Origin of the sequence: Pseudoalteromonas sp. AS71 (genome assembly GCF_038900275.1) — a bacterium.
In the GTDB taxonomy this organism is placed as follows: Bacteria; Pseudomonadota; Gammaproteobacteria; order Enterobacterales; family Alteromonadaceae; genus Pseudoalteromonas.
On the sequence record NZ_JBBMQZ010000003.1, the window covers coordinates 57,672 to 115,342 of the forward strand.

Genomic DNA, 57,671 nt, shown 5'->3' on the forward strand with positions numbered 1-57,671 from the left:
TTCTGCTTACACTAAATTGACTACTTAGTTCGTTTTCAGAGGGAACACGTTGGTTTTCTTGCCACGTACCGCTGCGTATTTTATCAACAATGAATTGTTTTATTTGCGCAAATTTAGGTGTCGTCATTAAATTTATGGTTACATTAAAAATAAACTATATAAATAAGATGACACAATTACCTTGTATATACAAGATGGGTTGTTAGACTATATTTTCATCACTCTGGGCGTAAAAAGGGCTAAAAAATGCAAAGCACAACACAAAATTATGAGTTAGAAGAAATCGACTTACTTTTAACTGATGCCAATATTGCCACTATGGATAGCAATATAAATGCCCCTTATGGCGCAATTGAAAATGCTGCTATAGCCATTAAAAATGGTAAAATTGCGTGGATTGGAGAGCAATCAACATTGCCTAGTTTTGATGTGTTTGCAACGCCGACATTGAGTGTAAAAGGACAATGGTTAACGCCGGGCCTAATAGACTGCCATACTCACTTAGTATTTGCAGGTTCAAGATCGCAAGAGTTTGAGCAGCGCTTGCAGGGTGTAAGTTATGAGCAAATTGCGGCACAAGGCGGTGGCATAGCAAGTACGGTTAAAGCGACGAGAGCAGCCGACCGTGAGCAATTGTTTGTTGATGCAAAAGATCGCTTAAATACGTTGTTAAAAGAAGGTGTAACCACCGTTGAAATAAAGTCGGGTTATGGACTGGATACTGAAAACGAGATAAAAATATTAGAAGTAGCTCGTTTATTAGGTGAGCATCATCCTATTGATATTAAAACTACTTTTTTAGGGGCGCATGCTCTACCGCCTGAATACAAAGGCCGCGCTGATGAATATATTGATTTGGTATGTACTGATATGCTTGATCAGGTAGTGGCTAATAACCTTGCTGATGCAGTCGATGTATTTTGTGAAAATGTAGGCTTTAGTCATTCGCAAACCAAACGTGTTTTTGAGGCGGCTAAAAAGCATAATCTCCCAGTAAAATGTCATGCTGAGCAGTTATCTAATCAACATGGTGCTGAGCTGGTGGCGCAGTTCAATGGCCTTTCGGCAGATCATATTGAGCATCTTGATGAAGAGGGTGTAAAAGCCATGGCAAACGCTGGGACGGTCGCGGTGTTATTACCCGGTGCATTTTATTTTTTAAGAGAAACTAAATTTCCACCTATTGAGTTACTTAATCAATATAAAGTACCTATAGCTATTGCGAGTGATTTTAATCCAGGTACTTCACCACTATGCTCAGTGCACTTGATGATGAACATGGCATGCACATTGTTTAGATTAACACCCGAGCAAGCATTGGCAGGTGTTACTCGTAATGCAGCTAAAGCACTTGGGTTAGACGATCGTGGTATTTTAAAAGTTGGCGCAAGAGCTGATATTGCGCATTGGCAAATAAGTCATCCATCACAATTAAGTTACCAATTTGGCGTAAATAAACTGTTAAATTTATGGATTTTGGGTAGAATTAACTAGTTTGTATTATTTTTACCCACATATAATCTGGTTTAAACTTTTTTAGCGAATACGGATGCCGTTAATTTGAACATACTAACCGACAGTAATTTTCCAATATTTTTTAGTGGTGCACTATTGATGGCGATGATTGCCACTTTATTTGCCGTTAAAAATGTCAGTATTAAGTTTAGTTATTTATGCACAGCAGCTGTTGGTTTGGCTATTTTGAGCAGTGGTGCGGCTTGGCTTGCCATTCTACTTGCCTTTGGATTTTGTTTTCATTTATGGCAAGCCTTCGAGCGAAATAATTGGAGCATGATTATTACCAGCTCACTGGCTGGTCTTTTATTTGTTGTTCTATTTTCAGCTCATTTATTATTGGAAGTTCCGCTATTTTGGGTTGTGTTAGCAATATTATTATTAACTATTGTTGGCTTTTTAAATGATGAAAGCGCTGAAATAGAAGTCGTGATAGAGCCAGAACCAACAGATGATGCATTTATTGAAGAGTCACCGCTTTCGGTTTTTGCAGATAGAAAACAGTTACGTCAAGGTTACTATGCATGGTGCGGCAATAAGCAAGTAAGTGCTGCATTAGTCGTTATTCGTCTTGAAGGATTTGAGCAAGTTAACCAGCATATTGGACGTGATTTTGGCGATATACTTTTAGCACAATCGGCTAATCGAATAAAAGAACTACTTTCAAGTGACGAAATAGTGACTTTAGTAGGGCAAGAAAAGCTTGCCCACTTAGGGGGCCTTAACTTTGCGTTTATTTGTAGTTTCGCGAATCAAAAACATTTACATGAGTTGGTTATTGAACAAATACTGGGTGCAACGCTTAAGCCATTTAATGTTGCTAACTGCACTGTAGAGGTAAAAGCGAGGGCGAGTTATGTTGATTGTAATGAGCAAGACAATAACTTTGATAATTTAATATCGTACGCATACCTAGCACTCGATAGCCACCCAAATCGCAAGGTTGTGCCTTATCATCAACAAATGATGATTGAACTGCGAGAGCAACAAGCGCGACTAAAAGAGTTGGCAAATATTGATTTTTCGAGCGAATTAGAACTCTATTTTCAACCTATAATTTGTAATGACAATGGTCAAATTGAGTTTTTAGAATTACTACTGCGTTGGCAGCATCCTAAGCAAGGAATTTTATCTGCTAATCGTTTTATTGACGACATCAGAATTGCAGGGCTTGGTTACCCGCTTGCTAAATTTGTAATGGAAAGAGCCGCTGAGCTTGCAATGGCGCTTAGAGTAGAAGGTATTTCTATACCGCTTAGCATTAACGTATTTGGCCCTGAAATGCTAAATGAAGAGTTTGTTGAATTTGTTGATGTTGTTATAAATGAGCATCACTTAGAGGCGGGAGACTTAATTGTTGAATGCCCTTTACATATTTTTGCTGGTTTAGATGACAAAGGCAGAGGTATGATAGCAAGGCTTAATAACATAGGCTTAAAAGTATGTGTTGATGGACTTGGCGATAACCCGGTACTGCTTTCTAAGCTACCAAGTTTATCAGTTGAATATATTAAGGTTTCACCTTCACTTACCGCTGACTTTAGTAATCAAAACAATATACGCAGTCTAGTTGGTGGAATGGTTGATATGCATAGCCAACAAAAAACAAAAGTAATTTTTGAAGGAGTAGAAACACTTGAGCAACTTAAGTTTGTAAAAAGCTTAAAAGGTTATGCTGCCCAAGGTTATTACTTTGGTCACCCGCTAAGTAGTATCGGTTTAATGAGCTGGCTAAAAGAGTGGCGATTGGTTCAACAACGTTAAGTGTTTTCTTTGGCTTGTAGGTAGCTATTTACAAGTGCACTAATTACTTGCCCTACATGGGTAGCACCGGCATCTAACCCGTTAGGATGCTGACTAGGCGCTGCTTCACATAAGTGTAAGTACATAGAGTGGCGATGGCTTGCAGCTAAATGCACAAAGTGCTCAGTGTCACTCACACTAAATCCACAATATGTATACGCACTAACTGGCATATAAGTAATACTATCTAAATCAACTTCAACACCCAGTGGTGAATCATTAAAATTACTTAGTGCATTTTCAATTGCCTGCGTTAGTGTAATTTTGCGCTTAACTTGTATGGATTGATAGCTATCAAACTTAAAGTTAGCTTCACTCATTGCATCTATAATTGCTTGATTGTTTTTTAATTCATGTAAGCCAATAACATGGTAATTACTTAGATGTTGCTCGTTATACGCGTAACGAAATCCATTACCACTATGGCGACCTTCACATTCTCTAAAGTCGGCATGAGGATCAAAATTGATTGCATTAACAGGTGTGTCTTTTGACTGGCTGAGTGCGCGGATGATTCCCAAGCAATTATTATGGCCGCCACCAATAACTATTGGCTCAAGCCCTGCTTTAAAAATAAGGCTTAATACTGACTCTACGCGCTCATCAAGTTGTTGGCATAAATCTCGTAATTGAGTTAGCTGCTGGGCTTGCTGATTATTAAGTTGGTTACTTTGCGCCATTAAATCATCAGTATTTACTTCACCCAATAAAAGTACTTTTTGAGTGGCAATAAACTGATTATGAGGTTGGTTTAAAAAGCGTTTTAAAAAAGCCGGCCATGCTTCGTTTGCACCGCCATTTCCTAAGTTTGCTTTTGGGCCTATATCTTCGCAAATACCAAGAAGTACATAGCGAATACCAAATTGAGCAGCGTCAATAAGTGCTTGTTGCAGGTTTACTTGAGTGTCGAGCAAGGCCATTGATTGCCATGCTTTTTTTTCATTTACGCGGCTAGAACAAAGTGATCTAACCGCGCTTTCATCATATATTTTTAAATGGGTGGTCACGTTATACTTCTACAACTTCCAATTCTAATTCTTCTGCAGATAAAACAATGCCTGTGCTATCAGCATAAATAAAGTCGTCATCAAAAAAAGATACGCCTGCAAAGTTAACGCCTATAGCATCTTCGCCAGCACCTTCGCTGTCGGCTGCAACAGGAATAGAAGCAATAGCTTGAATGCCTAAATCGAGTTCTTCAAGCTCATCAACATGGCGTACTGCGCCGTAAACAACAATCCCATTCCAGTTGTTTTCAAGTGCAAGTTCAGCCAATTCAATATCAATAAGCGCACGGCGAGTTGAGCCACCACCGTCAATAAGAAGTACTAAGCCTGTACCATCTTGAGAAAGTAATTCGCGGATCAGTTCATTATTTTCAAAACATTTAACCGTTTTAATGCGGCCACCAAAGCTGTGTCGACCACCAAAGTTGATGAACATTGGCTCTAGCACATCAACCACATCAGCAAAGTGGTCACATAAATCAGAAGTGCTGTAATCCATTATTTTATCCTCAAAAGATACATTAATTTATACCTCAGTATACCCTCCTTATAAGCAATAACAACGACTTAATCGCAGTAAATTTAGACAAAACATGAGCTAGAACACTAATCGCAATAATAGTGTCTTAAAAGCGTCACTCAATTGTTATTTACAACACCTAAGCTAAATCGGTGTTCATATATTATGCAATGAGGGGTAAGTGATGGGTAACAATAATATGTTTAAAAGGGCAGCTCTGCTAGATGAGCAATTATTTTTAACTCTATTTAATTGCAACTCACCGAAGTGGTTTAAAACAATGGCGTTCGGGTTATCTAAAAGCGGTGACGGTGGGCTTTACATACTCGTGTGTTTAGCAGTGTGGTGGCTTAGTAATAATGAGCAGCATCAATTATTACCCGTAGCGATATTGATTGGTTTTGCTATAGAAAGACCTATTTACTTATTAGCTAAAAACAGATTTGCCCGGATCCGCCCATGCGACTGTTTAGTAAAAAATGCCTATATAGTACCAAGTGATAAATTTAGTTTACCCTCTGGTCACAGCGCTGCAGCGTTTTTAGTTGCAATTATACTAAGTCATTTTTTTCCTGAGTATGTATGGCTACTACTTAGTTGGGCTGCTGGTGTGGCTATTTCTCGTGTGATATTAGGCGTACACTTTCCAGCTGATATCGTTATTGGTGCGATTATTGGCAGTTTTTGTGGTTTATTTGCGTTAGCACTCGTGGTACCTGTATGAAAATATTGTATGGAGTGCAGGGCACCGGTAATGGTCATATAACGCGAGCTAGGGTTATGGCTAGCTGCTTTAATAAACTCGGTATTGATGTTGATTATGTGTTTTCAGGACGAGCAAATAAAGATTATTTTGATATGCACGAATTCTCAGATTATAAAGCGTATAGGGGCTTATCGTTTAGTACTGAAAATGGTCAAATAAAAAATTTAAAAACACTTAAAAACATGCGAATTTGTAAGCTGGTGAGAGATATAAAATCGCTTGACATAAAGCAGTACGATTTTGTACTTAATGACTTTGAGCCCGTTACAGCGTGGGCTGCAAAAAGAGCTGATATACCTGTTGTTGGCATTAGTCATCAAGCCGCATTTTTGTCAGATAACGTACCTATGTTTGGTCGAGGGATATTCAGAAAATCGCTAATTAAACATTATGCACCAGCGTCTACTTACCTAGGCGTGCACTGGCAACCTTTTGCAAATAATATAATCCCGCCGTTTATTGCTCATCATAACCATGAAAACCCTGTCGCGGTGATGAACAAGGTATTGGTATATTTACCTTTTGAAAACTTAGATAGCATTGTTGATTACTTAAAAGACTTTCCCGAAAAAGAATTTTATTGCTATCACCCAAATGCCCGCAATGAATCTTTTGGACATATACATTTACGCTCCCCATCGCGTTTGAGTTTTTTAAACGACTTAGCAAACACGAGTGGAGTTATTGGTAATGCTGGGTTTGAGCTTGCCAGCGAAGCGCTTAAGTTAGGTAAAAAGTTACTATTAAAGCCTTTAAACGGACAATTTGAACAGACTGCAAATGCGCAAACATTGTTTGCTATGGGTATGGCGCATGTAATGAACTATTTAAACCCGCAAGCTCTTGATGATTGGAATGGCGCACCACAAAATAAGCAAATAAATTACCCAAGCGATCCCGCGCCTTTAATTGACTGGTTGGTAAAAAAACAATGGAATAATACACAATCGTTACATAAAGGTTTATGGGACAGTGTGGGTTTAGAGTGATAAACATAAAAAAGCGAGGAATAACAAAGAATAATAAAAAGTTAAATTAATGAGTCGCTTCGTATCTATCAGCTATAATAAATATGCATATTAAAAAAAGGCGTTAGCGATGAATTTTTTACAAAACTTAACAATCAAACGACGTTTACAATTAAACGCAGTCGTTGTTGGTTTAGCAATGGTGGTCCTTTTATGCGTAATAATTTATGAAGCGAGAACAACGCTAAGCTTGAATAAAACAATTCAGCTTGCTGAAGAGCTTAATATTCATGAATTAGAACTGCGTAAACATGAAAAAAACTTTCTTTTTTATAAACAAAAAGAAGCATTAGACTTATTTGAACAAGATTATAATCAGCTTAAAAGTAAAATTGCTAAGCTGAACTTAATTATGCAAGAGCAGGGTATCGAAACCCAAAAAATAAGCAATCTAGAGAGTTTAATAAGTGCTTATAACAATGATTTTATGAGTGTTGTTGTGCTACAAAAACGCATAGGGTTACATCCTACGGATGGATTGTATGGCGAACTAAGAAGTGCAGTTCATGAGATTGAAAGTTTGATCAAAGAGCAAGGTGATTACAAGCTCTTATCTTCAATATTACAGTTAAGACGAGCTGAAAAAGATTTTATGCTACGTCTTGACCTTAAGTATTTAACTCGATTTGATGAAGGGGTTAATACTTTAAAGCAGCAAATCTCTCAGGCTCAATTTGATAGTGGGTATACTGCTGAATTAAATGGCTTTCTAAACTCCTACCAAACTCAATTTCAAGCATTGGTAGAGGCACAGGTTGAATTGGGGCTAGATTTAAATTCAGGTGCACTCGGAGAAATGCGTAAAAGTGTTGAACAAAGTGATGCAATCGTTGCGCAGATCCTATTAAGCACTAAGCAACAGGTAGAACAAAGCGTTGAACAGGCACAGTTTTTAGCTATTCTTATTTTTGTGACTGCTGGCATTATTGTTTTAGTGTTGGTTTATTTCACGAGTCGCTCGATTATTGTGCCTATAGAACGGGTCTATCACACTATTAATGATATTCGTCGTAATAACGATTTGAGCGTAATGATAGAGCAAACAGGTAAAGACGAAATTACCACTATGACGGTCGACTTTAATAGCTTAATAGGCGATTTTAAGAACTTGATTAACGAAGTTAATGGTGCTTTAAATACGCTTAATGTGGCAACCGAACATTTATCAGAAAGTACTGCGGCAACAAGCTCTGGTATGCAAGAGCAATTGCATGAGGCTGATATGGTTGCAACTGCAGCTACTGAAATGCAGGCGACGATTCAAGATATTTCACATAATACTGAAGCGGCCGCAAAAAAAGCCGAATCAACAAACCTAAGTGCTCAACAAGGGCGTAGTGAAGTAGACTCTACCGTTAAGCACATCAGGGCTCTATCTGATTCGTTAGGGAATGCATCAAATGTAGTATCTCAACTTGAAAAAGATGGCGAAACAATTGGTTCAGTGCTTGATGTAATCCGGGGTATTGCAGATCAAACAAATTTACTTGCACTTAATGCGGCAATCGAAGCAGCTCGTGCTGGTGAGTATGGTCGTGGATTTGCTGTTGTTGCAGATGAGGTTCGTTCATTAGCAAAACGCACTCAAGAGTCTACAAGTGAGATTGAGAGTATTATAAGTACTTTACAGCAGCGTACTCAAGAAGTGGTAAGTATTATGCACAAATGTCGTTCTCAAGGCGATGAAAGTGCCTCGCAAGCAATTAAAGCCGGTGAGTTATTAGGCGCAATTACTGAAGATGTGCAAACAATAATGGAAATGAGCTCTCAAATAGCGGTTGCTATTGACGAGCAAAGCCAGGTGGCATCAGAGGTTAATAAAAATGTAGTCAGAATTCGCGATATTGCGCAAGATGCAACTGAACATGCTGCTAAAAACGCCCAAACTAGCGAAGAAGTATCTGAGCAAGCTAGAGTGTTATTTAGCGCTATTGATAAGTTTAAAGTGTAACTAACTTGAACCCTGGATAGTAAATATCTTAACCAGGGTTTAGGTTAACTAATTTAGAAATACCCACCTAAATTACCCATAAGGTTTAAGGAATAAACTTTATTGGTACACTGTTTTTGTTTTGTTCGTGCTCGGCTACGCGCGCCAAATATTCATTGCTCAATGTTTGTTGCTGCGCTTGTAGTTTTTCAAAATAACTCCAGCTGAATAACCCACTGTTATGACCATCATCGAAATCTAACCGCAGTGCATAATGCCCAACAGGTACTATATTTTTTATACCTACGGATTGCTTATTTAAAACCAGTTTCATAGGGCCAGAGCCATGACCTTGCACTTCAGCTGAGGGGGAGTGAACGCGTAAGAATTCACAGCTAAAGACTGCTTGGCTATCATCATCAAAATAAACATCTAGGTTTTTACTTACACTATGATAATGCACTTTTATTACGTGTTTCATTTTATATATCCCATTAAAAAGCCCCCAATCTGGAGGCTTTTAGTATAACGTTTATATTCGTTTTATAGAATGAAGCGGCTTAAGTCTTCATCTTCAACAAGTGCACCTAGATGTTTTTCAACGTAAGCGGCGTCAATGACAAGTGATGAACCTGCCTTTTCAGAAGCATCGTATGAAATTTCTTCCATCAATCTTTCCATCACAGTATGCAAGCGACGAGCACCGATGTTTTCGGTTTTTTCGTTAACTTGCCACGCTGCCTTAGCAATGCGCTCAATTGCATCATCACTAAACTCAATCGTTACTTGCTCAGTTTTAAGAAGCTCTCGTTGTTGCTCAGTAAGCGATGCATGCGGCTCTGTAAGGATACGCTTAAAGTCATCGGCAGTAAGTGCTTCAAGTTCTACTCGAATCGGTAAGCGACCTTGTAGCTCAGGTATCATGTCTGATGGTTTAGACATTTGGAACGCACCTGAGGCAATAAATAACATATGGTCAGTTTTAACCATGCCGTGCTTAGTGTTTACCGTTGAGCCTTCAATTAGAGGTAGTAAATCGCGTTGAACACCTTCTCGGCTAACATCTGGGCCTGAAGAATCACCACGCTTACAAATTTTGTCTATTTCATCTATAAACACAATACCGTTTTGCTCTACTGCAAAAATAGCTTGTTCTTTTAGCTCTTCAGGGTTTACTAATTTAGCGGCTTCTTCTTCTGTTAATAGTTTGAAGGCTTCTTTAATTTTTAACTTACGTTTAGTACGTTTATCGCCGCCCATGTTTTGAAACATGCTTTGTAACTGGTTGGTCATATCTTCCATACCAGGAGGCGCCATAATTTCTACGTTTGATTGAGCTTGCGCTAATTCAATCTCGATTTCTTTATCATCTAGCTGACCTTCACGTAATTTTTTACGAAATGTTTGGCGAGTAGATGAAGTATCGTCGCGTTGGCTTTCGCCATATTGGTCTTTAACAGGAGGTAAAAGTGCATCTAAGATACGCTCTTCTGCTGCTTCTTCGGCGCGATGTTTAAACTTTTTAGTTTGCTGTTCGCGAGTCATTTTAATTGAAACATCAACGAGGTCACGTATGATCGTATCTACTTCTTTACCAACATAACCAACTTCAGTGAATTTAGTCGCTTCTACTTTAATGAATGGTGCGTTAGCAAGTTTTGCTAAACGGCGGGCAATTTCTGTTTTACCTACACCTGTCGGACCAATCATTAATATATTTTTTGGTGTTACTTCGCTGCGTAAATCTTCATTTAATTGCATGCGGCGCCAACGGTTACGAAGTGCAATAGCAACCGCTTTTTTAGCTTTAGCCTGACCTATAATGTGCTGATCTAGCTCGTGAACAATTTCTCTTGGGGTCATATCAGACATAATAGTTCCTATTATAATTCTTCGATTGTTTGGAAGTTATTAGTAAATACGCAGATGTTGCCTGCAATAGTTAAGCTTTTCTCTACTATTTCACGAGCGCTTAAATCTGTATTTTCTAAAAGGGCAGTTGCAGCTGATTGCGCAAAGTTACCACCACTACCAATTGCAATTAAATCGTTTTCTGGCTGAACTACATCGCCATTACCGGTAATAATTAAAGAGGCTGTTTCGTCTGCTACGGCGAGCAGCGCTTCGAGTTTTCGAAGTGCACGGTCACTTCGCCAATCTTTAGCCATTTCTACTGCGGCTTTAGTTAGGTTACCTTGGTGCATTTCTAATTTGCTTTCAAAACGTTCGAAAAGAGTGAAGGCATCAGCAGTACCGCCGGCAAAACCAGCGATTACTTTGCCATTATAAAGACGTCGAACTTTGCGGGCGTTGCCCTTCATTACGGTGTTACCAAGTGAAACTTGGCCATCGCCGCCAATTACAACTTTGTCGCCACGGCGAACACTTACGATAGTAGTCATGTTATTCCTCATCATCGAGCTGCAGAGGCAACTCGTAAAAAACGATTATGATGAGGTTATATGGGTGAATGGTTTATTTTCAAGTCCAGCCCCAAATTCCGCAGCCGACTATTTTTACACGTTTAAGTTTGTTTTTATCGCTTTCGGCTTGGCGTTTGGTTTTATAAGGACCTAAACGTACTTTATACCAAGTACCATTGCTGCCTTCAGCCTGTTTTATCTCAGAAATGAGCCCTGCAAATGCGATTTTAGCTTTTAACGATTCAGCTTGTGCATGAGTTCTGAACGAACCGCACTGCATAACATAAGGACCTTTTTGCTCAAGTTCTTTTACTTCAACTTGAATCTCGTGGTTTCTAATTTCTTTAATAAATTCCGGTGTGCGTGGAATAACAACTTCCACTTTTGCGGGCGCAGATGGGTTTGCTTGTTTTTCGACAAGTTTTGGATCGGCATTACTTTTAATAAACCATAGTGTGTAGGCAAAACCACCTACGAGTAAGATGGCTATAACGGCTAAAAGAATAGGAAATGGTTTTTTAGCGGGTGCATTTTTTTTACTGTTTCTGCCTGCCGGCTTTTTATTAATATAATCGTGCTGTGCCATGGTGTTATTTTGGCCTTAACCTAAATCATGTCTATAGGGTCTACGTCTAAGCTCCAGCGTACTTTTTGTGCAAGTTTACTGGTACTTAAATAATCAACCATTTGCGCAAGGTACTGATGTAATATGCGGCGATCTTGCGCTTGAATATGTAATTGAAAACGATACATACCTGCGACTTTTTCAAGTGGAGCAGGGATCGGACCGAGCAATTGTATACCAGATACCCCATTCACAGGAACCAAATCCGTCAAAAAATCGACGACTAGCTTAATACTATGTCCTTGTGCACGGACAATGGCCATATTTGTAATGGGCGGTAAGTCAGCATCATCGCGCTCACTAAGAGCAAAGCGGGCAAAGTCTTGGTAGCCATTATTAACTAAGTCTTGTAAAAGAGGGTGTTCTGGGAAGTGTGTTTGTAATAACACTTGGCCAGGCTCCCCTGAACGCCCAGCACGCCCCGCTACTTGGGTGACTAATTGCGCTAAGTGTTCTGTCGCTCTAAAGTCGCATGAGTATAAGCCGCTATCTACATCTAAAATTATAACAAGGCTTACATCTGCAAAATGATGTCCTTTGGCAAGCATTTGTGTTCCCACTAAAATGCGTGCGCCTCCTAGGTTGATTTCATCAAGTGCTTTTTCAAGGCTACCTTTACGACGAGTTGAATCGCGATCTATACGAGTAACAGGCGTATCAGGAAATTCGGTAGATAAAAACTCTTCAATTTGCTCTGTGCCTTTACCGTTAGGGAATATTTGTGTGCTCCCGCAATCAGGACATTGGTGAGGGACAGGGTACTGGTCGCCACAGTGATGACAGATCATTTGTCCAATCGCTTTATGAAATGTAGCGCTGGTACTACAGCGTTTACATTCGCTCAACCAACCGCACTCATGACAAATTAGGGTTGGCGAGAAACCTCGGCGATTTAAAAATACCATAACCTGTTTACCGCGATTTAAATGCTGGCGCATAGTAGCAAGGCTTGCGTGGGCAATACCCGCTTGGTCGGGTTGGCCTTTCATATCGAGTAACTTAAATTGGTTGTCGGTCGCTGTTTGTGCACGCTCAGTTAAGCTTAATAGCTGGTATTTGTTATTAATTGCCTTGTGAAGTGTTTCAAGAGCGGGTGTAGCGCTGCCTAATATAAGCGGGATTTTATGCTGAAAAGCTCTGTAAGTGGCTAAATCACGGGCATGGTAACGAAGGGTATCTTGTTGTTTAAATGACGAGTCGTGCTCTTCATCAACAACAATCATACCTAGTTTTAAAAATGGCAGAAAAATACTCGAACGCGTCCCAATAACTATCGCACAACTGCCTTTTTCGCAAAAGCGCCATGTTTGTAAGCGTTCGTTATCGGTAAGTGCTGAGTGCCAAAGCATAATGGGTGTATCAGGAAAGCGGCGACGAAAACGGTTTACAGTTTGTGGTGTTAAACCTATTTCTGGCACTAATACTAATGCTTGCTCACCACGTTTTAATACTTCTTCTAGGCACTGTAAATACACTTCTGTTTTACCACTGCCAGTGACGCCTTCTAATAAAAAGCTGCTAAATCCAGTACTTTGATTTATTGCTGTACAGGCAACCGCTTGTTCTTTATTAAGTATAGGTTTGCTACCGACAGTTGGTACAACGCTTTGCCATTGGTTATCGTGTTCAATAGTTTGCGTAATAAGCTCTTTATCTATTAGGCTATCTATTGTTTTTTTACTAAAGCCCAGTGCCTTTAACTCAGTTAACGATGACTTACCTGATTGCGATAACTGTTTTAATAAGTTGAGCTGTGTTTTAGCTTTTAATGACGGTACTTTTGCGCCTTTTTCAGTTAAAGCAACCATATTAATACTGGTTTTATCAGGTGATTCACCTTGGCGAAGTACAGCGGGTAGCGCTATATGAATAGTTTCGCCTAAAGGATAGCAATAATAGCGCGCGGTAAAGCTAAGGAGATCTAGGTGCTGAGTACTTAAAATAGGGGCGTCGTCTATTACCTCTATAATATTCTTAATTTTATCTAAAGGGACGTCGGTACTGCTTTTAATACCCAGAACAACAGCCACTTTTTTTTGGTTACCAAAAGGTACCAAAACGCGCATACCGGGTAGTAAAGGCGTTGAGAGGCCGCTGAGCTGTTCTTCTATTTTATAATCAAAGGTGCGTGGGAGCGGGACTTTAATAGCAACTTCAACAAAACTCATAACAACTCAACCCGTAAAATTAATGCTGTAATGTACTAAAATTACCGTAAAAAACCTACTAGCAATAGTGCTTGAGGCAGAGATTGTTCACTTTTTTGGCTAAAACATAAATAAATACTTGTGTAGGGGAACGTTGTTGGATAAAATCCGCCACCAACAAATTTGTTTTAACGACGTATGGTGCCAGACTTCGGGTTTGGAGAGCGATGCGGCCTTAACTAGAGGTTCCTATGAAAGAAGGTATTCACCCTAAGTACGAAGTAATTTCTGCAACATGTTCATGCGGAAACCAATTCGAAACTAGCTCAACTCTTTGTAAAGACATTCACTTAGACGTATGTTCTGCGTGTCACCCGTTTTACACTGGTAAGCAAAAAGTTTTAGACACTGGCGGCCGTGTTGATCGCTTCAACAAACGCTTCGGTGCACTTGCCAGCAAGAAATAATTATTGCTGTTTAGTTAAAAAAAGCACTTTAGGGTGCTTTTTTTGTGCCTAAAATTTGTTGTTTATTATCTTATTTCGCTGACTTTAGCTATATCCCTCTTTGCATAACTATTTCCTATTCTTATTCTGAGTATGCATAAACCTTTACAGACAAATCGATAGATATTCTCTATATTTTAAATAGTACAATTTTTAACTAGGTTGATAAAAGTAGCTAACGTGGGCTTATCTGTTTTTAAAGTAGAGTAGTAGGCAGTTATTTAAGTTTATGGTGATACTTTATACATACATTTTTTTAATGTTTCACTAGGCATAAAAGCACCTTAAAACTTACTTTTTAGGTGAATTTTTATTTATTAAATGTTTATATAATCCTGCAAAGTTACTGAAAAACCTCTTAAAATTAAAGGATATAGCATATAACAGGATAGACCTGATATTGCTTGGAATTTAAAAATAATAAGGGTATCGTACCCCAAGACTCCACCTCTCACTTTAACTTAAATTGCAGGATACCATCGCGTTATGTCTGACTTTCGTGAACAAGCACTACATTATCACTCACACCCCGTACCTGGTAAAATTAGCATTGAGCTAACAAAGCCCGCTGAAACAGTTCAAGACTTAGCCCTAGCTTATAGCCCAGGCGTTGCCGAACCTGTACGTGAAATTGCTGCAGATCCTGCAAATGCATATAAATATACCGGTAAAGGTAATATGGTTGCGGTTATCACTAATGGTACTGCAATTCTCGGACTTGGTAATTTAGGCCCTTTAGCATCTAAACCTGTAATGGAAGGTAAAGCGTTATTGTTTAAACGTTTCGCTGGCCTTGATTCAATTGATATTGAAGTTAAGCACCGTACGACAGAAGACTTTATTAATACGGTTGCCAATATTGCCGATACATTCGGTGGTATTAACCTTGAAGATATTAAAGCACCAGAGTGTTTTGAAATTGAAAAAGCATTAATAGAGCGTTGTAGCATTCCTGTTTTTCATGATGATCAACACGGAACTGCGATTGTAACTGCTGCGGGCATGTTAAATGCGTTAGAAGTACAAGGTAAGTCAATTGAAGATGCAATTATTGTATGTTTAGGGGCTGGCGCTGCCGCTGTTGCGTGTATGGAGCTGTTAATTAAGTGCGGAGCACTGCGCGAACACATTTACATGCTTGACCGCAAAGGTGTTATTCATACCCGCCGCGATGATTTAAATGAATATAAACAGCTTTTTGCTAACAATACAGATAAGCGTACATTGCAAGATGTAATTGCAGATGCTGATGTGTTTGTAGGTGTTTCTGGCCCTAACTTATTAGCGGCTGAAGATTTAAAGCTAATGGCTGAAAAACCAGTTGTGTTTGCATGTTCAAACCCAGATCCTGAGATTGATCCTGCACTTGCGCACGGCGCACGTAACGATTTAATTATGGCAACAGGGCGCTCTGATTATCCTAATCAGGTTAACAATGTTTTATGTTTCCCGTTTATTTTCCGTGGTGCGCTTGATGTGCGTGCAAGCGCTATTAATGATGAAATGAAAATTGCTGCAGTTGAGGCTATCCGTAGTATTGCTAAAGAGCCTGTACCTGCAGAAGTTTTAAAAGCAGCAGGCGTAGATAAATTAGAGTTTGGTGCACAGTATATTATTCCAAAACCAATGGACCCTCGTTTACTGCCGCGTATAGCAAGAGCTGTTGCCCTAGCTGCTGTTGAGTCAGGTGTTGCGCAAATTGATTTGCCAGAAAATTATATGCAGTAAATCTATACAGTAGAGCTATGCAATAAAATTTAGACATAAAAAAACCTCAGTAATTACTGAGGTTTTTTTGTCTTTGTAATATTTATACCAATTCCAATAAATAGCTGATCTATTTTACTTGCTAAAACAACCCATTTCTTTGTTGTAAATTTCGCAAAGGGAATAACCATTTACTTCAATTTACGCCTAGAACTGAATTATTTTTTCGACGTAAAATTTAGATCACATACTTAATGGAATTGGTATTATTCTTCGTTTAAAACGGGTACTTCTAGACCCATTTCTTGCATTATTTTTTTAACTTCTTCTGGCACTTTTTCGGCGTTATCTTTACGTAAGTCATCGTCATTTGGTAAAGGTTGGCCAGTAAAAGCATGCAAAAATGCCTCACATAGCAATTCACTATTTGTAGCATGGCGAAGGTTATTGATTTGACGACGTGTACGTTCGTCAGTTAATACCTTTAATACATTTAGCGGGATCGAAACGGTGATCTTTTTAACTTGCTCTGATTTTTTACCGTGTTCTGCGTATGGGTGAATATACTCACCATTCCATTTAGCCATAAGATGTATCGTTGCCTCAGATTATTAATTTCTCACACGGTATAAAAAGCGTGTAAATATGCGTGAAATTCTATCGATTTAAAAAAGATAGTCAAATAATAGATACCGATCTATCTTAATAAGCCTATTGTGAGTGTAAAGATAGGCACACTTTTGTGAGCTAAAATGTGTTATTCGCAGAGGCTCCTTCTACTTATAGCCATCTAGAGCTTTAAAATACTTTGACTTATCAAAACGGATAACTTACTCTTTTGGACGTCTAAACATCCAAATTAATCAGGTGACGAATATGAGCGAAAAAAACAAAGCAACCATTGCTGTACGTAACGGCGTTGATGCTGATAAACATCATGGTGCGGTGGTACCGCCAATTTATTTATCGACTACTTATTCGTTTGCCGACTTTGATACTAAGCGTGAGTATGATTATGGTCGTAGCGGTAATCCTAATCGTGATATTTTAGCTGAGACGCTTGCTAAGCTTGAAGGTGGCGCTCGTGGCATAATTACAGCTACAGGCATGGCTGCCGTGCATTTGGCTACTCAGCTACTTAATAGTGACGATACGTTAGTAATTCCACATGATTGTTATGGTGGCAGCTATCGTTTATTTACATCGTTACAAAAACGCGGACTACTAAAGCTCGAAATATTAGATTTAACAAAAGAAGAAAGCCTTCAACAAATTTTAGTAATTAAACCTAAGCTTATTTGGATAGAAACCCCAAGTAACCCAGTACTTCGTTTAACAGATATTAAAGCAGTGACTGATGTGGCTAAGCAATGCGGGGCTTTGGTTGCAGCAGATAACACGTTTTTGTCGCCTGCTTTACAAAACCCTATTAAGTTTGGTGTAGATATTGTGGTGCATTCAACCACTAAATACATTAACGGACACTCAGATGTAGTAGGCGGCGCTGTTATTGCCGCAACACAAGAGTTAGGCGATGAGCTTGCTTGGTGGGCTAATAACATTGGTATTACGGGGGCGCCTTTTGATAGCTATTTAACGCTTCGTGGTTTACGTACTTTAAATGTGCGCCTAAGACAGCATCAAGAAAATGCACTGGCAATAGCTAAGTATCTTGAAAACTCTGAATATGTAAGCCAAGTTTACTACCCAGGTCTTGAGTCACATCCTCAACATGAACTTGCTAAAGCACAGCAACTTGGCTTTGGTGGCATGGTTAGTTTTGATATTAAAGGCGATATAAACGACGCAGCGGCATTTTTAACTAGCCTTAAAACCTTTAGTTTAGCTGAGTCACTAGGTGGCGTAGAGAGCTTAATTTGTCACCCTGCAACTATGACGCACGCAGGTATGGACGCAACAGCACGTTTAGAAGCGGGTGTGGGCGATACGCTTATTCGTATTTCGGTAGGTATTGAAGATATATACGATTTAGTTGCTGATTTTGAGCGAGTGTTTGAACTTGTAAAACCAGGACAAAATAAAAATGTTGGCCGTGTAGGCAAAGGTGCAGGCACTTCTGGTGGTAACGTTAAATTAAGTGCAGCCCGTCCGGCGCTTTGGTAAGCAATACCAATCCGCAATAATACCTAATCAATTTGAGGGATTAAAGCTGGCGCTAACGTCGTTAAAAATTTCTGATATACGACTGCATGGATGCAGGAGGTAGAGCAATGCAGGAGCAATTGCCGAGAACAACTAAACTCAAAATAGACTACTTAATTAAGCGAATTGGTATAAATATGGTTAATTGTATACATAAATTTGGTGGCTCGAGTTTAAGCTCAAGTGAGCGATACCAAAGCGTTGCAAAAATAATAATTACACATACTCAACCGGGTGACTGTGTGGTGGTATCGGCTGCGGGTAAGACAACCGATACGCTAGTATTACTTTGGCAAAGCTATCAAAAGCAAGACAATCAAGCGGTAGCTGATATTTTACTACAGTTAAATAATCACCAAAGAGACTTAATAGAGCAGCTATTAGAAGCTGATTTAAAACGAAGTGCACTTAAAACACTAAATACCGAACTTAGTGATATTGCAGAACTTGCTCAAGCTGAGCAGCTAAAAGAGGCTGCGTTACTTGCACATGGCGAATTGTGGTCAGCACGCTTACTCGCCATTTATTTACAGCAGCTAAATATTGAGGCATGTGCTCAAGATGCCCGCACTCTTTTTACCTTGAATGATGGTGAATTAATGCATGCGCAAAATGCGCAGAAATGTGGGCAGTTAATTTTTCCTAATAAAATAAATGTTGTTACTGGGTTTATTGCCGCAGATATCAATGGTGAGACTGTAACGCTTGGCCGAAATGGTAGTGACTACAGCGCAACACTACTAGCAAATTACTGTAATGCTAAGCAGGTATGTATTTGGACTGATACGCAAGGAGTGTTTAGTACTGATCCACGTAAAGTGCAAAAAGCGATTAAATACGGCAAAATTTGCCGTGGACAAGCTAATTTATTGGCTCGTTTAGGTAATCCTGTATTACATGCAAAAACACTATCGCCACTTAAAAACACAGATATTAAGCTAGCTGTTCGCAGTAGTTTTGATGTGCAAGCAAGTCCAACAGATATAGTAAAAGAAGGTTCAGCGAAGAAAAAACGTTTTATAACCACGTTGCAAAATGTTGACCTATTAATGGTTGAAGGGTTAAGTGAAGGAGAGGTTGCAAGTGTTAGTCAGCTTATTCAGCATAGCCTTCATCACTTTAACCATAATGGTGAAGTGTATCTGGTAGTGCCAGCAGCACAAACTTATCTGGTTATTAATTACTTTGCGGGTAGAGCAAATATTAGCGAGTCAAATTTAAATGGCTGCGCAATTGTAGCGCCTGAGCAAGACGTTAATACATCATGCCTACAAGCGTTAGACTTATTAAAACTCCACAGCATAAAACCTCGTTTTGTCCATCAAGATACTGGCTATACTTTATTGCTTACCGATCAATTTATAGATAGTGATATACAAAGTGCCTTACACGATAAGCTAATTAATAAAGGCCAAGAAATCGCAATTATAGTTGCGGGGCTTGGTAACGTTGGCGACGTTTTTATTAAACAGTTATCGGCACAATTTGAGCGCTTATCGGATGACTTTAGTATTAAATTAGTCGGTCTAATTCGCTCTAAAAAAATGCTGTTTAATGCAAGTGGTATTAATACGCAGCAATGGAAAACTCAATGGCAGCATGAGGCTAATAGCTATCAATCTGCAGATTTACTGAATGCTATAAATGAGCTCGATTACGAGCATAAAATTTTAATTGATATTACCGCAAGTGAACAATTTAGCTTGTTATATCCAGACTTTGTAGATAGAGACTGTCATTTAATTAGTGCTAATAAATACGCTGGAACAGCATCTACTACTTGGTATAAAGCACTTCGTAGTAATATTTTAGAACGTAATTTACATTGGCGATATAACACCAGTGTAGGCGCTGGCTTACCTATTAACTTTGCTTTGGCTGATTTGCAAAATAGTGGCGATAAAATAACACGTATAGAAGGTGTTTTCTCAGGCACGCTTTCGTGGTTATGCAGTAAATATGATGGAATTAGGCCATTTTCTGAGTTGGTACTAGAAGCTCAGAAAATGGGATTCACAGAGCCAGACCCTCGCGAAGATTTATCTGGGCGAGATATGCAGCGTAAACTACTTATTTTAGCTCGAGAGCTAGGTGTAGAGCTTGAACTTGACGATATTAGCTTATCGGCATTGATGCCTGATGAACTTGCGCTGGGAAGTTGGGATGACTTTTTAAATAAAAAAACACAGCTAGATGCATTCATTGAAGAGCATGCAGCTACAGCAAAAGCTAAAAATTCAGTACTTAGATACACGGGCTTGTTAGAAATCAAACAAGGTGAAGTAATCGCTAAAGTGGGAATAGCGTATGTGCCTAATGGCGATGCGTTAGCAAACCTTACTCCTGGTGATAATATTTTTGTCATTAATAGCAAATGGTATAGCGATAACGCATTAGTGATTCAGGGGCCAGGAGCGGGTAGGGAAGTGACCGCTGCGGGTGTGCACTCTGATTTATATTGGCTTGTTCAAAACTTAAAATAAACCTTTGGTTTAAATAAAAACGGCAGCTTAAATAAGCTGCCATTTTTGTATTACGTACATATTATTAAAATAGCTCTTCTTCTGTTTTAGTGTCTTCTTCAAATATATCGTTAGGCTGAGATAGCACATACTTTGTAGGTGCGGTGCCTTTTTCAAAATATTCAAATCGACTCGTGTAGTCATTTCTATGGCTTAATAAACCAGTAGCTAAATCAATACGAATAGAAACAAGTCCCTCAGGCGGCTCAATTGGAGCTTCGGGCTTGCCTTCAAGTGCCGCTTTCATAAATTCAACCCATGCTGGCTGTGCGGTTTTAGCGCCCGATTCAGCACCTGATATTTGGCTGCTATCTAGGTTGTTGTTATATGTAGAGCGACCAAGAGCGTTGCCCGGATTATCAAAGCCAACCCAAACTGAGGTCATCACATTACTATTAAAACCGCTAAACCAGGTATCTACTGAGTCATTAGTTGTGCCTGTTTTACCCGAAATATCGCGACGGTCTAGTGCTTGTGCTCGCCAACCGGTGCCACTCCAACCTGTTTTGTGAGCCCAGCTACCACCCCCCCAGATTGCACTATTCATAGCATCGGCAATTAAAAATGCATTCTGCTTAGAAATAATTCTCGGTGCACATTTTTTAGTTTGCTCCTCTTCACCATCACTATTATGAATTGAGAGTGCATTGAGTGTTGGCAAAGGCTCTTCGTCACAGGCAAGAGCAGGGTTTGCTTTAAACAATACATTGCCATAAGCATCTTGAATTTCTGAGATGAAGTAAGGTTCAATTAAGTGACCGCCATTGGCAAATGTACTCATGCCTCGGGCAAGTTCAAGGGGAGTAATGGAAGCACTGCCAAGGGCTAATGATTCACTGCGATTAACGTCAGCGTCTTTAAAGCCAAATTTTAGTAAGTGATCAGCTGTACGTTGTAATCCAACACCACGCAGTAAACGCACCGAAATAACGTTTTTAGACTGTGCTAAAGCACGGCGAATTCGAATAGGACCGTTGTAAACAGCGGGGCTATTTTTAGGACGCCATGCTACGCCTTGGCTTTTATCCCATTGGTTTATAGGTGCATCGTTTAATATAGACGCAAGCGTGTAGCCCTTTTCAAGTGCTGCTGAATATATAAAAGGTTTTATATTAGAACCCACTTGACGCTTAGCTTGTACCGCACGATTGTATTGGCTTTGCTCAAAGCTGTAACCCCCTACAATGGCTTTTATTCTACCGTCTTGTGGATCGAGTGAGACAATAGCGCTTGATGCTTCCGGTACTTGGCTTAATAAGAAGCTGCTATCTTCGTTTTGACGTACCCATATTTGCATACCTGGTGTTAAAATGTCGGTAGCTGCTTTTGGAGCAAAGCTTTGGCGGTAGCGAGTAATATACTTACGCGCCCATTTTAAGCTATCCCAAGTTAGCGTTGTTTGCTCACCGTTTTTAAGCAGTACCGTAGCTGTTTTACCATTAACGCTAAGCACAGCTGCTGCTTTTAAAGTGCCTAACTCATTTACGCCCTGTAATTTATTAAGTATTTGCTGCTTAGTTAAAGCCGGTTGTGTTTCAGGGTTCCATAAAATATCAGTTGGACCTCTAAAACCATGACGCATATCGTAATTGTGTAAGTTATTTACAAGTGCGTTTTGCGCTGCTTTTTGAACCTTTGATTCTACTGAGGTAAAAATTTTAAAACCTGAGTTGTAGGCTTTATCAATTCCATAACGAGAGACCATTTCGGCGCGTACCATTTCAGAGATATACGGTGCGTATAAGTTTATTTCTGCACCATGAAAATAAGCGGTTATAGGTTGGCTTGTTGCTTCGTTATATTGTTCTTGTGTTATGTAATCTTCGGTTAGTAAGCGGCCTAAAACAACATTTCGACGTGCTTTTGCACGAGTCGGGTTACGAATTGGATTTAAGGCAGAAGGTGCCTTAGGCAAACCTGCAATCATCGCCATTTGGGCAAGTGTTAAATCTTTTAGCTCTTTACCGTAATAAACTTGCGCTGCTGCACCAATACCGAAAGCACGATTACCTAATTCTATTTTATTAAGATAAAGCTCTAAAATTTCGTCTTTTGTTAATACATCTTCGATATGAAGCGCTATAAATATCTCTTTAACTTTGCGTATATATGCTTTTTCGCGTGTTAAAAAGAAATTACGAGCAAGCTGCATAGTAATAGTACTTGCACCTTGTTTTTTCTCGCCAGTAGATATAAGAACAACAGCCGAACGTACGATGCCAATAGGGTCTATGCCTATATGATCGTAAAATCGATTATCTTCTGTCGCTAGAAATGCATTAATGAGTGTTTGAGGAATTTCATCAATAGTCACTGGAATACGACGTTTTTCACCAAATTGATTGATTAAAAGCCCATCTTTAGTGAATACTTGCATAGGAGTTTGTAATTGCACGTCTTTTAAAACTTGCACACTGGGGATATCAGGTTTAACGTAGTAATAAAGACTGATCAAAGTAATCAGACCAATTAACACACAAATGATAAAAAATTGTAAAGTTCGTTTTAATAAAATCACTTATATTTCCCTAAATGGACTCCCAATTGCGAGTTTTGACTGCTAGTATATATTGATTAAAAAATGAATAATATTTTTTCATATAAAAATTATAACTTGTTTATTATTAAAACAAAGGCCAAGTTGAAACATGCTAAGTCAACTATTTCAAAAACCGTCCCAAATGATGGTAGGAATTGATATTGGATCGCACTCTATTAAGGCTGTGCTTTTACGTGAAATTGAAACTGGATTTCGACTTGAAGCACTTGCAATTGAGCCGATGCCAAAAGGCGCTATGAGTGAGCGTACAATCCAAGATATTGAAGCGATTGGTAACGTAATTACAAAATTAAGAAAAAAATTACCAAAGTCGTTAAAATTTGCGGCAGTGGCTGTTTCTGGCCAAACAGTCATCACAAAAGTGATCTTCATGGATGTATCGTTAACTGATGCTGAACTTGAGTCGCAAATTGAAATTGAAGCCGATAGTTTAATTCCATATCCTCTTGATGAAGTAAGCCTCGACTTTGAGAAGCTTTCGACGAATGAAGCCGATCCTAGTAAAATGAATGTTTTGCTTTCAGCTGCCCGTACTGAAAGTGTTGAAGCGCGTGTTGGCGCTTTAGAAGCAGCAAATTTAGAAGCTAAAATAGTTGATGTAGAAAGCTATGCATTAAGTCGTGCAATGGATGTGTATTACCAACAGTTACCTAGCGACGCATTTAATAAATGCGTGGCTGTGGTTGATATTGGTGCGGTTTTAATGCTTGTGAGCGTTGTTCAAGCTGGGGAAACAATTTATACACGTGACCAAGTTTTTGGTGGTGACCAATATACAAATAGTATCGTTGCTTATTATAATAAAGGCTTTGATGAAGCTGAGATTGGTAAAACATCAGGTGATTTACCGCCAAACTACACCTTTGAAGTATTAGCCCCTTTTCAAACTTCGTTACTTCAACAAGTGCGACGTGCGGTGCAAATGTTTTTAACAACCAGTGGCAAAGAGCAAATCGATTATATTGTATTAACGGGTGGTACATCGATGATTAAAGGTATTGACCGATTACTCATTGAAGAACTAGGTATTCACTCTGTCGTTGCTGAGCCTTTTGAAAATATGGAAATTTCTCCAAAAGTAGATCGTAATGTAATGCAACGTCACAAAACGCAGTTTGCAATTGCGACAGGGTTGGCATTAAGGAGCTTTTCAACATGCCACATATAAATCTACTTCCTTGGCGTGAATCGCAGCGCGAAGAATCGAAAAAGAAATTTGTAACTATACTTATTGGTGTCGTTATACTTTGTTTTGCGAGTATGTACTTATTAAGCTCTTTTTATAGTTCATTAAAAGACGGTCAAAACTTAAAGAATAACTATTTAAGTTCAGAAATTAGCATGCTAGATAAAAAAATTAGTGAAATTAGAAGTTTAGATAAAAGAAAAGAAAACTTACAACAGCGTATGAGGCTCATTGAAGAATTACAAAGCAGCCGTAATTTGGGTACGCAAATAATGGATGAAGTTGCCAAAATAGTGCCGGGTGGGGTTTATTTAACAAAACTCGAGCGCCGAGGTAGCCAAATTCATGTATTGGGACGCAGTGAATCTAATAACCGTTTATCAACAATGCTGCGCCAAGTACAAAGCTCATATTTACTAGAGAATCCTTCAATGCAAGGCATTGTTGCAGGCGATCAATCTTCGCGTTTACTTAGTGATTTTAATATGGAATTTTATGTAAAACCATTTGATAAAATTGGTGAGGTTAGCGATGAGCCTTGATTTTAAAGCACTGAGTGAAATTGATTGGAATGAAATAGAGCTCGATAACATTGGCGATTGGCCTATTGCAGTTAAAGCAATTTGCTGTACGTTTGTTGCCGGACTTGTATTGTTTTTTAGTTATAGCCTGTTAGTTTCTGATGAAATTGATAGTTACCACAGTGCAGTTGCGAAAGAGGTCGAGTTACGCACAACTTATCGTACTAAATACGCAGTAGCGAGTAAGCTTGAGATCTATCGTCAACAAATGATTGAAATGGAAGATAAGTTTTCACAATTATTAAAACGTTTACCTACCTCTAACGAAACCCCTGGTTTACTTGATGATTTGTCGTATGTTGGCACAACAAGTGGTCTGACTTTTTTAAAAATAGGTTGGTTACCAGAAGTCGAGAAAGAATTTTATACTGAATTACCGATTAAAATAGAAGTGATAGGAACCTACCATGAGTTTGGTGAGTTTGTGGGTAAAGTAGCTCAGTTACCACGAATTGTAAGCTTACATGACTTTTCTATTTTATCATCGGGCGATAAACAGTTAACATTTAGTGTTGTTGCAAAAACATATCGTTATGAAGAAGGAGTTAAAAAATGAAGCTCCTTCGCGTAGTACCTGTAGTAATGGTGTTTATTTTGAGTGGTTGTAATGATGATACGTCTGAGCAAAAAGAATTTATTGACCAGGTAAAAGCAAGCACAACACCAAAGGTTGAATCAATTCCTGAGCTGACAAAGTTTGAAATATTTGAGTATAGTGCTGGTCAGCTACGTAGCCCGTTTGTAGCGCCTCAGCCTGAGATAATCCAAAATAAATTAACACAAGTAAAAAACTGTTTGCACCCTGATCAAGAGCGTCGCCGCGAACCGTTAGAAAAATACCCGCTAGATAACTTAGCAATGAAAGGCACAATTGGTTCTAGTGGACAAATATGGGCATTAATAACAGCAGCTGACGCTACTTTGCATCGTGTAACGGTAGGGAATTACCTTGGTAGTTATGATGGCAAAGTAAAAACAGTAAGTAACGACTATATAGAGTTAGTGGAATTAATCCCTGATGGGTCTGGCTGTTGGAAAGAGCGCTTGACTAAATTAGAAATGTTAGAGGCGGCAACAGATGGCGCAAATTAATAATAAAAAAGGTAAAAATAGCATGCATAAGGATGTACTTTGGCTTCATCGTATTTCACGAACATTACTGGCTGCTGTTGCTTTAGTCACTGTAAATTCAGCCGTTGCAGGGCCGTTACTTTATGATGTTCGTTATAATCCATTACTTAAAGGCGAAACTGAGTTACAGCTTGTTTTTGATGAAGAGTTAACGCTTGAGCCAAAAGTTCAGGTGTTTAATAGCCCAGCCCGAATCGAAATGTTTTTTGATACCGCAGAGTTAGAGGTTGGTTTAAATGATGTTGAAGTTAATCAAGCTGGAATTAGCAGTGTTACTAATGTTTTAACTAACAGTGGTTTAAAGGTAACAGTAAACCTCGATAGATTAAAAATTTATGAAACTGAAGTTCATAACAACTTAGTATCAATACGCGTGTCTGATAATCCTCTTACAGAATCTGAAAATGAAAATGTAGCGATGGACTCAGGTGACGTAAGTGGAAATTACATCAACCGTATCCAATCAATTGATTTTAGACGTGGTGAAAAGGGCGAAGCGAAAGTACTCGTATTTTTACAAGACACTCAAGCTGCAATTGAAGTTCATGAGAGTGGCGGGAAAATTTATGCTGACTTTCATCACACCGATATTTTAGATGACCTACTTTATGAATTAGATGTATTAGATTTTGGTACTGTTGTCAGTAATATCGAGACTTTTAAAGAAGACGGATTAAGTCGTGTTGTTATTGAGCCAAACGCTCAGTTTACATTTACGTACCAGCAAATAGATAATATTTTAACGCTGACGGTAGAAAAAGATGAAACGCAAAACGCCTATTTAGATGGTGGCGTTGAGTATCAAGGTCGCCCTATGACCTTAAATTTTCAAGATATCTCTGTGCGAGCAGCACTACAAATTATTGCGGGTTATAACGATTTTAACTTAGTAACCAGTGATTCAGTGACCGGTAATATAACACTGCGCTTAGATGGCGTTCCGTGGGATCAAGCGCTTGACGTAGTACTGCGTATTAAAGGGCTAGATAAACGCATGGATGGCTCTATTTTAATGGTAGCGCCTGCAGAGGAGCTTGCAGCACGTGAAGCTAAAGATTTAAAAGCTAAACAGCAAGTTGAAGACTTAGAACCACTCTATAGTGAATACATTCGATTAAACTACGCTAAAGCCGAAAATTTTGCTGACTTATTAAAAACAGATAGGAACAGTATTATAACTGCCCGCGGTAGTGTATCGGTTGATCAGCGTACAAATACTTTATTGGTAAAAGATACTGTAAAGAGTATAGAAAACATTCGCCGGATGATAGAAACACTCGATATTCCAGTACAGCAGGTTGTAATCGAATCTCGGATGGTAACTGTGCGCGATAACGTTACTGAGGACTTAGGTGTACGATGGGGCTTTAGTGACCAAGGTAGTAGTGTTGGTATTTCAGGCTCCCTTGAAGGCGCTGAAGGTATTTATAACGCAACATCAACTACAAATGCGCCAAGCATTTCAGATCGATTAAATGTAAATTTACCTATCACTAACCCTGCGGCCAGCATTGGTTTGCATATAGCAAAATTGGCTAACGGTACGTTAATTGATTTAGAGCTAAGTGCGCTTGAAGAAGAAAATAAAGGCGAAATTATTGCTAGCCCGCGTATCATAGCGGCTAATCAGCAAAAAGCACGAATAGAGCAAGGTACTGAAATTCCTTACACTGAGTCAGCTTCAAGTGGTGCTACTACCGTAAGCTTTAAAAAAGCGGTACTAAGCTTAGAAGTAACACCTCATATCACACCTGATAATAAAGTAATTCTAGACTTAATTATTACTCAAGACACGCGTGGCGATACCGTACAAACGGGAACAGGTGAAGCAGTGTCTATTGATACCCAAGAGATTCAAACACAAGTGTTAGTTGAGAATGGCCAAACCGTAGTACTCGGTGGTATTTTCCAGCAGCAGATCATTAATACTACGAGTAAAGTGCCAATTTTAGGTGACATTCCTTACGTAGGAAGACTGTTTAAAACCACGAGTGAGTTTAATGAAAAGCGTGAATTACTTATTTTTGTGACACCAAAAATACAAATTGATTAAAATACAGTGGTTTTATGTTAACCAACGGGTGATTATTTAGATTAATTGCTCGTTATATGGCTTTTTATGCTAATTGACTTGAAATACCCCCGCAATTACTGAGATAATCCCCTCCTTAATTTTGGGGCCAGGTCGTTAGGCGGGGTTTTATTTCAAATTTTAGAGTTTGTTTGTACTAAAAGATATGGCTGAGAAACGTAATATATTTCTAGTTGGCCCCATGGGGGCTGGCAAAAGCACGATTGGTCGTCACATCGCTGACCAATTACACCTTGAATTTGTTGATTCTGATCAAGAAATCGAACGCCGCACAGGTGCAGATATTGCATGGGTATTCGATCTTGAAGGTGAAGAAGGCTTTAGACTTCGAGAAGAGTCTGTTATTGGCGATTTAACCGAGATGCAAGGTATTGTACTTGCTACAGGTGGTGGTTCAGTAATGAGCAAAGAAGTCCGAAACAAGCTTTCGGCTCGAGGTATCGTTGTATACCTAGAGACACCTATAGAGAAGCAAGTTGCACGCACGCAACGCGACAAGCGTCGCCCATTACTGCAAACTGAAGAAGCACCTCGTAACGTACTAGAGCGCTTAGCAGAAGAACGCGAGCCACTATACAAAGAAGTTGCTGATTTTGTTGTACGTACCGATGAGCAAAGCGCTAAAGTTGTTGCTAACCAAATCATCGAGAAATTAGATTTTTAAAAACCAATAATAAAGGAATAGCCAAGCATGCTTAAATTAACTGTTAATTTGGACGAGCGAAGTTATCCTATTTATATTGGGCAATCTGCACTTCAAGATAATGGCCGCCTGGTTCACCACATTGGTGATTGTCGGCCTATCATCATTACTAATGACACAATAGCGCCTTTATATTTGCAAAGGTTACTTGATTCATTAGCTGATCTAAATCCGCTATCTTTTATTATTCCTGACGGTGAGCAATATAAATCACTGGAATGGTTTGAAAAAATATCAGCATTTTTACTACAAAATAACTGTGGCCGAGATACGTGTTTAATTGCGTTAGGTGGTGGTGTTGTAGGTGACCTAACTGGTTTTGTTGCGGCTTGTTATCAGCGCGGCGTACCGTTTATTCAAATACCAACGACAGTGCTTTCACAGGTTGATTCATCGGTAGGTGGAAAAACGGCAGTAAATCATCCGTTAGGTAAAAATATGATAGGGGCATTTTATCAGCCTCAAGCGGTTTTTATTGATACGCAAACATTACACACTCTACCTGCACGAGAGTTTGCAGCAGGTATGGCTGAAGTAATTAAGTATGGTCTGATTTACGATACCGAATTATTTGAATATTTGGAGCTAAATGTAGCTAATTTGCAGCAACTAGATGAAGCATGCTTACAGCATATCATTTTTAGATGTTGTGAAATAAAAGCGCTTATAGTTGCTCAAGATGAAAAAGAACACGGCTTACGAGCTTTGTTAAACCTAGGCCATACATTTGCCCATGCAATTGAGGCACAGATGGGTTATGGCGTTTGGTTACACGGCGAAGCTGTTGCAACAGGAATGGTATTAGCAGCTAAACTTGCCAAGACACGCCAAGATTTAAGCGCAAGCGAAGTTGATCGAATTATTAAGCTGCTTGAGCTATATAATTTACCAACAGAAATTCCAAAGCAAATGACTAGCGAGCAGTTTTTAACGCATATGCGTAAAGACAAAAAGAATAAAAAAGGCACTATCCGCTTTATTCTACCTACCCAATTTGGCCAGTGTGCATTAGTTGATAATGTATCTGATGATCAAGTTAGAGACTTAATCGAGCAGTAAATGCAGTCACAAATTTTACCAAGCCGTGCGGCTTTGGTGGATAGAATCGCACTGCAATTTGAGTACGGGCAAAATTTAATTGTTTTACTTGGCACTTCTGGGCTAGGTAAAAGTTATATGCTCGAAACCTTCATTACAGATAAATACAACGACTTTAATAAAGCCTTCGTGCAAGTAAGTGCACAAATGACTGACGCTCAGCTAATGAGTGAGTTATTAGAACAAAGCTTTAACTCCCCCCTGATCGATCATAACTTAAGTTTACCTGAAAACTATTACCAGTTGCTCCAGCAACAACCATGTGGGCCATGTTTATGGGTACTTGATGGCGGTAGGCAATTATCTGATGAGATGTTAATTGAGCTTGAGTTACTTTCTAAGAACAGCCCAAATACGCTATATATAATAATAGCTTCACAGTCTAAGCTGCCTTTAAACAACGCTGTTGAAATTTACTTGGAGCCGCTAACGCTTCGAGAAAGTAAGATGTTATTACAATGGTATTTTTCAGACTTACCTTATGATGAAGACCCTGTTTTTAGTACTTTTTTAGCTGAGGCTCAAGGTAATCCCAGTTTATTGCTTGCTTGGCAACCTAGTGAGCACATAGCCGATATTATCGTTAAGGACAAAGTATCTTGGCGATTGCACCTATTGATTTTGATGTTGCTGATTATGCTTTTAATTATTGGGCTACTTTATAAGTCGGATATGACACAGTGGTGGCAACAGTATTATCAGCAGGAAGAAACACAAGTCGTAAATACAGCAATATCTGTAGAGCAAGTAAGTGAGCCGGTTATAAAGAAAAATGACCCAGTAGCGAGCCTAAATAAACCAAAAGTAGTTGAGCAACCTATTAAGCTAGAACGCGAACACATTAATGATGTGCCTGCGATCATGCAAAGCCTTACCGAGTCTGCCAACTCCGTTAACGTACTAGACAGTGATGTTGATGTTAGTACTAATAATAAAAGCAGTGTATCAAGTGAGGTTAAATCTGAAGCTCTAAAAGTAAATACAGCAGAGCAAACTCAGAGTAGCCAAGATAATATATGGTACATGCAGCAAACAGATACAAATAGTGTTATTCAATTATTAGCCGTAACTCAGCAGGAAGTTAGCGATAGCTTTATTGCTCAATTCAATCTACAGCAGCAAACTCATACTTACCAAACGAAGCGAAATAATAAAATATGGTGGGTTGTTACATTTGGTAGTTTTGGAAGTATAAACGAAGCAAAATCAGCAATGGATACTTTATCTGCTGGGGTTAAAAAAAATAAACCTTTCTATAAAAAAATTAGTAAAATAAAGCAAGAAATAGCACTCGTAGATCAGTAAAACACACTACTTTAGTGTAAAATCGCGCAACACCAGATTGAAGTAAAGAGCCAATGCAACAAAAGAGTAGAGCCTTCCTTAAATGGGCCGGCGGAAAATACAGCCTAGTTGAAAACATTAATGCGCGATTAAACCAAGCTAGCAAGCATGCTGATACGTTGGTTGAACCTTTTGTTGGTGCAGGCTCTGTGTTTTTAAATAGTGACTTTAAACACTATATTCTCAACGATATAAATGCAGACTTAATTAACTTATACAAAGAGCTTAAAAGCTCCCCGGATGAGCTCATTAGTGATGCTAAAAAGTTATTTGTTGATTTGAATAATCACGCAGATGCTTATTACGAATATCGTGTGCAGTTTAATCAAAGCCGTGATGTATATGAACGTTCAATATTGTTTTTATACATGAACCGCCATGGTTACAACGGACTGTGCAGATATAACCTAAAAGGTATTTTTAATGTGCCTTTTGGTAAATATAAAAAGCCTTATTTTCCTGAAAAAGAAATGTATTTTTTTGCTGAAAAAGCACAAAAAGCAACCTTCACCTGTTTAGATTACGATGACGTTTTTAAGTTAGTGCCTAACAATGCTGTTATTTATTGCGACCCGCCTTATGTACCATTAAGTAAAACAGCTTCTTTTACGTCTTACGCTAAAGGGGGGTTTAATTTAGATGATCAGGCTAATTTGGCTAATTTGGCTGAGAAGGCTGCCTTTGAAAATGATACACCAGTACTCATTTCCAATCACGATACCGTATGGACTCGAAAAATTTATAGCCAAGCATCACTTGACCAAATTCAAGTAAAGCGCACTATTAGCCCCAAAGGTGGCTCTAGAAATAAAGTTGACGAGTTGATGGCTATGTATTTAGCACCCAAGCAACCACTGCGTAAATTGCGATAACAAAAGCAATAAATAGTACAATCGCAATTAGGATGATAGAGATAGGAGAGTGTTGTTTAAAATCGACTTGGCGTTTATTTTCAGATTGAACACCAAAAAATGCTGCTAGTACACTTTGCAACGCACTAAAAAGTTGCAGCATTATTTAAAATAAAGGTTTTAAAGATGGAGTGTTTTTAGAATCTTCTGAGCTAGAAAGTAGCTCTAGTAAATCGAGGTAATGAAACTGAGCACTACGGCTATCGCCAGCTAACCATGAAAACCACGATGACTCTTCTTCAACTTTAATACACGTAGTTAATGTGTTTTGAACACTTACCACTTGTGTATTATGACAATTACCCACTGAGCTTAATTCTTGCTCAGAGCTTGAACCAAAGCTAAACGCCCCGATAAGCAGTAATGCCGACGCAATTAATATCCCAGTTTTAAAAGCACGCATGATGAAATCCAATAATTTGTTACTTTTTAATCATAGCAAATATTGATTAAATATCAAACTTAAAGTTACCTGAAATAGAGGCTATTACGCCATATTACTTGGGTAACATCTTCAATTAAGTTACATTAACGCAATACACTATTTATTGATGGAGTTAATCATGTTTAACCCAGAGCAAAAATATTTAATAGCCCCTTCTATTTTGTCTGCTGACTTTGCAAAGTTAGGCGAAGATGTTGATAAAGTTCTCGATGCGGGCGCTGACGTGGTTCATTTTGATGTAATGGATAATCACTATGTACCTAATCTCACAATTGGTCCTATGGTGTGTAAAGCACTCAGAGATTACGGCATTACAGCACCTATCGATGTGCATTTAATGGTTAAGCCTGTAGATAGTCTTATTCCATTATTTGCAGAGGCGGGTGCATCAATTATTACCTTTCATCCTGAAGCCAGTGAGCATGTTGACCGTACAATACAGTTAATTAAAGATCACGGCTGTAAAGCAGGCTTAGTGTTTAACCCAGCAACAAGCCTAAGCTATTTAGACCATGTTATTGATAAGCTCGATACCATTTTGCTAATGTCGGTAAACCCAGGTTTTGGTGGGCAAAGTTTTATCCCTCATACGCTTGAAAAATTACGCCAAGCAAAACAGCGTATTATTGAATCAGGTCGAGAAATTCGCTTAGAGGTTGATGGGGGTATTAAAGTCGATAATATTGCAGCAGCAGCACAAGCGGGTGCTGATATGTTTGTTGCAGGTTCAGCTATTTTTAATCAACCAGATTACAAAGTGGTGATTGATCAAATGCGCAAACAGCTTGGAAGTGTTAAGTAATGAAGTACGATGTCGCCTTATTTGATTTAGATGGTACCTTGGTTGATAGTGTTTACGACTTGTATATTGCTATTAATTTAACCTTGAGTGGTCTTGCTTTCCCTATTGTTAGCCAACGCTTGGTGGAAAGTTGGGTCGGTAATGGTGTTGAAGTCCTCGTTAAACGCGCTTTGAGTGGCGATATGCAAGTGAGTGAACATCTAGATGAGTCACTTAGTGGTAAAGCAATATTAGAGTTTTATAAGCACTATGAACAACAAGTTGGTGAGTATAGTGTTTTGTACCAACATGTAGAAACAGGGCTTGCAGCACTTCGTGGTATGCCTAAAGCATTAATCACTAATAAGTCTCGAATATTTACAGAAAAATTACTCGATAAACTGGCACTAACGAGTCATTTTGATGTGATTGTATGCGGTGACGACATGGCAAAAAAACCATCGCCAGAGCCATTGCTATTTGCCTGCAAAAAACTAAATGTCCAGCCTAATAAAGCAATAATGATAGGTGATTCTAAAAGCGATATACTTGCAGCTAAAGCCGCGAATATAGACGTGATTGCACTTAGTTATGGCTATAACCAAGGTGAAAATCTTGAGGATTATAATCCACAGTACCTATGCGATCACTTCTTAGATATAATACCTGTTCTAACGCAGCGTTAAATATTATTAATTAAGCCAAATAAAGGAAAATCATGAGTAAACCAGTAGTTTTAAGCGGCATTCAGCCAACCGGTGGTATGACAATAGGCAACTATGTTGGCGCTATTAACCAGTGGCTAAAGTTACAGGAAGACCACGAAAGTTTCTTTATGTTAGTAGACTTACACGCTATTACAGTTCGCCAAGAGCCTGAATTACTGCGCTCTCGAGTGTTGGATGGTATTGCTCTTTACGCGGCATGTGGCATTGACCCTGAAAAATCTGCTTTATTTGTACAATCACAAGTACCTGAGCACGCACAGTTAGCGTGGGTATTAAATTGTTACGCGCAAATGGGTGAGCTTAATCGAATGACTCAGTTTAAAGACAAGTCATCTAAGCATGCAAATAACGTAAACGTAGGCTTATTTTCATATCCGGTATTGCAAGCTGCGGATATTTTATTATATCAAGCTGATCAAGTACCCGTCGGTGAAGATCAAAAGCAACACTTAGAGCTGACTCGCGATATAGCAACACGCTTTAATAATTTATACGGCGACGTATTTAAATTACCAGAGCCGTACATTCCTGAGTTTGGTGCACGCGTAATGAGCTTGCAAGATCCACTTAAAAAGATGTCTAAGTCTGACGAAAACCCAAATGGTTACATTATGTTATTAGATGAGCCTAAACAAATTGTGAAGAAGCTTAAAAAAGCAGTAACTGATTCAGACGAACAAGCACGTATTTATTTTGATCGCACAGAAAAGCCGGGTGTATCAAACTTGCTTACTTTATTAAGTGTTGCAACTAAGCGCTCAATAGAAGACCTAGTGCCTGAGTATGAAGATAAAATGTATGGCCATTTAAAGAAAGATACAGCAGATGCAGTTGTAAACATGATTGAGCCAATTCAAGCTCGCTTTAAAGAGATCAGAGAAGATCAAAGCCTACTTAATAGCATAATGAAATCAGGTGCTGAAAAAGCCAGTGTACGTGCTGAGAAAACATTAAAATCGGTATACGATGCGCTTGGTTTTATTCCTCGCGGGTAAGTTTATTACAATAAAAAAATGCCGCTTGTTAGCGGCATTTTTTATATAGCACATATCAACATGATAGACCCAAATAGAAACAGTAGCGATATCGCTAGTTTGTCTGTTTTATCCATTATTCAGCCCCTCTTACTGTTATATCCGCCGTGCTATCAACACTGACTAAAGAAACGCTGTAGCCTTTGTTTTCAAGTAAGGTAAGTAAACTATCTTGTCCTGCAAGGTGGCCAACTCCAACAAGTACAAACTCATTTTTGTCGTTGTTAAACATGGCTTCTACTTTTGGTAACCAATCATTATTTCTATCTGTAATGAGTTGTTTATAGCTATTCGGATCATTTTTCTGCATACCTTCAAGTGCCACTTTATTCAGTGTGTCTGTATCACCTTTGCGCCAGGCAGCTAAAAGTCCTTTAAACATATCGCCATAGTTGTGAAGCTCAGCTAAGTTACGTTTAATGAAATCGTTTTCGTTGCCTTGACCCATTGTTTTATAAAGCTCTAACTGAAATTCCATTGTTTCTAAGTAATTTTTTGTTTTGTTATCTTCAGTCGCTTTTTTAGTAAAATAAGCATCAACCCCTTCACCCATTAAGTTTTGCTTTTGAAGCTCCATCGACATTAAAACAATACTCACCATAGCAGGGCGAAAACCATCTAACTTAGCTAGGTTAGCGCCAAACTCGCTAAGCTTATTTTCAAGTGAAGCTTTAACCTGGGGTTCTAGCTTTTGACTCAACGTTTCGTTATTTGTATACGATAGCGCACCTAGCATTTGCATTTGTGCGTTGGTGTCGGATGGGTCAGGTAACGGTGCTTCTAAAATAATTGTATCTGCTTGTTCATAAGCATGGTTAAACTCAGCGGGCAGTGGCATTTCAGCTTTAGGTAGTATGTGAACTGTACCGCCAATAAATAGTGAGTCATTGCCATTACTTACTTTCCATACAGAGCTTTGAGCCTGTGCTGTATTTGCTAAAAGGCTGCAACTAAGTAATACGCTGGCAGATACTAATTTTTTTGTGAATTTTTTCATGATAATTCCTTAATATAACTTTTAATTTTATTATTTTTAGTTCGATAACACATTGCTGAAATATGCAGTGATTGACGATGTTACCTTTGAAAGATTTTTATCAATTTGCGAGTTTATTTTGCTCATTGAAGAGTCAAGCTCAGCTGATATTTTTTCATCCAGTGAAGAAAGTAACGTTTGTGTATCAACATTATTTTTTAAAGACTCAGAAGCGTCTATTTTGTTTGTTTTTTGTAGTTTTTGATTAGCAGGGTTAATTACCTTTATGCTTTCACCAATCATGCATTTCTCAAAATTATTTTGAACGGTGTCTTGTTTAGTGTCAGCTGCAATAACTGAAGTAGTATTAAAAGCAGTTGCTAGTAGTAAAGCCGGTAGTACTTTTTTCATTGTGCTGTTCATAATTAAACCTTTTATATTTTTAAATGCAGCCAATTTAGAATCACAAATGATTTTCTACTAAGCTGCTTGTTGATGACGGTTTAAAGAATATCGCTGAATTTATTAAGAGTCGCTTATCTAGTTATGAGCAATTAATAGATAAGGTTTTAAAGGTAAATAATTGTTTTAATTTAGTATGTTAGCTTCAAACATTATAATGCTAATATAAGGTTTAAAATGCTTTTCTATAAAATAAAGTGTAGATGTGATACGGTTTATAAAAATAAAAATACGTAAAGACTATGAATTATCAAATCGGACCTTGGCAATTTATTAGTAATCGCTGTGTGATTACTTCAAACTATTTAGAAAGGGAATTAGATCCACTTTTAGTAAAGTTATTACTCCACTTTATAGATAAGCCTCAACAAATCGTTTCCCGCCAAGAGCTTATTGAGAGTGTGTGGCAACAGAGCTTTGTTGATGATAATGCGATTAACCGTGCAATCTCAGAGTTAAGAAAGCAGCTTGCCCACCCAATTGAAAAAGCACCGCTTTTAAAAACGCATTACCGTAAAGGGTATAGCCTAACAGTAATACCTGAACGTTTAACGCAAGCAAATGTTTCTAAAGAGTCTACAAATATTTTTCCTGACTCAACGGGTATTTCTGCCAAAAATGAAGAAGTAGCTACTGCAACTATTTCGCAACCGGTTCAAAGAAAGAATAGTAAAAAGTTTTTGATTTATTCTTTATTCGTCATTATTTGCCTGTGCTTTTTAATATGGTTTGGGTTGTTTTTTATTAATGCACCTTCTAGTGAAAAGATTAAACAGATCACGGTTAATAAGGTAGCAAGCACGTGGAATATAGGCAGTGAGGTTCACCCTGAGATGTCTTCAGATAAACAATATTTAGCTTATACAAATGTTGAACCTGAAAATGACGTAATGCATGCATTTGTAAAGCGACTATCTGATCAAAGGGAAGTTGAAATTACCTATCCTGGCTTTCAAGTATCTATTTTATCGTGGCAGTTAAATCAGCGCTCTGTGTTGTTACAAGCGACCAACTTAAAGCAGCAAAAGTGTGAAATGGTACTCGTCGATTTAAGCCAATTTCCTGTTATAGGAGAGGCTACCTTAATTAAAAAGTGTGACCTTAGATACACAGGTTATGCGCAAGTAGACGAAAGTGGTGAGCATATTTATTACACCGAATATAAAAATGAGCATGAGGGTTCAGGTTTATATAAATATGATTTAGAACTTAAAAAAGAATTCATAGTGATCCCACCACCAGGCGTCATGTATGGCGTAATCATGCCTCGTTTATCTCATTCTGGTAGTAAAATAGCATATGTACTTAGTCAAAAGGGTAAGCCTTTTTCTGTATTTAGTTACAACTTTGAAACCCATGAAACTAAGCGGTTATTTAAAGCAAAGAAAAGCGTAATTAGCTTCGCGTTTGACTGGCTTGCAGACGATAAAGGCGTGATTGTTTTTGAAGGCTCTGAGCTTTCAACCATAGTGTTTGATAAAAATAATATTATTAAGCGCACACTAACGGTTACTCCAGCAATTTCACCTTATTATATTGCAGTTCAATCTGCTAATAGCCTTTTTTACTCAGCAAATAAAACACAAGCATTTTCGTTAATTAAAGCGACTAATCTTTTTAGCGATGCTCCTGAGTATGAGGCACTCTACAAAAGTGATGAAGACGACTACATCATTGCAGAAGTAATTAATGAGAAAGGACCAGCGCATATTTTTGTATCCGAGCGCTCTGGCAGCAGTCAGTTGTGGTTATCTCAAAACGGACTTACAAAGCAGCTTAGTAACTTTACTTATGAAGGGAAATCTAACTTTGCTATTGGTGGACTAAGGGTATCGAGTAAGCAAGATCGGGTTTTATTAAGAGTTAATAGTGATATTGCATTTTTTGACGTTATGTCGAACAAGCTCTATACCATAGCTGAGTTTAAAGGGCGAAAGATACTAAACTATGTATGGTCTAAAGATAATGAAAGTATAATTTATTTAGAGCGAAGCGGTTCAGAAAATCTATTTGGTCAGTTTAATTTATTAACGCGAGACACAACTATATTTGAGGATATTAAAGCCAATAAATTAATTTCAGGTGCTGACGGTACTAACTATGCAATTACTAATAATCAGTTAATTAAATTATCAAATAAACAGAATTGGGAATTGCCTAAAGACGCGCGACAAGCACAAATTTTTGCCATTAATGGAAATTACCTTTACTACTCTGATGCAATTTCAAGAGTTGCTCGGCTTAATTTAGAAGATAAAACAGTACAAGATGTACATGTGGATTTTAAACCTATCGCATTTTTTATTAGTGATAACAATCATATTTTCTTTACAGCATCAAAATATAAAGACATGCAAATAATACAGATAAGTTGGAATGACTAGGGCGTGTCTATCTTTCTAGATTAAGTTTGTAGCAGTGTGTTGTTTTTCTTTAATAGCATTTTCGATTGTTATACCAATTCGCTTAATTAAGAGATCTATTTTGAGGGTGGAAAAACGTGTTGATAGCTAGGCAAAAAATTCGCTATTTAGTTGTCTAAATGAGAATTTTTTAACACAGGTAGCGACACGTTTAGCCCCGCAAAATGATTAAGTATTATTGCGGATTGGTATTATGTTGATAAATGAAAGTTAGAGCAAAAAAATAGCGAGAAGTGAGTCTTCTCGCCATTTTTAATTAAGTGTAATCTCGACGGTTAAATAACTTTAATGCCGATTGATTTGTCAAAACTTAACCTCTATTTATTTAATAGAGGTTTTAAGTAATGCCCTGTATGTGAACGCTCACATTCGGCTACTTCTTCTGGTGTGCCTGCAATGAGTATTTCACCACCGCCAGCACCGCCTTCAGGTCCTAAATCGATAACCCAGTCTGCTGTTTTAATAACATCGAGGTTGTGCTCAATAACAACAATTGTATTGCCGTGATCGCGCAGACGATGAAGTACAACAAGCAGCTGTTCAATATCAGCAAAGTGTAAGCCTGTTGTTGGTTCATCTAATATGTAGAGCGTTTTACCTGTATCACGCTTTGATAGCTCGCGCGCTAATTTTACACGTTGCGCCTCACCACCTGAAAGAGTAGTAGCGGCTTGTCCTAAACGAACATACGATAAACCGACGTCCATCAGCGTTTTAAGTTTACGGGCAATAGCCGGTATTTTATCAAAGTAATCATGAGCGTCTTCAACAGTCATCTCAAGCACTTGGTGTATGTTTTTACCTTTGTATTGTACTTCGAGCGTTTCGCGGTTATAGCGTTTGCTCTTACATACATCACACGGTACATACACATCAGGCAAAAAGTGCATTTCAACTTTAATTAAGCCGTCACCTTGGCAGGCTTCACAGCGTCCGCCTTTAACGTTAAAGCTAAAGCGACCTACTTTGTAGCCACGTGAGCGCGCTTCTTGCGTACCTGCAAATAACTCACGAATACCGGTAAATATACCTGTGTAGGTTGCCGGATTTGAACGCGGAGTACGACCAATCGGGCTTTGATCAATATCGATCACTTTATCAAAATGATCTAAACCGCTAATTGATTTATACGGTGCCGCTTCGGCTGTTGTTGCGCCATTTAACTCTGTATGAGCAAGTTTAAATAAAGTGTCGTTTATTAGCGTTGATTTACCTGAGCCCGATACACCTGTCACACAGGTCATTAAACCAAATGGGATTTTTAAATCCACATTTTTAAGGTTATTACCCGTAGCACCAAATAGCTCTAGCCACTTGTCGTTTGTTGGATGACGTTCTTTTGGTATTTCTATTCTACGTACGCCAGATAAAAATTGGCCCGTAACAGACTCTTTGCTTGCTAAAATATCGTCGCGTGTACCTTGAGCAATAATATGCCCACCATGAACACCCGCGCCTGGGCCAATATCAATAATATGGTCAGCGGCACGAATAGCATCTTCATCGTGCTCTACTACAATAACGGTGTTACCTAAGTCGCGTAAATGGACCAGTGTTTGTAGCAAGCGGTCGTTATCGCGTTGATGTAATCCAATAGATGGCTCATCTAGTACGTACATTACACCTACAAGACCGGCACCAATTTGACTGGCTAAGCGGATACGCTGAGCCTCACCACCTGATAGTGTGTCGGCGCTACGTTCAAGTGATAAGTAATTTAGGCCAACGTTAATTAAAAACGATAAACGGTCGCGAATTTCTTTTAGTATTTTTTCAGCTATTTGGCCTTTTTGTCCGGTTAGCGTTAACCCTTCAAAAAATTCCATAGCTTCACCAATACTCATGCACGTGATTGCAGGTAAGTTGGTTTGCCCAATAAATACATTTCGAGATTCTTCGCGTAAACGCGAGCCATTACAGCTAGGACATGCTTGGCTTGTTTGGTATTTAGCAAGTTCTTCGCGTACAGAGTTTGACTCGGTCTCGCGGTAGCGGCGATTCATGTTATTTAAAACGCCTTCAAACTCATGGTTACGCGTAATTAAATCGCCACGGTCGTTGCGGTAATTAAACGCAATTTTAGTGCTACCAGAGCCATCTAAAATAATTTTTTTCGAGTCGCTGTCTAAATCTTGATAAGGCACGTCTAAATCAAAATTGTAATGATCCGCAACGGCTTGTAGCATTTGATAGTAATAAAAGCTGCGTTTATCCCAGCCTTTAATTGCACCGCCAGCAAGGCTTAACTCTGGGTTATGCACTACGCGATTAGGATCAAAATATTGACGTATCCCTAAACCATCACAGGTTTGGCACGCACCAGCAGGGTTATTAAACGAAAACAAACGCGGTTCTAGTTCAGTCATTGCATAGCCACAAGTAGGGCAGGCAAAGTTTGCTGAAAATAGAATTTCTTCAGCGCTGCTATCATCCATGTATGCTACATGTGCAACGCCATTAGACATTTCAAGTGCGGTTTCGAACGATTCTGCTAGGCGTTGTTGTAAGCCATCTTTTACTTTAAATCTGTCTACAACTACTTCTATAGTATGTTTTTTATGAAGCTCAAGTGTTGGTGGATCAGACAAGTCACATACTTCACCATCTATACGGGCGCGAATATAACCTTGGCTCGATAGCTGTTCTAATAACTTAACATGCTCACCTTTACGCTCTTTTACTATAGGCGCAAGCAGCATTAATTTACTGCCCTCAGGCAGTGCCAAAACAGTATCTACCATTTGGCTCACTGTTTGCGCAGTAAGTGGTAAATCATGTGTAGGACATCGTGGTTCGCCAACGCGGGCAAACATAAGTCGTAAATAATCGTAAATTTCGGTAATAGTACCCACCGTAGAGCGTGGGTTGTGAGACGTTGATTTTTGCTCAATAGAAATTGCAGGAGAAAGGCCTTCGATGTGATCTACATCAGGCTTTTCCATAAGCGATAAAAATTGTCTTGCATACGCAGAGAGTGATTCAACATACCGGCGTTGTCCTTCTGCATAAAGTGTATCAAATGCAAGTGATGACTTCCCCGAACCAGATAGACCAGTAATAACTATTAATTTATCACGTGGGATGGTTAGGCTGATGTCTTTTAAATTATGCGTACGGGCGCCTCGGACTTCAATGTTTTCCATGCTATCTCGTTTATTACCAAAATTATTTACTCAGTATCGCATAATACGAAGCAATATTAATCCTTGATCAATGAAAAATCCTTACTTATAGGCGATTAATTATTGCCAAGCTTATGGTAGAATCCCAACCTCAATTTTTCATAGAGTAAGATCACGCAGATAATGACCGCATCTTCACTTAATTCACGAGAAAAACGCGCCGCAGTATCGCTGGCGAGTGTGTTTGCATTTAGAATGCTCGGCTTGTTTATGCTGATGCCTGTATTGGCTATTTATGGACAATCGCTTGAAGGTTTTTCGCCTATTTGGATTGGTTTTGCCATTGGTGCGTATGGTTTAACGCAAGCCGTATTGCAAATACCTATGGGTCGCTTATCCGATAAAATTGGTCGTAAAAAGGTTATTGTTGGTGGCTTAGTCGTATTTGCTATTGGCTCTGTAGTTGCTGCATTAGCTGACTCTATTCAAATGGTTACCGTAGGCCGCGCTTTACAAGGTATGGGCGCAATAGCCAGTGCGCTACTTGCGTTTGCCTCAGATTTAAGCCGCGATGAGCAGCGACCAAAAGTAATGGCTGTTATTGGTATGAGCATAGGAATGAGCTTTGCCTTTGCTATGTTACTTGGGCCAATTGTTGCTGCTTCGTGGGGTATTGCTGGTGTATTTTGGTTGACTGCTATTTTAGCTGTTTTTGGTATATTTATAGTGACCATGCTAGTGCCAAATGCGGTAAATAAAGCACCCAAAGGTGATACATTAGCAAGCTTTAGTGATATTAAAAAACTAATTAAACATCCGCAGTTAGCACGATTAAATGCAGGTGTATTGCTACTGCATTTAACACTAACCACTATATTTGTCGTACTGCCGAGTCAGTTAATTAAAGATGGCTTGGTTGCAGACCATCACTGGTATTTATATATTCCAGTGCTATTTTTAGCATTCTTATTAATGGTACCAATAATGATTGTAGCCATTAAAAAAGAGAAAGAAAAACAAGCATTTATTGGCTCAGTAGCCTTGTTAACTATTAGTATATTAGCAATGTCGGTATGGGTTAATAGTGTAGTAGGCATTGCTGTGTGTATGCTGCTTTATTTTGTGGCGTTTAACTTTTTAGAGGCCACTATGCCTGCGCTTGTATCGCGAATAGCACCTGCAAGCCAAAAAGGTTCAGCAATGGGTGGCTACTCATCTAGTCAGTTTTTAGGCGCCTTTTTAGGCGGTATGTTAGGTGGTTATGTAGCACAAACGACAACGACGCAAGCTGTGTTTGCGGCAGCGGCACTTGTTGGGTTAATATGGCTTATTATTGCGTGGAAAATGCAAGTCCCACCCAAAAGTAAAGTTATTAGTTTAATGACCAAATTAGATTCTGAAGAGCATGCTCAAACACTTGCTTCTCAGTTAGTTGCTTTACCTGGCGTAATAGAAGCAACTGTGGTTCGCGATGAAAGTCGCAGCTATTTAAAGATTAATGATAAAGAATTTGACCTAGACCAAGCGCGTAAAGTCGCTGGTTTAATCTAACATTTATAGGAGATGGTTCCATGGCACGCGGTGTGAACAAAGTAATTTTGGTTGGTAATTTAGGGCAAGATCCTGAAGTTCGTTATATGCCTAACGGTAACGGTGTAGCAAATATTACCTTAGCAACTTCGGATAGCTATAAAGATAAAAACACTGGCCAAATGGTTGATAAAACTGAGTGGCATCGTGTTGTATTCTTTGGCAAATTAGCTGAAATTGTTGGTGAATATTGTCGTAAAGGTTCACAAATTTATGTTGAAGGTAAACTTCAAACACGTAAGTGGACCGATCAACAAGGCCAAGAAAAATACACAACTGAAATTGTAGTTGACGGATTTACAGGTCAAATGCAAATGCTTGGCGCACGCGGTGGCGATCAGCAAAGCGGTGGTTATCAAGGTAATCAAGGTGGCCAACAAGGTGGTGGTTACCAAGGTAATCAGCCGCAAGGTGGCCAACAAAGTGGTGGTTACGGTCAAAATAACCAAGGTCAAGGCGCACAGCAAGGTGGCTATAATCCACAGCAACAAGCCGCACCAGCAGCACAACCAAAACCGGCTCCAGCACCACAGCAGCAAAGTAATCAATATCAGCCGCAGGGTGGTTATGCACCACAGCAAAAAAGTGCACCACAACAGCAAGGTGGCTTCGCTCCTAAACCGCAAAACGCCCCACAAGGTGGTGCATCAAACCCAATGGAACCGACCATTGATTTTGACGATGATATCCCGTTCTAGTGTCCCAACCTTTACAGTGTAAAGATGTATTATAGAAAAGCCCCGTTCATACGGGGCTTTTCTATACGGGTTGTTTAGTGAGGGCACCCAAGAACTATCAATGAATATCGTCATTAAGCAATAAAATGAAATAGTATTAGTAAGCATGTTAAATTATGGTGAAATTTACATTATCTTTAATTGATATATATATCGTTAACACTTACCATTAAAAGACTTTTACCTTGATTGCACAATGAGAAACATGAAAACTAATATCTTATTTTTATTTCTTGTTTTTCTATTTTTGAGTCCAATTTCAAACGCTCAATCTTCTTCAAATGTTACTCATGTTTTATTTATAAATTCAACAAACCAAGATATGCCTTGGCACAAAAGTGTTGATTCTGGACTGCGTAAAAAACTTATAGAACGTTCTTTTAGTTATGAACTCTTCGTTGAAAATATGGATGTAAACCGCTTTGATGAAGCAAATCAAAAACAGTTAATGAAGGACTACCTTAAGCAAAAATATAAAAATAAGCACATAGATATCATTGTTACTCAGTCGCCTTCTGCAGCTGTACTTTTATCGCAATTAGATGATTTTTTTATAAATGCTCCAAGAATATATTTAGAACCAGGCGCTCAATTTAGTTTACCTGAAAGCACCAATGGAGCAGTGATCCAAGCTAAATTAGACTACGCGCAAGCAACAGCAAGCGCTGTTAATTTAATGAAGCCTAAAAAATTAATCGTTATATTAGATACAAAAAATGATATTGGGATGAGCTTTTATCGAGGGCTATTTTCGGTTATTAACCGTGACTTTTCGTATTTAGACGTAGAAAAGTGGTTTGATCTTTCAATGCCAGAGCTACTCACTAGAATAAAAAATGCGCCAGATGATTCAATTATATTGTTTACACCCATTTTCAGGTATTACGATAATAAATCTCTTAGCCCTTATCAGCTAGTAGAGCGATTAGCTGAAGCAAGTTCAGCTCCCGTTTTTAGTTATTGGGAGGTACTATTAGGTTCAGGTGTTGTTGGTGGGTATGTGTTGTCGGGTGAAAAAATAGGCGCACGTATTGCCGATTCGATAATTTTATACAATGAAAATAAAAGCCTAAGTGCAATCAGTGGTGAAGAACTAAGTGTTTATGCTTACGATTGGCGTCAATTAAACAAGTTCGATATAGCTTCACAAAGCTTGCCAGAGAAGTCGATTGTATCTTATTACGAGCCAACCTATTTTGAGCAAAATAAAACATTGATTTACAGCGCTACTGCGATTATCTGTATTCTTAGCAGCTTTTTAGTTTTCGTATTGTTTTTAAATCAACGCCGCATCCAACTTTTAAAAGAGCTTGATGAAGAAAAGCAAAGATTAGAGTCTCGCGTTGATCAGCGTACTGAAGAACTGTTGCAAGCCAAAGACGAGGCCGAAAAGCTGACATCCGCTAAGTCTGAATTTTTAGCAAATATGAGTCATGAAATTAGAACGCCTATGAGTGGGATTATTGGCTTAACCAACATTTTGCTCGAAAAAGGTTTGCCTGGGGAATATGAACATTATTTAAATAAAATTAAATATTCTTCAGATCAACTCCTTGTAGTTATTAACGATATTTTAGATTTTTCAAAAATTGAGTCTGGAAACATTAACCTTGAAGAATTTCCTTTCTCTGTAAATTCGGTTGTTGACTACATCAAAGCAACTTTTGATGAGCTAGCTCAAAGCAAAGGGATCACATTTGATATTGTCATTGGTGAAGAGGTCAAGCTCAATTTAATTGGTGATGTAGTTCGAATAAACCAAGTACTGCTAAATTTATGCTCTAACGCAATTAAATTTACTACACAGGGCTTTGTATCGGTATTAATAGAATCAAAAAGATCATTAGCCGATCCTAAGAGTGTTTGTTTGTATTTTATTGTTAAAGATTCAGGTATTGGCATTGCCGAGCAAAGCCTTGCCGGTTTATTTGAATCTTTTACTCAAGCTGACAGCTCTACAACCAGGAAGTTTGGCGGCACAGGTTTAGGCTTAACTATAAGTAAGCGTTTATGCCAATCGATGGGGGGAGATATAACGGTAAAAAGCACTCAAGGTGTAGGTAGTGAATTTATAGCTTCAATTAAGGTGAAACTGAATAACCAAGCGTTAATTGATGATACTCCTAACCTAACTTTTACTGATGCGTTTGAAGTACTAATTGTAGATGATAATGAAGACGATCTTAAGGTAATTGAAAATCAGCTAACGGCTATGGGGTTAGCATGTACGGCCTGTCAATCTGCTAAACAAGCTATTGATATTATTGAACACAATAAAGAGAAATTTAAAGTTATTATTGTCGACTGGGCAATGCCATCAATGAGTAGCGAAACTTTTTTAATACGCATTTTTAATATTAACCCTCAACTTTATGCCAACACTATTGTGCTTATAATGAGTGACGAAAGTTTACTAAATAATGGAGCCAAAAAAGTAAGTATAAAAACTATTTTGCAGAAACCTGTATACACGAGTGTTTTGTATGAGGCGATTGAAAGTAAAGTAGTAGGCTCTCTGAATGAAGTGCCTGTGGTAAATGCAGTAAGTGAAAAGCCGCTAGCAGGTATCAAAATATTAGTTGTGGAAGATAACTCGATCAATAAACTAATAGTTACAAACATACTAGAAAATGCGGATGCTCAAATTTATTTGGTCGACAATGGACTAGAATGTATTCAAGCCGTGAAATCGCAATCGTACGATATTATTTTGATGGATATTCATATGCCTATTATGGATGGGGTTGAGGCAAGTAAAATTATTCGTAACGATAGTGATAAAGCAATCGCAAATATTCCAATAATTGCTTTAACAGCTAATGTTATGAAAGATGATATTACACGATACTTATCCATTGGCATGAACGCCCATGTTGCAAAGCCTATTAAAGCTAAAAATTTACGTGAAACTATAATCCGCTGTTTAAATAACTGAGCCGTTAAAGTGATTTAATAATTATCCATATTAAGTACCTATCGTAATATCGTCCGTTGGCTTGAGCCTATTTTGGATAACTTAAAAAGACAATTCATAAAATAGAATTTTCCTCACCGGTTGCTATATGAAATCTCATACATCCTTTTCCCATATGTTTATTTCAGCAAAGGTTGAATTATCAATGTCAGAAGTTAGTGAGTTGGGCACTATAAACAAAGCACACAGCTTCGCTGCACATAGTACAAGCAAAACGCGCTTAAGCTTGAGGATTCAATTTAATCTATTTATAAAATAAAGGGCATAGTTGTTTGTTTGTGTAAGTTCTCGTTTATCTGAGTGTTTTTTGTTTAGCACTATTAATAAACGTTTAAACTTAGTTTATAGCCTTGTACTTCTATAGATATTGAACAACACTTTAGTTAATAATTTAACGAGTGGCAGGCTATGCAAAAGAGTAAAATCTGGCTTTTCAAGTACTTCAAAGGTATCTCTTTTGTCTTATTTTTAATGATACTTATTAGTTTTAATTTTATTTTAAATGATGCATTACATCAAAAAGTTCATGCTTCTGGTCAGCAGTTCGTTAAACACGTTTACGAGCTGAATTTATCTCCTTCTATAAACAATAAAGTGTTGGCTGCATTGGCTAAAAGTGAAGGTTTTATGTTGGAAGTGCCAAAGCCTGCAGAGCATTTTAAGCATTTAGTGAATATAGAGCGCGAAGTTTTTTCTTACAAAACATTAAATTTGAGCCTCTATCACTATCCTGCTTGGGTAACACAAAGTTACTTATTTATATTGCTAAACTTGATCATATCAGGCGCCGCTGGCTGGTCTTATCGCTGGTGGGGTTTATTGAATGTAAGTCGTAAAATTACGCCCAAAAATACAATGATACAACCTACTAAAATTATTAAACAAAAACAAAATAAAATACGATTAATTAAACAAGTAAAAAAATGCGAATTAAGTTCTTTGTATGGGGTTAATAGAGCATCACATAGCTTATTTTTACTCATTGAATGTGACTTTGATAAGAAAACCGATAAAGAAGCTATTTTTAAAGTGTTAATCACTAGAAAATTGACTGGATTTAAAGATGTGTCGGTAAAAATACTAAATTCCAATTACTTAGCCATCACCTTGCCACATATATCTACTCCCGAGTTAGACAGCTACGTTGAAAAGCTTCATCAGAGCGTGTTTTTACTATGCCAAAATTACCAAAAAAGTATGACTCATAAAAACATTAAAATAGGTGCGTGCGACTATCGAGTAGGCGCAGATAAAATTGCGGTTTATCAGTTAGCAAAATCAGCACTTATGCTATCGCAAAGCAGCTCAGTACAGCACTATCACCGCTTAGCGTTAAATTATTACCAAGAAAAACCACTCTCGAGTAAACAGGTTATCGAAAATATTAAAAAGAATAAGTTTATATTATTCTTCCAGCCTTTATTTGAGCTCTCTAGTGGGGAGATTTTACAACATGAAGCGCTTATTAGGGTTAGGCATAGCCAACTTGGATTACTAGCTGCTCGTTATTTTATTAATCAGGTTTATAGTAATCAAGACGCTTTAATATTAGATAAAGCCGTAATAACACAAGTTAAAAAGCTAATGCTGAGTGAATCTTCGGCTCAAACAGTTAGTGTAAATCTACACCCTAAAAATTGGTTTAACGATGTATTTTGGGAGTGGCTACCTAGTCAAATAGCTGAACTTAAATTAAGTGCTAAATTACAATTTGAAATAAGTGAGACAGAATTTTTTACTCATAGAAAATCGATAACTAATGCACTAAATATAATTAAAAAAAGCCGTTCACAAATTGTAATTGATAATGTAAAAAGTAGTGAGAAGTTAGCTGTATTAGCTGATTATAACCAAGTATGTGGGCTTAAATTATCATACGATCTAATTCATTTGTTAAATGAAAAAACTCAAAATCAAAGGCAAATAAAAAAGATAGTCGAAGCCGCAAACCTTTTAAATTTACCTGTATATGCCGTTGGCGTAGAGACTCAAAAAGAGTTGTTTACGCTTGCCAAGTTGGGAGTGGTGGGAGCTCAAGGGTTTTACTTTTCAGAGCCACTTCAAGAGTTTACGCAAGCGGTATTTCATTAAATTAAGCCTCTATATTTAAGACCATTTAGCCCCTGAAGTCCGCCGGTATGGACCGCAATAATCTTACTCCCAGATGGGAAATAATCTTGCTCAATAAGTTGCCACAATGCATACACCATTTTTCCGCTATAAATAGGCTCAAGCGGTAGGTTGTGTGTGCGGCCTATATCTTGGCAGAACTGCCATAACTCAGGTGAAAATTTTCCATAACCACCACCATGAAACTCTGTGAGTAACTGCCAGTTAGTTTGATTATTAGCTTTAGCGCTGAGCTTTTTTATTTCTTGATTTAAATAATCAGCTTGTTTTAATACCGCTATACCAATAACTTGTGTTGTTGAAGCACTGCCTTCTATTAATCCAGCAAGCGTGCCACCACTACCTGTAGGGCAAGCTAAGTAGTTATGTTCGGGTAAGCTTTGTACTAACTCTTTACATCCTAATAAAGCGTGCTCATTTGTACCACCTTCAGGAATGATATAAGCATTTGGAAAGCGCTCTTGCAAAGCATTAAGGTAATCGGTGTCTTGGCGTTTTCGATACTCTATACGATTAACAACATGTAGGTTCATACCACAATGTTTTGCAAATTGGATTGTTGGGTTGTTGTTATCCAGTTCTGGTCCGCGAATAATCGCGTGAGTTTTTATATTAAATTCTTTTCCTGCGGCTGCGCAGGCGTGAATATGGTTTGAAAACGCACCACCAAAAGTCAGAAGCTCTGTTTTATTTATCTTTTGCATATGCGCTAAATTGTATTTTAATTTACGCCATTTATTGCCACTTATTAGCGGATGGAGTAAATCATCACGTTTTATACCTAAACAAATATTTCTCTTTTTTAGAAACGAGCTATCTAATTGTTGAATATAGTTATTTTCATCTATTTTGAATGTTTCATGCATTTTATTGGTTTTCAATTTGGCAAAGTAGTTAAAATGTACGACACTTATTTCATACTCAATTAACAATAGTAGCTATATGAAAGAAAAGCTGTTTTCATGGTTAAATCGTAGTTTAGATCCAAATACAGCTATTGGTGTTGCAACTTACGCAGATACTGTTAACGCGGTATGTTTAAAAAAACAACGCGACCAATGGATGGTTCACAGTTCTCACAGTGTAAATGTGTCTGAGCAAACCGATTATACCGCTGCAATTGTTGCTTGTACAAATGAGGTGTCTACTGATATTTGTGCAGTTAATTTAGTCATACCGCACTACTTTTATCAAATAGTGCAAATGGATAAACCAAACCTTAGTGATGAAGAAATCATTCAGTCGCTGCCTTGGACTACAAAAGATTTAGTTGATATAGCCTCTGAAAACATTGTAGCTGACTTTATCGATTATCCAATAACGTTACCAATGCAAAGCAGCAAAATGAATGTATTTATTACTAATAAGCTGCAGCTACTTCCGTTTATAGACAGTTTTGAACAAACTAAACCAGTTTTGCGTGCAATGACCTCTGAAGAAATGGTTTTAGTAACTTTATTTGGCTCATACAAAGAGGCGCATATGCTGATTGTGCAGCATGCTAATCATGAACCTCGAATCTTAATTATTCGTGATGGACAATTAGTATTAGCTAGGCGATTAAATGGTTTTTTAGGTATTTCAGATAAGGATCAAAACCAAGAATTAGTAGAGGCGTTAGGGTTAGAAATTCAGCGTTCGATGGACTTTTTTGAAAGCCAGCTCAAGCAACCGCCAATTCGCAGCATACAGCTACAGTGCGATGATTTATCTTCATTAACTCTTAGAGCCGGTCTTGCAGAGTTTTTACAAGTAAAAGTTGTAGATTTTGCGCCTAACTTAGAATTAGCGCAGCAATTAGAGCCAAACTTTTATTATGCGCTCGGAGCAGCCTATCAATTAACAGATCCGGAGTCTGTGCTATGAAAACCCGGATTAATTTTTATCAAAAAACCTTACGAGTACGCCGAGACCCAGTCCCTTTATCGGGAATGATTACACTGTGGTTAGGTGCGCTATTAATTATTGCAATCACGTGGGCTTTTTACAGTTATAAAACTTATTCAAGTGAGCTTGATTTAGAACAAAAAAAGGAATATCTCAAACAAGGAAAAGCTCAGTTAGAAGTTGTAAAACAGCAGCTAGCAGAGAAGCAAAATAAAACAATTTTTATTAATGAACTAAAAACACTTCAGCAAGAGGTTTTGCATAAGCAGCAAATATTTAGTTATTTAGAGCAAAGCTCAGATCAATCCGCAACCGACTATGCGCAGGTTATGCAAGATTTAGCCAAGTATCACGAGCCTAATATCTGGCTTACCCATATTAAATTTGTAGGGCAAAGTGTCACGTTTCAAGGGCAAGTATCGCAGTCAAAATTTTTACCTATGTGGTTTAATAATTTAAAGCAGTCACCTTTTTTTATTGATAAAGAATTTTCAGTTTTAGAACTGTCAACAAAAGATGGTCTGAGTGAATTTAATGTGGCGACCGACCTTGCTGATAAAGGCGCTAAACCATGAACAACAAGAAAGACAAAGGTTGGCCTATTTGGGCAAAGTATCGAGCTCAATTTGCATCGCTGCAAAAGCGTGAGAAGTATTCCACTGTATTTGTAGGCTTATTCATGGTGATTTACCTCGGCCTGTGGTTTGTTATTTTTCCACAGCAAGATGAAGTTGCTCATATTCGCTCTGAACAAAATGCAGCATTGCAGGAGTTACAGCAGATAAATGCGCAACTCTCCATGTTAAATCAAGCACTAAACTACGACTACACTAAGGTTTTACGCAGTCAAATTGCACAAACCAGAGATGAGTTAGCAGAAATAAATAATCAACTTAATAGTTTTAGCCAAGGCTTTGTAGCGGCTAAAAATGTACCTGCCGTTTTAAAAGATTTGCTCGTAGATAGTAGCGACGTAAAAGTGAGTAGCTTTAATGTCAAACCAGCACAGGCTATCGATGTAGAAAAACTAGGTGAACATGATACGCAAACATTATTTTTTGAGCATCAGATGGTCGTTACTTTAGAAGGTAGCTACTTTAGCTTACAAAAATATTTAGCCGCATTAAAAAGTAATCAAGATAAGTTATTAATACAGGAGTTTAGTTATCAGGTACTAGAGTACCCTCAAGCTGAATTAACTTTACAAATTGCTACAGTGAGCGCTAATGAAAAATTTATCGCATTATAATTTATGTTTTTTATTACTTTTGTTCACTTTCGCACCCAGTGCATTAGCGCAATTACGCGATCCTACTCAACCAAATATGTATGTAAATAACAACAAGAGTGTAACTCAAAACACAGAACTTAAATTGCAATCTATTATTAAAAACAGTACCGCATTTAAGGCTATTATTTCTGGCCATATTTATCGAGTGGGTGATGCTGTAGACGATTTTCGGGTGCTAAGCATAAACTCAAAACAGGTTGTGCTAGCAAATGACGATAAACAAATAAAATTAGAATTATATGACTATGAAATTAAAAAATAATTTATCTTACCCGTGGCTTGTTCTTCTATTGTTACCTACATTTTTAACGGCTTGCCATAGCTTTAAGCCTGGTAAAAAAGTTAAAACTCATATAGAACAAGAGCTGGCTGAAAAACCAGTAGAAGCTAAAGCGATTGCGCCTTTACAGATGCCGAGTGAGCTTACCCAAAGCTTGTTGTCATCTATAAATAATGAGCAAACTATAAATGATGATTTATCTATCAAGCGTTTTGATGTCGCTGCAAATGATGTTGAAATAGGTACTTTTTTTGCAGGCTTAACAGACGATACGCCTTTTAGTGTTGCTGTGCATCCTGAGGTAAATGGCACAATTAGTTTAAATCTTAAAAGCGTTACGTTTAATGAAGTCATTGCTGTTATTAAGCGTATGTATCCTTTAGATATTGTTAATGAAGGACGAATAGTACAAGTACTGCCAGCCAAAATGCGCACAGAAACAATACCTGTAAATTATTTAATGATGCAGCGCCATGGTCAGTCTACAGTGAGTGTGGTTGCTGGTGGGGTTAGTCAATTTGCACAAAGTGGCAGTAGTTCGAGTGGTTCAAGTTCAGGTAGTAGTAACCAGCAAAATAATGAGTTTGGCGGCGATAATCAAAGCTTAGACTTAAACGGTTCTCGAATCCAAACAATTAATAAAAATGATTTTTGGAAAGAATTAGAAGTCGCCCTTAAGTCTTTAATTGGCGCAAGCGATGGGCGCTATGTTGTTGCAAGCCCACAAGCTAGTTTGGTAACCGTAAATGCACTACCAAGCGAAATTAGTCAGCTAAAAGAGTTTTTGCGTCAAAGCCAAGAAAACCTGCAACGCCAAGTTATTCTAGAAGCAAAAATAATAGAAGTAACTTTAAAAGATGAGTACCAACAGGGGGTTAACTGGGAGCGTATAGCGAGTGGTTTAGAAGGCGGTATTTCGTTTGCTACAACAGCGGGTTCTACTATCAGTAATAGTATTTCAGCCGCAATTGGTGGAGCGTCATCGCTAACCATTCAAAAAGGAGACTTTAACGGGGTTATTAATTTGCTTGAAACGCAAGGTGATGTGCAAATGCTATCTAACCCTCGAGTTACCGCTACAAACAATCAAAAAGCAGTTATAAAAGTAGGGCAAGACGAATATTTTGTTACTAATGTATCAAGTACGACGGTAACGGGTACTGCTACAACGACCTCGCCTGAGATTGATTTAACGCCGTTCTTTTCTGGTATTGCCCTTGATGTAACACCGCAGATTGACAAGTATGGCTCAGTAATTTTACATGTTCACCCTTCAGTAACTGAAACAGAAGAGCAGCTAAAAGTAATTACATTAGACGATCAACGTTTTGAGTTGCCTCTAGCACAAAGTAACATTCGAGAATCAGATACTGTTATTCGCGCTCAAAGTGGCGAAATAGTGGTTATTGGTGGTTTGATGCAAACATCAACACAGGATGAAGAATCAAAAACCCCCGTGTTGGGTGATATCCCACTATTTGGCAATTTATTTAAAAGTATTCGTAAACGCCAAGAGAAAAAAGAACTGATTATTTTAATCAAACCAACTGTTGTTATGCCAGATACTTGGAAAAAACAACAAGGTGAAAGCCGTCAGCTTTTAAAAACATGGTATGAAAACTAACCATGTATTTAAGCTTTTTTAATTTAAGTGAAATGCCTTTCACGTTAACCCCTAACACAGAGTTTTTTTGTGCACTTGAACCGCACCACGAAGCGATGCAAGTGTTAACAACAGCTATTGAAATGGGTGAAGGGTTTATTAAAGTCACTGGTGAAGTTGGGACTGGTAAAACGCTACTGTGTAGAAAGCTATTAAACCAACTTGAGCCAGATTACATTGTGGCTTATTTGCCTAATTCCTATTTAAGCCCAGAAGAGCTTAGATGGGCGATTGCAATTGAGCTGGGCATGGATGTAGATAAAGCATTAGATCAGCAAGCGCTAGGGCAGCTTATAAATCATCACCTACTTGACTTACAAGAAGATAATGAGCGTGTAGTGCTTTTGATAGATGAGGCGCAATGCTTGAGTTGGGAGACTTTAGAAGCGTTGAGATTATTTACAAACTTAGAAACAGAAAGCGAAAAACTAATTCAAGTTGTGTTATTTGGACAACCTGAACTTGATGAAAAGCTGGCAAACAACAAAGTAAGGCAATTACGCCAACGTATCAGTTTTTCCTATAAATTACGGGCGATGACTGGCGCTGAGGTTGTTTATTATATTAATCACCGCTTACAAGTTGCAGGGTTTAATAGGCCTCCTTTATTTAATAATAGTATGGGGCTCAAAATTGCTAGAGCTAGCCGTGGAATTCCTAGATTAGTTAATATTTTATGCCACAAAGCACTATTACAAGCTTACGGTGAAGGATTAAATACAATAACAAATCGCCATATTCAACTTGCCATAAAAGATACCGAAGACTGCGCAAAGTATCGAACCGGACAATATTGGAGCTACAGTGCTTTAATGTTTAGTGTTTTAGCTATTGCTGCCATATGGGCATGGAGGCAGTGGCTATGAGCGTTATAAATAATATGCTTAAAAATATTGAGCAACGAGAAGCTAAACAAGTAAGTACTCAAGGAGGTATAAGTTTAAAGCCGATATATGATGTAAAAAATATTGCATTTAAAGCCGTAATTTTACTTATTATGCTAAGTGTCATTTTTTTAGCATACCTATATTTACCGACCGCCGACAAAAAAGAGACTCAACGTGAGTCTGTGTTACCACAGCAAAAAATGGTCGCGGTTCTAAGCTCTAATTTATCTGATTATCAAGATGAAAAAAGCAATGTAGAACCTTTAGTTGAGCAAGATGTTGTGAAAACGGTTGTGCAAGTTGAGCAAATAAAACCAGAAGTGAATGATTTAGCTGAATCCAAGTTGAGTGAAGCCGCATTACTGGTTTCTCAACCAACGGCTGAGCCAGTTGTAATTGCCGAAGTTAAACAAGGCCCTGCACTAGCTAAAGATAATGTACTGGTAACTAGCGAAGCTATTGTCAGCAAACCAAAAATTACTCCAATGATTAAAACTAAGTCTCAAAATACTATGACTAAAAGCGTGGCAGAAGCTAAGTCGCCACAGGCTTTATTGATTGAGCAATTAGCCGCAGCTAAACAAGCAATACAGTTTGGCTTATACAATGAAGCCATTAGTGATTTAAATATTATTTTAGCGCAATTGCCTTTGCACGTTGAAGCTCGAAATTTACTCGCTGCAACTTACTTTAAACAACAAGATATAAATTCTGCGCAACAGGTTTTGCAAGCAGGTATTCGCCAAAACCCTAACGTACTTGAATGGCGTGTAATGCTAAGCAAAATACTCATTATGCAACAACAGTATGAAGGAGTATTGCTGCTTTTAAGTGATGAATTTGAGGCTCAAGCGAATCTTGATTTTTGGGTGCTACAAGGTACTGCTGCGCAAAGTGCGAGTAAGCACCATAAAGCACTTGAAAGCTTTAAACATCTTACACAACTACAGCCTAGTCAAGCTAAGTGGTGGCTGGCACTTGCAACCTCAAAAGATGCATTAGGAGAGTACCTCGATGCTAAACAGCTTTACAAAGTGGCTCTAGATTTAGGTGGATTAAATACAGCTATGACGCAGCATGCATTACAGCGTTTAGTTGCGCTAAAGGAGGCCGTATGAGACCTAGTTTAAAAATGCGCTTAGGGGACTTACTTGTTCATGAGCACATGATCACCGAAGCGCAACTAAGCGAAGCGCTAAACGTTCAAGCTGCGACGGGTCGTAAATTAGGTTCGACGCTTATTACACTTGAGTTTATTAGTGAACCACAACTATTACGTTTTTTAGCGCAGCAATTACAAGTACCTTTTTTAGATATATCACAGCGAAAAATATCAGCTGATGTATCTAAGCTTTTATCTGAGGTTTATGCACGTCGCTACAGAGCATTAGTAATTGAAGACAATGGTGACTCTGTTTTAGTCGGGATGAGCGATCCTGCTGATCTAAGGGGGCTTGATCAACTTGCAACTATGCTTGCTCCTAAACGAATAGATTTAGCTGTTGTACAAGAAAGTCAAATAATGGCTGCGTTTGACAACGTATATCGTCGTACAGATGAAATTACTAACTTTGCAGCACAACTCCATGAAGAATATCAAGACGTAGAAGAGTTTGATTTAAACTCTTTAGGTGATGAGACATCCGATGCAACCGTTGTAAAGTTACTGCAATCAATATTTGAGGATGCAGTTCAAGTTCGCGCATCTGATATTCACATTGAGCCAGATGAAGGTTTGCTTCGCATTCGTCAACGTGTAGATGGCATATTACAAGAGCATACTCTTAACCAAGTAAAAATAGCATCGGCATTAGTGCTACGTTTAAAGCTTATGTCGGGATTAGATATATCTGAAAAACGCCTTCCTCAAGATGGTCGCTTTAATATAAAAGTGCGCAGCCATAGTATTGATGTGCGCCTATCTACTATGCCCGTTCAGCATGGCGAATCAGTTGTAATGCGTTTGCTTGATCAATCAGCCGGATTATTATCG

The 57,671-nt window shown here is 38.3% G+C and carries 50 protein-coding genes (2 of these 50 cut by a window edge); 34 read left to right on the plus strand and 16 right to left on the minus strand.

Annotated features, from left to right (window positions below; all coding sequences use genetic code 11):
• Nucleotides 1–127, minus strand: partial view of a histidine utilization repressor gene (gene hutC / locus WNY98_RS03225; RefSeq protein WP_002959947.1) — the 5' portion only. It extends 581 nt beyond the left edge of the window; 127 of the gene's 708 nt are visible here — the first part of the coding sequence; it begins with the start codon at nucleotides 125–127; its stop codon lies off the left edge, out of view.
• 119 nt (nucleotides 128–246) lie between these two features.
• Between hutC and hutI the strand changes: the two genes are divergently transcribed.
• Nucleotides 247–1,494, plus strand: coding sequence for an imidazolonepropionase (hutI, locus tag WNY98_RS03230; RefSeq protein ID WP_342877115.1), 1,248 nt, complete (start codon nucleotides 247–249; stop codon nucleotides 1,492–1,494).
• 120 nt (nucleotides 1,495–1,614) lie between these two features.
• Nucleotides 1,615–3,279, plus strand: a complete 1,665-nt coding sequence (locus WNY98_RS03235) for a GGDEF domain-containing phosphodiesterase (protein WP_342877174.1) — start codon at nucleotides 1,615–1,617, stop codon at nucleotides 3,277–3,279.
• Here the strand turns inward: WNY98_RS03235 and WNY98_RS03240 are convergent.
• Both WNY98_RS03240 and rraA read right to left on the minus strand, forming a co-directional pair.
• Nucleotides 3,276–4,325 (minus strand): formimidoylglutamase, encoded by a 1,050-nt coding sequence (locus WNY98_RS03240; RefSeq protein WP_304182181.1) that lies wholly within the window; start codon nucleotides 4,323–4,325, stop codon nucleotides 3,276–3,278. The genes WNY98_RS03235 and WNY98_RS03240 overlap by 4 nt on opposite strands.
• Nucleotide 4,326: 1 nt before the next feature.
• Entirely contained in the window at nucleotides 4,327–4,824 is a 498-nt protein-coding gene (gene rraA, locus WNY98_RS03245) for a ribonuclease E activity regulator RraA (protein WP_008169908.1), read from the minus strand.
• Between the two features lie 205 nt (nucleotides 4,825–5,029).
• On the opposite strand from rraA, the gene WNY98_RS03250 reads away from it, so the two are divergent.
• The 3 genes from WNY98_RS03250 to WNY98_RS03260 all read left to right on the plus strand — a co-directional run bounded on the left by WNY98_RS03250 (nucleotide 5,030) and on the right by WNY98_RS03260 (nucleotide 8,590).
• Entirely contained in the window at nucleotides 5,030–5,569 is a 540-nt protein-coding gene (locus tag WNY98_RS03250; protein ID WP_024600424.1) for a phosphatase PAP2 family protein, read from the plus strand.
• Entirely contained in the window at nucleotides 5,566–6,600 is a 1,035-nt protein-coding gene (locus tag WNY98_RS03255) for an MJ1255/VC2487 family glycosyltransferase (RefSeq protein WP_197184501.1), read from the plus strand. The genes WNY98_RS03250 and WNY98_RS03255 overlap by 4 nt, the downstream gene beginning before the upstream one ends.
• A gap of 109 nt (nucleotides 6,601–6,709) precedes the next feature.
• A complete protein-coding gene (locus tag WNY98_RS03260; protein WP_304182180.1) occupies nucleotides 6,710–8,590 on the plus strand; it encodes a methyl-accepting chemotaxis protein in 1,881 nt (626 codons plus the stop codon).
• A gap of 85 nt (nucleotides 8,591–8,675) precedes the next feature.
• Here WNY98_RS03260 and WNY98_RS03265 read toward each other — a convergent pair whose 3' ends face one another.
• From WNY98_RS03265 to priA, 5 genes are all read right to left on the minus strand, one after another.
• Nucleotides 8,676–9,050, minus strand: a complete 375-nt coding sequence (locus tag WNY98_RS03265; protein WP_197184503.1) for a gamma-butyrobetaine hydroxylase-like domain-containing protein — start codon at nucleotides 9,048–9,050, stop codon at nucleotides 8,676–8,678.
• A 62-nt stretch (nucleotides 9,051–9,112) separates the two neighbouring features.
• Nucleotides 9,113–10,441, minus strand: a complete 1,329-nt coding sequence (gene hslU, locus WNY98_RS03270) for an HslU--HslV peptidase ATPase subunit (protein WP_024600428.1) — start codon at nucleotides 10,439–10,441, stop codon at nucleotides 9,113–9,115.
• Nucleotides 10,442–10,452: 11 nt separating this feature from the next.
• Nucleotides 10,453–10,971 carry an ATP-dependent protease subunit HslV gene (gene hslV, locus WNY98_RS03275; protein WP_002958366.1) on the minus strand — a complete coding sequence of 173 codons (519 nt, stop codon included), beginning with the start codon at nucleotides 10,969–10,971 and terminating at the stop codon, nucleotides 10,453–10,455.
• A gap of 79 nt (nucleotides 10,972–11,050) precedes the next feature.
• The gene (locus tag WNY98_RS03280) at nucleotides 11,051–11,578 is read right to left on the minus strand and encodes an SPOR domain-containing protein (RefSeq protein WP_024600429.1); all 528 of its coding nucleotides are present in this window, start codon (nucleotides 11,576–11,578) and stop codon (nucleotides 11,051–11,053) included.
• A gap of 20 nt (nucleotides 11,579–11,598) precedes the next feature.
• Nucleotides 11,599–13,785 (minus strand): primosomal protein N', encoded by a 2,187-nt coding sequence (gene priA, locus WNY98_RS03285; protein WP_342877116.1) that lies wholly within the window; start codon nucleotides 13,783–13,785, stop codon nucleotides 11,599–11,601.
• Between the two features lie 230 nt (nucleotides 13,786–14,015).
• Here priA and rpmE point away from each other — a divergent pair, with 230 nt between their 5' ends.
• Complete coding sequence (gene rpmE / locus WNY98_RS03290; protein WP_076925367.1) at nucleotides 14,016–14,231, plus strand: 50S ribosomal protein L31; 216 nt, start codon at nucleotides 14,016–14,018, stop codon at nucleotides 14,229–14,231.
• 525 nt (nucleotides 14,232–14,756) lie between these two features.
• Complete coding sequence (locus WNY98_RS03295) at nucleotides 14,757–15,998, plus strand: malic enzyme-like NAD(P)-binding protein (RefSeq protein ID WP_076925368.1); 1,242 nt, start codon at nucleotides 14,757–14,759, stop codon at nucleotides 15,996–15,998.
• Nucleotides 15,999–16,243: 245 nt separating this feature from the next.
• Here WNY98_RS03295 and metJ read toward each other — a convergent pair whose 3' ends face one another.
• Nucleotides 16,244–16,564 (minus strand): met regulon transcriptional regulator MetJ, encoded by a 321-nt coding sequence (gene metJ, locus WNY98_RS03300; RefSeq protein WP_007586263.1) that lies wholly within the window; start codon nucleotides 16,562–16,564, stop codon nucleotides 16,244–16,246.
• Nucleotides 16,565–16,853: 289 nt separating this feature from the next.
• Here metJ and metB point away from each other — a divergent pair, with 289 nt between their 5' ends.
• Together metB and metL are read left to right on the plus strand one after the other, a co-directional pair.
• Entirely contained in the window at nucleotides 16,854–18,101 is a 1,248-nt protein-coding gene (metB, locus tag WNY98_RS03305; RefSeq protein WP_024598077.1) for a cystathionine gamma-synthase, read from the plus strand.
• A 176-nt stretch (nucleotides 18,102–18,277) separates the two neighbouring features.
• On the plus strand, nucleotides 18,278–20,623 hold the full coding sequence (metL, locus tag WNY98_RS03310; RefSeq protein WP_342877175.1) for a bifunctional aspartate kinase/homoserine dehydrogenase II: 2,346 nt from the start codon (nucleotides 18,278–18,280) through the stop codon (nucleotides 20,621–20,623).
• A 64-nt stretch (nucleotides 20,624–20,687) separates the two neighbouring features.
• Here the strand turns inward: metL and WNY98_RS03315 are convergent, their stop codons facing one another.
• On the minus strand, nucleotides 20,688–23,180 hold the full coding sequence (locus tag WNY98_RS03315; RefSeq protein WP_342877117.1) for a PBP1A family penicillin-binding protein: 2,493 nt from the start codon (nucleotides 23,178–23,180) through the stop codon (nucleotides 20,688–20,690).
• Nucleotides 23,181–23,310: 130 nt separating this feature from the next.
• Between WNY98_RS03315 and WNY98_RS03320 the strand changes: the two genes are divergently transcribed.
• The 9 genes from WNY98_RS03320 (at nucleotide 23,311) to WNY98_RS03360 (ending at nucleotide 32,229) form a co-directional block, all read left to right on the plus strand.
• Complete coding sequence (locus tag WNY98_RS03320) at nucleotides 23,311–24,390, plus strand: pilus assembly protein PilM (RefSeq protein ID WP_024598074.1); 1,080 nt, start codon at nucleotides 23,311–23,313, stop codon at nucleotides 24,388–24,390.
• The gene (locus WNY98_RS03325) at nucleotides 24,378–24,950 is read left to right on the plus strand and encodes a PilN domain-containing protein (RefSeq protein ID WP_024598073.1); all 573 of its coding nucleotides are present in this window, start codon (nucleotides 24,378–24,380) and stop codon (nucleotides 24,948–24,950) included. The genes WNY98_RS03320 and WNY98_RS03325 overlap by 13 nt, the downstream gene beginning before the upstream one ends.
• The gene (locus WNY98_RS03330) at nucleotides 24,940–25,545 is read left to right on the plus strand and encodes a type 4a pilus biogenesis protein PilO (protein ID WP_007586270.1); all 606 of its coding nucleotides are present in this window, start codon (nucleotides 24,940–24,942) and stop codon (nucleotides 25,543–25,545) included. The genes WNY98_RS03325 and WNY98_RS03330 overlap by 11 nt, the downstream gene beginning before the upstream one ends.
• Nucleotides 25,542–26,081, plus strand: coding sequence for a pilus assembly protein PilP (locus WNY98_RS03335; protein WP_342877118.1), 540 nt, complete (start codon nucleotides 25,542–25,544; stop codon nucleotides 26,079–26,081). The genes WNY98_RS03330 and WNY98_RS03335 overlap by 4 nt, the downstream gene beginning before the upstream one ends.
• Entirely contained in the window at nucleotides 26,068–28,173 is a 2,106-nt protein-coding gene (locus WNY98_RS03340) for a type IV pilus secretin PilQ family protein (RefSeq protein ID WP_170072559.1), read from the plus strand. The genes WNY98_RS03335 and WNY98_RS03340 overlap by 14 nt, the downstream gene beginning before the upstream one ends.
• A gap of 184 nt (nucleotides 28,174–28,357) precedes the next feature.
• Nucleotides 28,358–28,876: a shikimate kinase AroK gene (gene aroK / locus WNY98_RS03345; protein WP_004589350.1), complete on the plus strand. Its 519-nt coding sequence runs from the start codon at nucleotides 28,358–28,360 to the stop codon at nucleotides 28,874–28,876.
• Nucleotides 28,877–28,903: 27 nt separating this feature from the next.
• Nucleotides 28,904–29,974 carry a 3-dehydroquinate synthase gene (gene aroB, locus WNY98_RS03350; protein ID WP_024598071.1) on the plus strand — a complete coding sequence of 357 codons (1,071 nt, stop codon included), beginning with the start codon at nucleotides 28,904–28,906 and terminating at the stop codon, nucleotides 29,972–29,974.
• The gene (locus WNY98_RS03355; RefSeq protein WP_076925374.1) at nucleotides 29,975–31,318 is read left to right on the plus strand and encodes an AAA family ATPase; all 1,344 of its coding nucleotides are present in this window, start codon (nucleotides 29,975–29,977) and stop codon (nucleotides 31,316–31,318) included.
• A 53-nt stretch (nucleotides 31,319–31,371) separates the two neighbouring features.
• On the plus strand, nucleotides 31,372–32,229 hold the full coding sequence (locus WNY98_RS03360; protein WP_024589888.1) for a Dam family site-specific DNA-(adenine-N6)-methyltransferase: 858 nt from the start codon (nucleotides 31,372–31,374) through the stop codon (nucleotides 32,227–32,229).
• On the opposite strand, the gene WNY98_RS03365 is transcribed toward WNY98_RS03360, so the two are convergent.
• Complete coding sequence (locus WNY98_RS03365) at nucleotides 32,186–32,371, minus strand: DUF2970 domain-containing protein (protein WP_076925375.1); 186 nt, start codon at nucleotides 32,369–32,371, stop codon at nucleotides 32,186–32,188. The two genes, WNY98_RS03360 and WNY98_RS03365, sit on opposite strands and share 44 nt — an antisense overlap.
• A gap of 3 nt (nucleotides 32,372–32,374) precedes the next feature.
• The gene (locus tag WNY98_RS03370; protein WP_342877119.1) at nucleotides 32,375–32,671 is read right to left on the minus strand and encodes a hypothetical protein; all 297 of its coding nucleotides are present in this window, start codon (nucleotides 32,669–32,671) and stop codon (nucleotides 32,375–32,377) included.
• A gap of 160 nt (nucleotides 32,672–32,831) precedes the next feature.
• Between WNY98_RS03370 and rpe the strand changes: the two genes are divergently transcribed.
• From rpe to trpS, 3 genes are read left to right on the plus strand one after another with little or no spacing between them, the layout of a single operon-like run.
• Nucleotides 32,832–33,515 (plus strand): ribulose-phosphate 3-epimerase, encoded by a 684-nt coding sequence (gene rpe / locus WNY98_RS03375; RefSeq protein ID WP_024598068.1) that lies wholly within the window; start codon nucleotides 32,832–32,834, stop codon nucleotides 33,513–33,515.
• Nucleotides 33,515–34,180, plus strand: a complete 666-nt coding sequence (locus WNY98_RS03380) for a phosphoglycolate phosphatase (protein ID WP_101217498.1) — start codon at nucleotides 33,515–33,517, stop codon at nucleotides 34,178–34,180. The genes rpe and WNY98_RS03380 overlap by 1 nt, the downstream gene beginning before the upstream one ends.
• A 32-nt stretch (nucleotides 34,181–34,212) precedes the next feature.
• Nucleotides 34,213–35,217, plus strand: coding sequence for a tryptophan--tRNA ligase (gene trpS, locus WNY98_RS03385; RefSeq protein ID WP_288985752.1), 1,005 nt, complete (start codon nucleotides 34,213–34,215; stop codon nucleotides 35,215–35,217).
• A 115-nt stretch (nucleotides 35,218–35,332) separates the two neighbouring features.
• Here the strand turns inward: trpS and WNY98_RS03390 are convergent, their stop codons facing one another.
• Nucleotides 35,333–36,253: a TraB/GumN family protein gene (locus WNY98_RS03390; protein WP_342877120.1), complete on the minus strand. Its 921-nt coding sequence runs from the start codon at nucleotides 36,251–36,253 to the stop codon at nucleotides 35,333–35,335.
• 36 nt (nucleotides 36,254–36,289) lie between these two features.
• Complete coding sequence (locus tag WNY98_RS03395) at nucleotides 36,290–36,655, minus strand: hypothetical protein (RefSeq protein WP_342875662.1); 366 nt, start codon at nucleotides 36,653–36,655, stop codon at nucleotides 36,290–36,292.
• Nucleotides 36,656–36,936: 281 nt separating this feature from the next.
• Between WNY98_RS03395 and WNY98_RS03400 the strand changes: the two genes are divergently transcribed.
• A complete protein-coding gene (locus tag WNY98_RS03400; RefSeq protein WP_342877121.1) occupies nucleotides 36,937–39,078 on the plus strand; it encodes a winged helix-turn-helix domain-containing protein in 2,142 nt (713 codons plus the stop codon).
• 356 nt (nucleotides 39,079–39,434) lie between these two features.
• Here the strand turns inward: WNY98_RS03400 and uvrA are convergent, their stop codons facing one another.
• Entirely contained in the window at nucleotides 39,435–42,260 is a 2,826-nt protein-coding gene (gene uvrA, locus WNY98_RS03405) for an excinuclease ABC subunit UvrA (RefSeq protein WP_342877122.1), read from the minus strand.
• 162 nt (nucleotides 42,261–42,422) lie between these two features.
• Here uvrA and WNY98_RS03410 point away from each other — a divergent pair, with 162 nt between their 5' ends.
• The 4 genes from WNY98_RS03410 (at nucleotide 42,423) to WNY98_RS03425 (ending at nucleotide 49,631) form a co-directional block, all read left to right on the plus strand.
• Entirely contained in the window at nucleotides 42,423–43,790 is a 1,368-nt protein-coding gene (locus tag WNY98_RS03410; RefSeq protein ID WP_342877123.1) for an MFS transporter, read from the plus strand.
• 20 nt (nucleotides 43,791–43,810) lie between these two features.
• Complete coding sequence (gene ssb / locus WNY98_RS03415) at nucleotides 43,811–44,527, plus strand: single-stranded DNA-binding protein (RefSeq protein ID WP_024598062.1); 717 nt, start codon at nucleotides 43,811–43,813, stop codon at nucleotides 44,525–44,527.
• A gap of 244 nt (nucleotides 44,528–44,771) precedes the next feature.
• Nucleotides 44,772–47,501: a response regulator gene (locus WNY98_RS03420; RefSeq protein ID WP_342877124.1), complete on the plus strand. Its 2,730-nt coding sequence runs from the start codon at nucleotides 44,772–44,774 to the stop codon at nucleotides 47,499–47,501.
• 510 nt (nucleotides 47,502–48,011) lie between these two features.
• Nucleotides 48,012–49,631, plus strand: a complete 1,620-nt coding sequence (locus WNY98_RS03425) for an EAL domain-containing protein (RefSeq protein ID WP_342877125.1) — start codon at nucleotides 48,012–48,014, stop codon at nucleotides 49,629–49,631.
• Here the strand turns inward: WNY98_RS03425 and WNY98_RS03430 are convergent.
• Nucleotides 49,628–50,536 (minus strand): pyridoxal-phosphate dependent enzyme, encoded by a 909-nt coding sequence (locus WNY98_RS03430; RefSeq protein WP_076925414.1) that lies wholly within the window; start codon nucleotides 50,534–50,536, stop codon nucleotides 49,628–49,630. The genes WNY98_RS03425 and WNY98_RS03430 overlap by 4 nt on opposite strands.
• Before the next feature lie 76 nt (nucleotides 50,537–50,612).
• Here WNY98_RS03430 and WNY98_RS03435 point away from each other — a divergent pair, with 76 nt between their 5' ends.
• The 8 genes in view from WNY98_RS03435 to WNY98_RS03470 are tightly spaced (at most 2 nt apart) and all read left to right on the plus strand, a layout consistent with a single transcriptional unit that may run on beyond the window.
• A complete protein-coding gene (locus WNY98_RS03435; RefSeq protein WP_024598058.1) occupies nucleotides 50,613–51,536 on the plus strand; it encodes a hypothetical protein in 924 nt (307 codons plus the stop codon).
• Nucleotides 51,533–52,132 (plus strand): PilN domain-containing protein, encoded by a 600-nt coding sequence (locus tag WNY98_RS03440; protein ID WP_231616675.1) that lies wholly within the window; start codon nucleotides 51,533–51,535, stop codon nucleotides 52,130–52,132. The genes WNY98_RS03435 and WNY98_RS03440 overlap by 4 nt, the downstream gene beginning before the upstream one ends.
• A complete protein-coding gene (locus tag WNY98_RS03445) occupies nucleotides 52,129–52,806 on the plus strand; it encodes an agglutinin biogenesis protein MshJ (protein WP_342877126.1) in 678 nt (225 codons plus the stop codon). Before WNY98_RS03440 ends, WNY98_RS03445 begins: the two co-directional genes overlap by 4 nt.
• Complete coding sequence (locus WNY98_RS03450; protein WP_024594540.1) at nucleotides 52,784–53,110, plus strand: agglutinin biogenesis protein MshK; 327 nt, start codon at nucleotides 52,784–52,786, stop codon at nucleotides 53,108–53,110. Before WNY98_RS03445 ends, WNY98_RS03450 begins: the two co-directional genes overlap by 23 nt.
• Nucleotides 53,088–54,752 (plus strand): pilus (MSHA type) biogenesis protein MshL, encoded by a 1,665-nt coding sequence (gene mshL, locus WNY98_RS03455; RefSeq protein WP_342877127.1) that lies wholly within the window; start codon nucleotides 53,088–53,090, stop codon nucleotides 54,750–54,752. Before WNY98_RS03450 ends, mshL begins: the two co-directional genes overlap by 23 nt.
• A gap of 2 nt (nucleotides 54,753–54,754) precedes the next feature.
• Nucleotides 54,755–55,657 carry an AAA family ATPase gene (locus WNY98_RS03460; protein WP_182736640.1) on the plus strand — a complete coding sequence of 301 codons (903 nt, stop codon included), beginning with the start codon at nucleotides 54,755–54,757 and terminating at the stop codon, nucleotides 55,655–55,657.
• Nucleotides 55,654–56,796, plus strand: coding sequence for a tetratricopeptide repeat protein (locus WNY98_RS03465; protein WP_342877128.1), 1,143 nt, complete (start codon nucleotides 55,654–55,656; stop codon nucleotides 56,794–56,796). Before WNY98_RS03460 ends, WNY98_RS03465 begins: the two co-directional genes overlap by 4 nt.
• Nucleotides 56,793–57,671: the 5' portion of a GspE/PulE family protein gene (locus tag WNY98_RS03470; RefSeq protein WP_076925387.1), read on the plus strand. It continues 849 nt past the right edge of the window; the window shows 879 of its 1,728 coding nt (coding positions 1–879); it begins with the start codon at nucleotides 56,793–56,795; its stop codon lies beyond the right edge, outside the window. The genes WNY98_RS03465 and WNY98_RS03470 overlap by 4 nt, the downstream gene beginning before the upstream one ends.

Bases quoted from the DNA above. Each gene is read 5' to 3' on its own strand.
- hslV (WP_002958366.1), bottom strand. From the start codon at position 10,971: ATGACTACTATCGTAAGTGTTCGCCGTGGCGACAAAGTTGTAATTGGC.
- WNY98_RS03335 (WP_342877118.1), top strand. From the start codon at position 25,542: ATGAAGCTCCTTCGCGTAGTACCTGTAGTAATGGTGTTTATTTTGAGT.
- WNY98_RS03410 (WP_342877123.1), top strand. From the start codon at position 42,423: ATGACCGCATCTTCACTTAATTCACGAGAAAAACGCGCCGCAGTATCG.
- ssb (WP_024598062.1), top strand. From the start codon at position 43,811: ATGGCACGCGGTGTGAACAAAGTAATTTTGGTTGGTAATTTAGGGCAA.
- WNY98_RS03440 (WP_231616675.1), top strand. From the start codon at position 51,533: ATGAAAACCCGGATTAATTTTTATCAAAAAACCTTACGAGTACGCCGA.
- WNY98_RS03260 (WP_304182180.1), top strand. From the start codon at position 6,710: ATGAATTTTTTACAAAACTTAACAATCAAACGACGTTTACAATTAAAC.
- WNY98_RS03460 (WP_182736640.1), top strand. From the start codon at position 54,755: ATGTATTTAAGCTTTTTTAATTTAAGTGAAATGCCTTTCACGTTAACC.
- aroB (WP_024598071.1), top strand. From the start codon at position 28,904: ATGCTTAAATTAACTGTTAATTTGGACGAGCGAAGTTATCCTATTTAT.
- hutI (WP_342877115.1), top strand. From the start codon at position 247: ATGCAAAGCACAACACAAAATTATGAGTTAGAAGAAATCGACTTACTT.
- WNY98_RS03280 (WP_024600429.1), bottom strand. From the start codon at position 11,578: ATGGCACAGCACGATTATATTAATAAAAAGCCGGCAGGCAGAAACAGT.
- WNY98_RS03400 (WP_342877121.1), top strand. From the start codon at position 36,937: ATGAATTATCAAATCGGACCTTGGCAATTTATTAGTAATCGCTGTGTG.
- aroK (WP_004589350.1), top strand. From the start codon at position 28,358: ATGGCTGAGAAACGTAATATATTTCTAGTTGGCCCCATGGGGGCTGGC.
- WNY98_RS03265 (WP_197184503.1), bottom strand. From the start codon at position 9,050: ATGAAACACGTAATAAAAGTGCATTATCATAGTGTAAGTAAAAACCTA.
- rpe (WP_024598068.1), top strand. From the start codon at position 32,832: ATGTTTAACCCAGAGCAAAAATATTTAATAGCCCCTTCTATTTTGTCT.
- WNY98_RS03255 (WP_197184501.1), top strand. From the start codon at position 5,566: ATGAAAATATTGTATGGAGTGCAGGGCACCGGTAATGGTCATATAACG.
- WNY98_RS03445 (WP_342877126.1), top strand. From the start codon at position 52,129: ATGAACAACAAGAAAGACAAAGGTTGGCCTATTTGGGCAAAGTATCGA.
- priA (WP_342877116.1), bottom strand. From the start codon at position 13,785: ATGAGTTTTGTTGAAGTTGCTATTAAAGTCCCGCTCCCACGCACCTTT.
- WNY98_RS03380 (WP_101217498.1), top strand. From the start codon at position 33,515: ATGAAGTACGATGTCGCCTTATTTGATTTAGATGGTACCTTGGTTGAT.
- hslU (WP_024600428.1), bottom strand. From the start codon at position 10,441: ATGTCTGATATGACCCCAAGAGAAATTGTTCACGAGCTAGATCAGCAC.
- WNY98_RS03465 (WP_342877128.1), top strand. From the start codon at position 55,654: ATGAGCGTTATAAATAATATGCTTAAAAATATTGAGCAACGAGAAGCT.
- uvrA (WP_342877122.1), bottom strand. From the start codon at position 42,260: ATGGAAAACATTGAAGTCCGAGGCGCCCGTACGCATAATTTAAAAGAC.
- WNY98_RS03250 (WP_024600424.1), top strand. From the start codon at position 5,030: ATGGGTAACAATAATATGTTTAAAAGGGCAGCTCTGCTAGATGAGCAA.
- WNY98_RS03355 (WP_076925374.1), top strand. From the start codon at position 29,975: ATGCAGTCACAAATTTTACCAAGCCGTGCGGCTTTGGTGGATAGAATC.
- metL (WP_342877175.1), top strand. From the start codon at position 18,278: ATGGTTAATTGTATACATAAATTTGGTGGCTCGAGTTTAAGCTCAAGT.
- metB (WP_024598077.1), top strand. From the start codon at position 16,854: ATGAGCGAAAAAAACAAAGCAACCATTGCTGTACGTAACGGCGTTGAT.
- WNY98_RS03340 (WP_170072559.1), top strand. From the start codon at position 26,068: ATGGCGCAAATTAATAATAAAAAAGGTAAAAATAGCATGCATAAGGAT.
- WNY98_RS03295 (WP_076925368.1), top strand. From the start codon at position 14,757: ATGTCTGACTTTCGTGAACAAGCACTACATTATCACTCACACCCCGTA.
- WNY98_RS03330 (WP_007586270.1), top strand. From the start codon at position 24,940: ATGAGCCTTGATTTTAAAGCACTGAGTGAAATTGATTGGAATGAAATA.
- rraA (WP_008169908.1), bottom strand. From the start codon at position 4,824: ATGGATTACAGCACTTCTGATTTATGTGACCACTTTGCTGATGTGGTT.
- WNY98_RS03390 (WP_342877120.1), bottom strand. From the start codon at position 36,253: ATGAAAAAATTCACAAAAAAATTAGTATCTGCCAGCGTATTACTTAGT.
- WNY98_RS03420 (WP_342877124.1), top strand. From the start codon at position 44,772: ATGAAAACTAATATCTTATTTTTATTTCTTGTTTTTCTATTTTTGAGT.
- WNY98_RS03320 (WP_024598074.1), top strand. From the start codon at position 23,311: ATGCTAAGTCAACTATTTCAAAAACCGTCCCAAATGATGGTAGGAATT.
- rpmE (WP_076925367.1), top strand. From the start codon at position 14,016: ATGAAAGAAGGTATTCACCCTAAGTACGAAGTAATTTCTGCAACATGT.
- WNY98_RS03325 (WP_024598073.1), top strand. From the start codon at position 24,378: ATGCCACATATAAATCTACTTCCTTGGCGTGAATCGCAGCGCGAAGAA.
- WNY98_RS03425 (WP_342877125.1), top strand. From the start codon at position 48,012: ATGATACTTATTAGTTTTAATTTTATTTTAAATGATGCATTACATCAA.
- WNY98_RS03370 (WP_342877119.1), bottom strand. From the start codon at position 32,671: ATGCGTGCTTTTAAAACTGGGATATTAATTGCGTCGGCATTACTGCTT.
- WNY98_RS03395 (WP_342875662.1), bottom strand. From the start codon at position 36,655: ATGAACAGCACAATGAAAAAAGTACTACCGGCTTTACTACTAGCAACT.
- metJ (WP_007586263.1), bottom strand. From the start codon at position 16,564: ATGGCTAAATGGAATGGTGAGTATATTCACCCATACGCAGAACACGGT.
- WNY98_RS03430 (WP_076925414.1), bottom strand. From the start codon at position 50,536: ATGCATGAAACATTCAAAATAGATGAAAATAACTATATTCAACAATTA.
- WNY98_RS03450 (WP_024594540.1), top strand. From the start codon at position 52,784: ATGAAAAATTTATCGCATTATAATTTATGTTTTTTATTACTTTTGTTC.
- WNY98_RS03235 (WP_342877174.1), top strand. From the start codon at position 1,615: ATGGCGATGATTGCCACTTTATTTGCCGTTAAAAATGTCAGTATTAAG.
- mshL (WP_342877127.1), top strand. From the start codon at position 53,088: ATGACTATGAAATTAAAAAATAATTTATCTTACCCGTGGCTTGTTCTT.
- WNY98_RS03435 (WP_024598058.1), top strand. From the start codon at position 50,613: ATGAAAGAAAAGCTGTTTTCATGGTTAAATCGTAGTTTAGATCCAAAT.
- trpS (WP_288985752.1), top strand. From the start codon at position 34,213: ATGAGTAAACCAGTAGTTTTAAGCGGCATTCAGCCAACCGGTGGTATG.
- WNY98_RS03365 (WP_076925375.1), bottom strand. From the start codon at position 32,371: ATGCTGCAACTTTTTAGTGCGTTGCAAAGTGTACTAGCAGCATTTTTT.
- WNY98_RS03360 (WP_024589888.1), top strand. From the start codon at position 31,372: ATGCAACAAAAGAGTAGAGCCTTCCTTAAATGGGCCGGCGGAAAATAC.